The organism is Azospirillum oryzae, from assembly GCF_900177515.1.
In the GTDB taxonomy this organism is placed as follows: domain Bacteria; phylum Pseudomonadota; class Alphaproteobacteria; order Azospirillales; family Azospirillaceae; genus Azospirillum; species Azospirillum oryzae_A.
The window spans coordinates 341,658-395,914 of the sequence record NZ_FXAK01000009.1 but is presented as its reverse complement, the minus strand read 5'-3'; the positions used below and the strand labels follow the sequence as shown (position 1 = coordinate 395,914).

The window sequence follows — 54,257 nt, the reverse complement described above, 5'->3', positions numbered from 1 at the left end:
CACGGCGCTGTCCGCCTTGAACCGTCCCTGACCGTTGACGACGACCGTCCTGCTGCCGTCGGATAGCTTCCAGCTTTCGGTTCCCTGCAGGATCGCCTGATGGTCGAGCAGGTCCGAGGGCTTCTGCGGGACGCCGTGGACCCGCAGGTATTCCGGGTTGGCGAACAGGCCGGCCGCGAAGGCGCCGATCTTTCTCGCCGTCAGGTTCGAATCCTGGAGGTAGCCGACCCGTATGCCGCAGTCGAAGCCTTCCGCCACCAGATCGACATATCGGTCACTGTAATGGGCGTGAAGCTGCAGGAGCGGATGCCGCCGGGCGAGTTCGGCGAGCGCCGGCGCGAAGTGTCCGGGACCGAAGGACGAGGGAACCGCCACGCGCAGCCGTCCTCTCAGCTCTCCGGTGGGCAGCATCTCCTCGCGGGCGATGTCCATCTCAAGGCACATGCGGGCGGCGTGCTCGCGGAAGGAAACGCCCGCCTCCGTGAGCGAGGCGCCTCTCGTCGTCCTCGCCAGAAGCTGGACGCCAAGCTCACTCTCGAGGCGGACCAGCCGTCGGCTGACGATCGACTTCGGCAGGCCGAGACGCCGTGCGGCGACTGTGATCCCACCGCCGTCGGCGACTTCGACGAAGGTCTGCATGTCCTCGAAGCTGACCATTCTAGCGTTCCGATTTCCGTTCCATAGAGTGGCTTTTTATAGGGATACCGTGCCGTTATTCGCAACGCTAGATTCCAGTCATCGAGCGGATCGAAACCAATGTCACCCACCGCCGCCGACATGAAAAAGGAACACGGCAATGCACAAGAACGTCTTCACCCCGGAGAATTCCGCCATGCTGCTGATCGACCACCAGATCGGCACGATGGCCTGGACCCACTCGCACGACATCAACCTGGTCAAGCAGAACGCGCTGAAGCTCGCCCGCATCGCCAAGGCCGCCAACATTCCGACCATCCTGACATCAAGCATGGAAGACCAGATCCAGGGGCCGCTGCTGCCGGAACTCGAAGCAATCCTGCCCGAGGCCTTCGAAGCCCGCATCAAGCGTCCCGGTATCGTCAACGCCATGCACCACAACGGCTTCAACCAGGCCGTCAAGGCGATCGGCCGCAAGAAGCTGTTCGTCGCAGGCGTGACGACGGAGATCTGCGTCACCTTCCCGGTCCTGCAGATGCTCGACGAGGGCTACGAAGTCCAGGTCTCGGCCGACGCGTCCGCCTCCTACACCAAGTACGGCGACGACATCGCGCTGCGGCGCATGGAAAAGGCCGGCGCGGTCATCACGACCGTCGACCAGATCATCTCCGAGCTTGCCGTCGACTGGACGAGCCCGCTCGGCCAGAAGCTCGTCGGCATCCTGAACTACCATTGAACACAGGATACCCGTGTTCGGCGCGGGCGGCAGAGCCCGCGCCGGGATCGGAGGAAGACGTCCATGACCATTACCAGGATTCCTGCAGGCCGGATGCTCGGCGACTTCAGGCAAGGCTTCGGCGTCGAGATCCTGTATCCCGGACTGACGCTCACGTCAGACGACAGCGGGATCGGCCCAATCGGCAGGATCGATCGCGCCCAGGTTCAACCCGGCCACCTCATCGGCATGCACCCGCACAAGGATGACGAGATACTGACTTACATCCGCAGCGGCGAGATGCTCCACCGCGACACAGTCGGAAATGAGAAGAGGCTCGACAAGACGCACTTCATGATGATGAACGCCGGCCATAGCTTCCAGCACGAGGAACTGATGCTTGGCAACCGCCCGGTGCAGGCGCTGCAGATATTCCTGCGGCCGAAGGCACCCGATCTTGAGCCGATGGTGCAGTTCCATGAGTTCCAGGAGGAGACCAGTGTCGATAGCTGGCGTCTGATCGCCGGGCCAAAGGAAGCTCCGCTGACGGTACGATCCGATGTCAGGGTCTTCGACGCCAGGATCAGCGATGGCGCTGAATTGCGACTGCCGGCCGCCGAGGCGGGAAGGAGTATCCTGCTTTACGTCTTCAGCGGAAAGATCACCCTGGGGAACGAGAATATCTCGGAAGGCGAAAGCCTGTTAACGACCGGGTTCGATGCTCATCCGACCGGATTGGAGGCGTCCGATATCGTGTTGTTCTCGATCGATACCAAGGCTGAGGTCTACCGCGGCGGCATGTTCAGCGGGAACCAGAGGCAGCGATTCCGCTGACCGGAACTGCCCAACGAGACTTCGGACGAGAATGCCTAGTTCAGCAGACGGTTCTCTCGCAGGCGCGCCACCGCCAGATCAATGAACGCCCTCACCTTCGCGGGAGCATGGCGCCCCTCGGGGTAGAGGATATGGATGGGCAATGGCGGCTCCTCGTAGTCGCCGAGCACGATCCGCAGATGCCCCTCTACGAGCGCCGGGCCGATCTGATAATGGAGAACCCGCGTCAGGCCCCAGCCTGCCCTGGCGGTTGCGATCACCGCTTCGTTGGTATTGCATTGAAGGACAGGGTCGACCGTCACCCGCTGATCACCGGCGAACCGCCACTCCGGGGATGCCCATGCGCTGGTCGACGCCGCGATCCGGTGGCTTTTGAGGTCGGCCGGCGTCAGCGGGACGCCATGACGCTCGAAATAGGCCGGGGAGCCGCAGATCACCCGCCGGACCGTACCGACCTTGATGGCGGTAAAGCCCGAATCCGCCAGATGGCCGATCCGCACCGCGACATCGATGCCTTCCTCGACGATGTTGACGGGCCGATCGATGAAGAGCGTCCGGGCGCGCATCCCCGGATGGCTGTTCAGGAATTCGGTCATGATCGGCAGCACATACATCTGCCCGAAGAGCGCGGAGGCCGTGACGGCGAGCGTTCCGGTGGGGTTGGCATAGGAGCCGCCCGCCGCGGCTTCCGCCTCCGCGATGTCAGAGAGGATCCGGCGGCAATCCTCGAAGTAACGGGTGCCCGCTTCGGTCAGCTTGACCGAACGCGTGGTGCGGACGAACAGTCTGGCACCGATCACATCCTCCAGCGAAGCCACGGCACGCGTCACCGCGGGCGCACTCAGGTGCATGAGGCGGGCAGTCTCGGCAAAGCTCCCGGTCTCCGCCACCTTCGCGAAAACCTTCATTGCCTGCCAACGATCCATCTGCCGCCGCCTCCCGCACGCTCAAAGGATTTTCATGAGTGACTCTGAACCGGCACCAGGATCCCGCTTCAGCATGTCCTCGTAATAGCCGGGCAATTGCCGGTCCGGCAAACGGAGTTTGAATGGATGCCGTAGGGGATGCAGCAGCACGGCGACCGCCGCGAAGGGCCGCAGGATGGAGAGTCCAAAGTCAGAGTCCATGATGCCGGGCCTTTGCGGATGAGCGTTTCATCAAGGCCGCTGCCAGATGTTCGATCTCCAGGCAGGCGGGGCCGTCGATCCCGGCCCTCGCCGCCCGCTCCCGCCGCACCGCGCGATCCTCGTCGCTCGACGCGAGTGCGAGTGCTATCGCCTGTGAGATGGGAAAGTCGAAGCTGGATCCCTTTCTTGCCGCATCGACTTCGGCTCCGGTCAGACCGAGCCTGTTGGCGTCGGCATCCTGTCGCAAAAGCAGCGGTACGTCACCGCTGCCGGCAGTCAGAGCGAGTTCGATCGACATCCGCGCCCGCTCGTTGAGAGTGAATCCAGACATGACGGCAATCCTCGTTCGGTGATGTCGGCGTCAGAAGCCGAAATGGCTGAGACCGGGATGGTCATCCGGCCGGCGGCCGAGCGGCCAGTGGAACTTGCGGTCCGCCTCGGCGATCGGGTGTTCGTTGATGCTGGCATGCCGGGCGCGCATCAGCCCGTCTTCGGCGAATTCCCAGTTCTCGTTGCCATAGGCGCGGTACCACTGGCCGCTGTCGTCGCGATACTCATAGGCGTAGCGCACCGCGATGCGGTTTCCCGCAAAGGCCCAGAGTTCCTTGATCAGCCGGTAGTCGAGTTCCTTGTTCCATTTGCGGGTGAGGAAGGCTTGGACCTCGGCGCGGCCGGTCACGAATTCGGCGCGGTTCCGCCAGCGGCTGTCCTCGGTGTAGGCGAGAGCGACCTTCGCCGGATCGCGGCTGTTCCAGCCATCCTCGGCGAGCCGGACCTTCTCGATGGCGGAGGCTTCGGTGAAGGGGGGAAGCGGCGGACGGGACATGGAGTGCTCCTTGAGATGGGTAAGATGGGCAGGGGAGACGGGCGGCAGGGGAGTTGCCGCCCGTGCTTAAGATCACGCGGCGAGGCTGTCGATGCGGGGGAAGTCGATCTCGGTTCCCAGCGCTTCGTTGACGTAATTGGTGAAAGTGTTGAGGGCGACATGCGCAATGATCTCGAGGATCTCCGCATCGCCATAGCCGGCGGCGCGGACCACCTCGATCGCTTGCGTCCCGACGGTGCCGCGGGCAACGGCCAGTGCCTTGGCGAACTCCACCGCCGCCGCAGCCTTGGGATCGTTCGAGCTTCCCCGGCGGTTGGCCGCGATCTCGCTGTCGTCGAGCTTCGCGAACTTGGCACCGGTGAAGGTGTGGGCGGACAGGCAATAGTCGCAGCCATTCACTTCGGCCATGGCGAGCGCGATCCGCTCGCGGGTCGCCAGTGGCAGCTTGCCCTTGCCGAGAGCGCCCTGGAAGGCGGTCCAGCCGCCCAGCGCCGCCGGGCTGTTCGAAACCAGGCGGAAGATATTCGGCACCCGGCCGAGCTGCTTCTGCACGCCCTCCAGGATCGGGCGCGATGCCTCGGGGGCATCTTCGATGGTCGCGGGGGTCGGAATGTAGGACATCGTCTTTTCTCCGGTTGTGTGGGGGAAGTTTGGGTCAGAGAGCGAGTTGGATGCGGTTCTCCTCATCCGTTCCGGTTTCGGCCGGCACGGCGCTGCAGATCAGGACCTCGTCGGCGGCGATGCTGGCGGTCGGTTCGCGGACATAGGTCACGGCACCCTTGAGCAGCTTGGTCCGGCAGGTTCCGCATGAGCCTTCGCGGCAGCTGAACTCGGGCGCCAGGCCGCGCGCTTCCGCCAGCTCCAGCAAGGTGCCGGAACTCGGCGTCCAGCGGTCTTCCTTCATCGAGTCCATAAAGGCCACGGGCACCGGCTTGGTGGACGGCGGGGAACGGACAGCGGGTGCGGCGCCGGCATCCGCCGTGCGCTTCAAAGATGACGGCCCGAAGGCCTCGGCATGGATCCGCGCGTCGCCGATGTTGCGGCTCCGCAACCCGTCATACAGCGCCTGCGTGAAGGTGGGCGGGCCGCACAGGTAGAAATCATAGTCGTCGAACGGCAGGAAGCGGGTCAGCAGGGCCATGTCGATGCGGCCGGCCGCATCGTAGTCGACGCCTTCCTCGGTCTGGCCGGGATCGCTCAGAACCCGGACCCATTTGACAGCCCCTTGCGCGGCGTTCACCAGTTCGGCGATCTCCCGCTCGAAGGGGCGGTCCGACTTCGAACGCGCGGCCTGGATCAGGATGGTCTGCCGCATCCGCTGCTTGCGCAGCCCCTCGTAGACGATGTGGCGCAGCATCGCCAGCAGCGGCGTGATCCCGATACCGCCGGCCAGCAGGACCGCGGGCCTCGTCCCGTACGGGTCGATGGTGAAATTGCCGTCGGGCGCGCGGGCTTCGATGACGTCCCCGGCGCGGATGGTGTCGTGCAGGTGACGCGACACCAGCCCTTCCCGCTTGACGCTGATGCGGTAGAGGCCGTCTGACGGCGCTGCGGACAGCGTGTAGGTGCGGACGATCGGCTTGTCGGAACCGGGAACGGTCACGCGGATCGGCAGATGTTGACCGGCGGCATGGGGCAGAAGGCCCGCCCCATCGGCCGGCTGCAGGTGGAAGGAACGGATTGCCGGGGTCTCGTCGACGATCTTCGTCACCCGATAGGGCCGCCAGCTCTTCGACAATTCGGTCGCCTGCAACCGGGCTGCCGCCTGCGCCCAATCGCCGGTCATCAGCGAGCTTGGTGACCAGCCATCCTTGCGGAACGACCAGCGCAGAGCCAGTGCGCCGGCCCGGCGCAGGATGCGGCGCGGCCGGAAGGTCCACAGCCGCTCGGCACCCTGGAACGCAGCGATCTCCGGCGAGTCCAGGATCACTTCGGCATCGCCGGTCATCTGCAGCAGGTCGCCGCGCTCGTAATCGACGAAGACCAGACCGGCCTTGCCGTTGAGGACGATGTTCCCGAGGGTCGCGAAGAAGAGGTTGCCATTGAAATCTGGCACCGTGAGCGTGCCATCCTCCGCGACGCGGACGAAACCCGCCTTGCCGCCGCGATGGGACACGTCGACCTGCCGGCGTTCCGCACGGTCGGCGTAGGTCGCGACGAAGAAGGCGTCCGCCGCCCCGATCATGGCACGCGCCGACGGGTCGAGTTGGGGCAACTCCTCCACCACGGCGGTGAACGGCTCCGCCGGATCCCTGGCGAAGTCGAGGTCGCGAAGCTGGATGTAGCGGGGACAGTTGCCGAAGCTCTGGTCGACATCGACCCGAAATCCGGTTTCGTCGGCCGTGACGATGCCGTTCATGCGGTTGCGGCGGCGGGTGTGCATCTCGATGCCCAGCAGGCCGACGGGATCGCCGTCGCGCATCCCCTCGCCCGCCGGATCGCCGGGATCGGCGTGGGCGGCGATGTCGAGCCTCGTTGGCGTCGGTGACGACAGGAAGCCCGGCTTGCCGGTGAGGAGGGTGGCCCATGGGTCGCCTGCCGGATCGACGCTGCCCAGCACGATGGCGGGAAGCTGGGCATAGAAGTCGCGGTGCTGGTCGGGCATATGGTCGCGGATCACCCGCTGGCCGACGGCCGCCATCCGCTCGGCCACCCCCAGCTTCTCCTGGATGAACGTCTCACCCTCATGCCAAGTCGGCAGCGTCGTCAGAGTCGCGGTCATCGTCGATGTCCCTTGCTGGGGGTTGCGGGGCGCGCCCGGGTGCGGGGTCAGGCCGCCAAGCCGACCGGCGTCTGCACGAACGGAATGAAGCCCGGCAGAGCTTCGATGCGGCGGAGGAAGGCATTGACGGACGGGTAGGCCTGGAGGTCGACGTTGCCTTCCGGGGCCCGGGCGACATAGCTGTAGATCGCGACGTCCGCGATCGTCGGATGGTCGCCGACCAGCCAGTCCTGTCCGCTCAGCCTGCTTTCGAGACGGGCCAGGAGGGTATGCGCCCGGCCGATGACCTCGTCGGCATTGAACTTCGCCCCGAACACCGTGATGAGCCGGGCGGCCGCGGGGCCGTAAGCCACCTCTCCGGCTGCCACGGACAGCCAGCGCTGAACCGCGGCCGCACCGCTCGGATCTTCCGGAAGCCAGTCGCCCCGCCCTGCCTTCTTGGCGAGATAGACCAGGATCGCGTTTGAATCGGCGACGATGACACCGTCGTCATCCAGAACCGGCACTTGGCCGAAGGGGTTGAGCTTCAGGAATTCGGGGCTCTTGTGCGCACCGGCCGCAAGGTCGACCTCGACCAACTCATGGGGCAGGCTGAGCAGCGAGACGAACAGGCGAGCCCGATGCGCGTGGCCCGACAGGGGATGATGATAGAGCTTCATTTTCCAAGTCCCGTGATCTGTTGGACGGGGTCATTCCCGTTCCGCATCACCAGACTGCTGCATCCGCCTCGGGGTGAGAATGGGCGGGTTCGGCACTTCATCATTGCGTGGGATGAAATGATCCCTTGGCTCCCTTTTTGACCGGTCATGCAGAGGATCGCGGATTCCCGTCGATCTATCGCTCTCTGATGATCGGCCACGCCGAAGAGGCGTATGAAAACAATATGGAAGCCAGGAACTCGGTTCGACTCCCGCATGCTCCGATCTATGGCCCGTTATGCAGGGAGACCGAGATGATCCATGGCACTATTGCCTGAACCGCTCCGGTTTTGCCGGAGGCCATATGGCTTGAGACACGCCGCCATGGCGACGTCCTCGGTTTGAGCATAGTAGCGGGCTTCGGCCTCGGCGGGAGGAATGTTGCCGATGGGTTCGAGTAGGCGCCGGTGGTTGAACCAGTCGACCCATTCCAGGGTGGCGAACTCGACAGCCTCCAGGGTGCGCCAGGGACCGCGGCGCCGGATCACCTCGGTCTTGCTCGAGACCGTTGATGGTCTCGGAAGGCGTTATCGTAGGAATCGCCGACGCTCCCTACGGAGGGCTCGACACCGGCATCGGTCAGGCACTCGGTGTATCGAATAGCGACATATTGCGACCCACGATCCGAATGGTGGATGAGACCGCCGCCTTCGGCCGGTCGGCGGTCGTGAAGCGCCTGCTCCAGAGCGTCCAGCGCAAAATCAGCGTGTGCTGTGCTGGATACCCTCCAGCCCACGATGCGGCGCGCGAAGACCTCGATGACGAAGGTCACGTAGACGAAGCCCTGCCATATCGGTACGTAGGTGAAATCGGCCAACCACGATCTCAAGTTCGTGCACAATGCTGATCAGCATCGCTCATGCCTTTTGATGTCGGGTCTTCGGAAGCCGCGGGCACGAAGCCACTCGCAATTTTTTCGTGAGGGAAGCTTCAATCGTCGGAGTTCCACGGTGTCTCTTGGAAGAATAGGCGGCCCACCTGAATCAGCCACGAAAGGGCATTCGGCAGGCTGCCTATCCTCACCGGCTACGACATCGGCCGAAGGCACACGGTTCCGGCAGCGAACTGGCCAGGATACATCCGGCCGTGACTGGGCGTACCGTCGTCTGGCGCCGCAATCACAAGATCCACGGTGAAGTCGTCAGAATTTGCCGACGTCGAGCACGGCCTGTGCGAAGGCCTTCGGCGCTTCCTGCGGCAGGTTGTGGCCGATGCCGCCGGTGATCAGCCGATGCTCGTAGCGGTTGGTGAACTTCGCACGGTACATGTCCGGTTCGGGGTGCGGCGCACCGTTGGCATCGCCTTCCATGGTGATCGTCGGAACCTTGATGGTCGGGAAGGCCGCCAGCGCCCGTTCAAGCGCATCGTACTGCACCTCGCCCTCCGCGAGGCCGAGCCGCCAGCGGTAATTGTGGATGCTGATGTCGACATGGTCGGGATTGTCGAATGCGGCCGCTGACCGGTTGAAGGTGGCGTCGTCGAAGGCCCAGTTCGGGGAGGCGAGCTGCCAGATGAGCCGGGCGAAGTCATGCGTGTACTTCGCATAGCCGGCCCGACCCCGATCGGTCGCAAAGTAATACTGATACCACCATTGCAGTTCCGCCTTGGGAGGCAACGGCGCCCGGTTGAACTCCTGGCTGCCGATCAGATAGCCGCTCACCGAAACCATGGCCCTGCAGCGCTCCGGCCAGAGTGCGGCCATGATGTTCGCAGTCCTGGCGCCCCAGTCGTAGCCGGCGAGGATGGCGGTCTGGATCTTCAGCGCATCCATCAGGGAAATGATGTCGGCGGCGATGGCCGCCTGCTGGCCGTTGCGCGGCGTCGCGGCCGACAGGAAGCGTGTCGTGCCGTAACCGCGCAGGTAGGGGACGATGACGCGGTAGCCGGCCGCCGCCAGGACGGGAGCCACCTCGACATAGCTGTGGATGTCATAGGGCCAGCCGTGCAGGAGAAGCACCGCCGGCCCATCGGCGGGACCATCCTCAGCGTAGCCTACATTGAGCGGTCCGGCATCGATCTGTTTCAAGGATTTGAAATTGCCGGACGGACGGGAGCCCGCCGCCGGTCGGGCCGCGGGCGTTTCCGCCGCCTGCGCCCGCCCCAGTCCCAGTCCGAGGCTGGCCGCCGCAGCCGCGAAGGTTGCCGTGCCGAGGAAGCGGCGGCGCCCAGGGTCGAGCTGGGTTGTACCGCCGGTTTGCGCATCGTGATCGTTGCGACAAGACTCCTGGATTGAGCGCTGCATTACATTTTCCTTTCATCTTAAGAGGTATCGAATGCCCCCGTTGGGGCGAGTTGAGCCATCGCCCGCGGCAGGTGTTGCCAGGGACGTGGGGAATGGGGATGTCGATGCTTGAGCCTAGTGGGTGGCTGCCCGCTCGATCAGCCTGACAACCGCAGGAGCGTGAGACACCATCACCACATGTGACGCCCCTTTGATCACCATCGTCTGTCGGGATTTCGCCCGATCTGCCATGAAGGCCAAAGCGGCGGGCGGGATATTCCTGTCCTTGTCCCCGTAGACAAACCACGAAGGCACCGTCTTCCACGCGGGCTTCGTTGACTCATCCGAGAGCTGACGCGAGCAGCCCGGCAACAAGCGCGATTCCACAAGGGGTGAACCTTTTCATGCTGCTCTCCCTTCGCCCGTCGCTCAGACCAGCATCACGACCGCATCGATATTGCCCTTGATCGCCTTTGAATACGGGCAGGTGCGGTGCGCAGTTTCAATGACCTGGCGGGCGATATCAGGGGCAATGCCGGGCAGGCTGACCTTCAGGCGGGCCGCCAACGAGAAGCCGTCACCTCCATGCCGTAGCTCCACTTCGGTGTCGATGGCAAGATCGACTGGAAGGGTGATCCCCTTCGACTTCGCCGCAATTGCCATCGCACCTTGAAAGCAGGCCGACCAGCCCGCCGCGAACAGCTGCTCCGGGTTGGTGCCTTGACCGGGACCACCGGGTGTCGAGAGCTTGAGATCGAGGCGACCATCGGAACTTCTGGCAACACCGTCACGCCCTCCGGTGACATGAACATTGGCTGTGTAGAGGGTCTTGGCATCGGACATCGCTTTTCTCCTTCAGTGTGGTCCGGGGGACAGTGATCAGCGAAGCGGGCGAAAAGCAGCGCGCACCTCTTCGGCGAACAGCTGCGGCTGTTCCCAAGCGGTGGAATGGCAAACATTTTCGGGTTCACTGAAATAATGTAGGTCTCTATAGAAGACATCAGCTCAGATATTCGCGGTACGGAGAGTTCATCCTAGGAAGATACTGACCGCGATGGGGACATAGATGATTCCGCGTACATTGAGATTATGGACTCTGCATCCGGCATCGCACCCTGAACGTCCGGATGGCGTCACCCTCGGCTTGCGAATGAGCCGCCAGTGGCATGAAACTCGATAACCCGGCCAAGGCGACGTCTCCCACGAATTGCCGGCGCGATGTCAGATGGTTTCCGCTCATATTTCGGCTCCTCGACCTTGGTCCGGACTGGTTACCGCGAGCCTAGACAAATGGCGGCGGAGCGCATGTTAGGTGGAGTGATGGGGCGTTAGGTTCTGTCTGACGATGGCTTCCCGACGCGCCACAGCACGGGTTTCACAGCGGAAACCGACCCCATGCCGCCCTGTGGCTCTTCCCCGGCTGTCTGGTGATTGGCGCCCTGCTGGTCTACGCCCTGCCGCCGAAGGTGGTGAACCATTGATCTGTCTTATGCGTTAAGAATTTGGCCCGTCAGGCAGGATCCTGTCCGGCACCGTCAGGCACGAGGCAAAGGCGCGTTGGCTGCAAATGCGGGAATGATGCGCAGTGTCGAGATGACTGCAGCGATACGCGGCCACTGCTCCAGTGCCAACCCTGCCCGCTCCGCGTTGATGGCCTGCGGGAAGAGAACGATATCCGCGACCGATGGAGTGTTCCCGACAGCGAAGTGTCCCTTCGGCTGCCGGGACAGCAGTGCTTCGATCGCAGTCAATCCTTCCTGAATCCAGTGGCGACTCCAGTCCGCGACCGTCGTGGACTCAGCACCGGGAATGGCGCCCAGGCGCTTCGCCACCCGGGGCGGCAGAAGCGGATGGATATCCGATGCGATGGCAAGGGCTACCGACCGCGCCAGGGCGCGTTGGCCCGGGTCGGCCGGCAGAAGCGCCGGTTCGGGAAACCGCTCGTCGAGATACTCGACGATCGCCAGCGACTGGGTGATCAAAACGCCATCTTCGGTCAGTAGCGCCGGCACGAGGCCCTGCGGATTGACCGCCAGATACTCGGCACTCCGGCTGCGCGCCTCGGCGCCGAGGATGGCAATCGGAACACTTTCGACCTCCACCCCCTTCAGGGCCAGCGCGATCCGCACACGGGCGACGGCCGACGAGATCCGGTCTTCGAACAGCTTCATGTCTTGGTCCTCACTGATGGGGAGTGGTCACCGCTGCCGATGCTTCGGCAGGTCGGGACGAAGAGGGTGCGGCGGAAGAAGGAAGGGGCTGCGGCCGCGAGAGCAGCGCCAGGATGGACGGCGCCTCGCGGGGATCATCGTCCCAGGCGCAAGGGGCGGCGGCGAGGCCGATGGCCGCCGCCATCGCAAGAAGCACACGCATCGTGCTGTCTCCTAAGGTGAATGTGTGATAATCATTATGATCGTAATTACGTTGCCAACCCGCACCGGCCGCCAAGTCCGGCGGGTGCGGCGATGGCAATCAGGACAATCGATTTCCCGGTGACGACATGAGCCGCAAGACCGCCAGCACTCCCGCCGCCCCCGCCTCCGACACGCCGGCCGCCGAGCAGGCCGGGAGGTCGCAGACCGCCAGGCTGGCGGATTTCATGTGCTTCACGATCTATTCGGCCAACCTCGCCTATTCGCGGGTCTACAAGCCGGTGCTGGAGCAGCTTGGCGTCACCTATCCCCAGTACATCACCATCATCGCGCTGTGGGAGGAGGATCGGCAGACCGTCAAGAGCCTCAGCGAGAAGCTGTTCCTGGAGCCCAGCACCATGACGCCGATGCTGCAGCGGCTGGAGGCCATGGGCTATGTCACGCGGATGCGCGACGACGAGGATGAACGCAGCGTCCGCGTCTCTCTGACCGAAGCGGGGCGCCAGCTTCGCGAGAAGGGCCTGGGCTTCGGTGAATTGACTGTGAAGGCTTCCGGACTTCCGCCCGACGAGTTCCGCGCCCTCCAGAGAGCGGTCGCCCGGCTGCGCGACAACCTCCGGGAGGCCGGCAAGTGAAAGTGATCGGATGCGGAGGTCCGGGGCCATGCGGGCTTTTCCTCAGCCGAAGGTGAAGGCGTAGGCATCGACGCCGGGATCGAGAAAGCGCACCTCGAACGTCCGTTCCCGCACCTCACCCGCCTGCCGCACCAGCTGGTAGAGCTTGGTTTCCGAGACCGTGCCGTTGCCCTCGGCGTCGATGTCCGTTCCGTGATCCGGCCCGGGCGCCATGCCGTCGATCGTGACCTGAAAGCGAACCGGCCGGCCGTCCTGGGCGGGACCGAGGATGAGGTGCAGGTCGCGCGCCCGGAAGCGGTAGACGATCGCCCCGCCCGCCCGGTTCAGCCGGGCCTGCTCGGGCCCGACCGTCCAGTTGCCCGAAAGCCCCCAGCGGTTGAGCCGCAGCGCGCCGACCGAATAGTCCTGCGGCCGGTCGATGCCGTCCCGCTCCGGCGACGCGAAGTTCGCAGCCTGCCGATAGCCGACATAGGTCTCGCCGGAGCGAATGTCGTCGAGATCGGCAGGTGCCTGTGCCCCCTGCCCTGCCGGACTGACCAACCCACTGTCACCGGCCCGACCCCCGGCGGCCTCCGCCAGCAAATCCTGGATGACCCGTTCGGTCTGCTCATACCCGCCCTCGCCGAACTGGTGATGACGGATGTGGCCCGTGGCGTCGGCGATATAGAAGGCCGGCCAATAGCTGTTGCCGAATGCCCGCCAGATGTGGAAGTCGTTGTCGATCGCCACCGGGTAGGTGATGGCGAAATCCCGCAGCGCCTTCTGCACGTTCGCGATCCGCTTTTCGAAGGCGAACTCCGGGGCATGGACACCGACCACCACCAGCCCCTGGTCCCGGTACTTCTCCGCCCATGCCCGCAGGTACGGCAGCGTGCGGATGCAGTTGATGCAGGAGTAGGTCCAGAAATCAATCAGCACGACCTTTCCACGCAACTCCTCCTTGGTGAGCGGCTTCGAGTTCAGCCAGTCCGTCGCACCGTCCAGGGAGGGCAGAACGCCCTCGACCGACAGGCTGCTGCGGTAGACCCGCCGGGCATCGGCAAGCACCAGACCCGTCCCGGATGCGTGCGACGCGGCCGCCGCTCCGGGAGCGGCAGAGGGAGCGGCAGGAGCGAACCGGTCGATCAGCGACTGTTCGACGCCAGACGTCCCGGCATAGGACAGACGGGCCAGCAATCCGGTGTCGAGCCCCAAGGCGATGACGCCGACGCCGGCGAGGACGGCGATGCCGAGTCCCTGGCGGAGACGCTGCCCGATGCCGAGCGACCGCTTCATCGCCGCCAGCAGCCGGCCGCCGGCCAGAAGGGCGAGCGTCAGGGATGTCGCGGCACCCGCCGCATAGGCGGCCAGCAGCAGGGTGGTTTGCAGGCTGGCGCCGTGAAGCGCCGCACCGGTCAGGACCAGCCCGAGGATCGGCCCGGCACACGGTGTCCAGAGCAGGCCGGTGGCAACACCCAGAAGAAGCGATCCGGCGACACTGGCCCGGCGACCGGACAGCCTGTTGCCGGCGGCGACCAGCGGGCGGCTGAGCACCGCCGCGGCGCGGGGCGACAGGAGCGTCCATCCGAACAGGGCCATCAGCGCGAGGGCGGCGGCCCGCCCGGCGCCATTGGTTTCCACCGCCCAGCCTCCGCCCACGGCGGACAGCGTGGCGACCCCGGCGAAGCTGGCCACCATGCCGAACAGCATCGGCAGGATGCTGCGGAACAGCGGCTGCCCCGCCCGGGAGAAGACGAAGGGCACGACCGGCAGGATGCAGGGGCTGGCGATGGTCAGGGCGCCCGCCAGGAAGGAGACGAGAAAGAGGATCATGGCTGAACCCTTTCGACAGGCCGGACATGGGCTAACGCCCGGCCCGGCATATCAGTGGGAGATCATTGCGAGACGGCCTCGGCCGCCTCGACGATCAGGGCGGCGACGGCCTCGGGCTTGGCGGCATAGACGGCATGGCTGGCCTCGACCGACCGGACATGGCTGCCGGCCCGACGGGCCATCTCCAGTTCCAAGTCGGGGTTGATCGAGCGGTCGGCGGTCGCCACCAGCGCCCAGCTTGGTTTCGATTTCCATGCCGGCTCCCCGACCGGCGTCGTGAAGGCGGCTTTGGCCGCGAACACCTGGGAGTGGGCGAGGAAGGCCGCGTCGGCCGGCGGAAGGTCGGCGGCAAAGGCACCGGCGAAGGCCGGCGGGTCGAGATAGAGGTAGCCGTCTGCGGTGGCCTTGACGGCACCCGGCTCGGCACCGGTTACTGGCCTGCTCTCGGCCAGTTTGGCGAGGCTCTCGCCCTTGTCGGGCTCGAAGGCGGCGACATAGACCAGGGCCGCGACATGGCTGTCGTTCCCAGCCTCGCTGATCACCATCCCGCCATAGCTGTGGCCGACCAGGACGGTCGGACCCGTCTGAAGGGAAAGGACACGGCGGGTCGCCGCGACATCGTCGCCGAGCGAGGTCAGCGGCTGCTGGACGATCGACACGGCATAGCCCTTGGCGGTCAGGATGTCGGAAACCTTGCGCCAGCCCGAGCCGTCGGCGAAGGCGCCATGCACGATGACCACGGACTTCACCGGAGCGGCGGCGGCCGGCGACCAGGGAACGGCCAGCGACAAAGCCAGACCGAACAGAGAAGCCGGAAATTTGCACGGAAGCATGGAGGCATCTCCTCATGTAATTTGCGTCATAATGATTATTTTGATAAGTACATCGCTGAAAGGCGGGCTGTCCAGACGGAACGATGCGGATGCCGGCTTGCGGCAGGGGGATTCTTGTACCGGCATGTATCGGCCGACGCGGCGGATACAGACCGACACAAACCGCCGGATGCGGGCAGGACTCCACCCGTCATAAGACCGCCGAACAGCAGCGGGGTTCGACCGAATGGATCACATCGACCACGTCCTGATCGTCGACGACGACCGGGACATCCGGGAACTGGTGTCCGGCTATCTGAAGAGGAACGGCCTGCGCGTGACCCTCGCCGCGGACGGCCGGCAGATGCGGTCGTTCCTGGAACGCGACCGGGTGGATCTCATCGTGCTCGACATCATGATGCCGGGCGACGACGGGCTGATGCTGTGCCGGGAGCTTCGCACCGGCCGGCACGCCACGACGCCGGTCCTGATGCTGACCGCACGCAACGACGAGATGGACCGCATCCTCGGCCTGGAGATGGGGGCCGACGACTATCTGGCGAAGCCGTTCGCCGCGCGCGAGCTGCTGGCCCGCATCAAGGCGATCCTGCGCCGGGCGCGCATGCTGCCGCCCAACCTCCAGATCAGCGAGGCCGGGCAGCTGCTGAGGTTCGGCAGCTGGCGGCTCGACACCGTCGCCCGCCATCTGCTCGACCAGGACGGCACGGCCGTCGCACTGAGTGGTGCCGAATACCGGCTGCTCCGCGTCTTCCTCGACCACCCGCAACGGGTCCTGTCGCGCGACCAGCTCCTGAACCTGACGCAGGGGCGCGAGGCTGAGCTGTTCGAGCGGTCGATCGACCTGCTGGTCAGCCGGCTCCGGCAACGGCTGCGCGACGACGCGCGCGAGCCCAGCCACATCAAGACGGTCCGCAACGAAGGCTATGTGCTGGCGATGCCGGTGGAGATCACGAGAGCACGGCCATGAGGGACAAGGCCATGAAGGGCGCAATCCGCCGGTTCCAGCACTTCCTGCATCCACCGCGCACCCTGCGCTGGCGGCTGTTCCTCATCCTCCTGACCGGGCTCGTCCTGGCGCATGGCCTGTCCTTCGGCGCACTGTTCCTGGAGCGCACCAGTGCCGCCAAGGCGATGATGCTCGGCACGCTGGAGTGGGATGTGGCGACCTCCGTCGCCCTGCTCGACCGCCTGCCGCCGGAGGAGCGCGGCCGTTGGCTGCCGATGCTGGAGCGGCGCACCTACCGCTACGAGCTTGGCGCCGGCCTGCCGGGCGTGCCCGAGTTGGGCAGCCGCGGCGGGGAGATTGCCCAAGCCATCAACGGTGCCATCAACAGCGGCGCCGGTGCCGGTTTCCCGGTGGTGGTCGAAAGCATTCCCGGTGACCACCCGCATCTTCAGGCCCATGTCACGCTCGGCGATGGCTCCCTGGTGACGATCGACGTGATGCCGGCCCTCATGCCGCTCGCCGCATGGCTCCCCCTCCTGCTGGCCGGCCAACTCCTGCTGCTGCTCCTCTGTACCTGGTTCGCCGTGCGGCAGGCGATCCGCCCGCTGGCGCGCTTCGCCAAGGCGGCCGAGACGCTCGATCCCGGCGGCACGTCGGCACGGCTGGAGGAGGACGGCCCGAGCGAGGTCGCCCATGCCGCGACCGCCTTCAACGCAATGCGCGACAGGATCGGCCATTACCTGGAGGAGCGCGTGCGGATCCTCGCCGCCATCTCCCACGACCTGCAAACACCGATTACCCGCATGGCGCTGCGGGTCGAGATGGCGGAGGACAGTCCGGAGAAGGAGCGGCTGCTCCGGGACCTGTCGCAGATCGAACGGCTGGTGCGCGAAGGGGTGGCATATGCGCGCAGCGCCCATGGCGATGTCGAGATTCCGGCCCGCATCGATGTCGGGTCCTTCGTCGAGAGCCTCGCCTTCGACTATCAGGATATGGGCAAGCCGGTGACCGTCCGCGGGCTCCCCGGTACGGTCCTGACCACCCGGCCGCACGCGCTGCGCCGCATCCTGACCAACCTGATCGACAACGCACTGAAATTCGCCGGAGAGGTCGAGATCACGGTGACCCGGGACGGCGTCGGCCGGATCGGCATCGCTGTTCGCGACAGCGGCCCCGGCATTCCGGAACATCAGCTCACCGACGTCCTCCAGCCCTTCTACCGGCTGGAACAGTCCCGCAACCGCGATTCCGGCGGAACCGGCCTAGGGCTGGCTATCGCCCACCAGCTGGCGCTGGCGATCGGCGGGTCGCTGACGCTACGGAACCGGCGTACCGGCGGCCTCTGCGCGGAGGTGACGCTCGGCTGACAGGGGTAGTCAGCTGTTTCCGAAGGCAGTGGTGAAGACCGCCCAGCGCTCCTCGAACAGCCGCAAGAGGGATGGCCCGCCTGCCGTCCCATCGTCGCCAAGTCCATCGTCACCAAGTCGGATCCGGTTGTTGACGCCCTCCAGCAGGTCGATCAGGATCCCGCAGACCGAAGCCGGATCGCCCGGTCGCAGTTCGCCCGTCTCTTGTGCGGCGGCAACAAACCCGACCAGCGGTTCCAGCGCATCGAGCGACCAGGATGCCAGCCGCTCCCGGAGAACCGGCGAAACCGCGGCCTCGGCGCTGACGGACAAATAAAAGGCGGCGTAATCGCGCGACGACCCGATCTCGACATAGCGGAACGCGGCGCGGCGCAGCGCGCCGAGCGCCCCCGCCCCACCCTCGCCGGCGGCGGCGGACAGCAGGGCTTCGCGGAACCGCCCGACATCGCGCCCGACCACGGCTTCGAGAAGGGCGGCTTTGTTGGGGTAACGGCGGTAAAGCGTGTGCTTGGACACGCCAAGTTCGGCCGCTATCTCTTCCAAACCGCTGTTGGCGACGCCCTTGCGGCAGAAGACGGCCCGGGCGCCGTCCAGGATGCGCGCATTGATGGCCGCGGCCTGCTCCCTAGTCGGTCTCCCTCCTGCCTTGCGTCCGCCGGTGTCCACCTTCATGTCCCTTCAGCTTTCCATACTCCGTCAAAACAGCACAGTTCCGTTGCGTTTTCCATCGGCGCCTGATATCAGCACGATTGCGTGCCGATATCCTGAAATCAACAAGGAGCGACGCATGGCCTCCATCTCCCTGTCCCGGATCGCTTGGGCGACGCCCGATGGCCACAGCGTCCTGACCGGTGTCGACCTGAATTTCGGGCAAGAGCGCACCGGCCTCGTCGGACGGAACGGCATCGGCAAGTCGACCCTGCTGAAGCTCATCACCGGAGAACTTCAGCCGCTCGCCGGCAGCGTCCGGGTCACCGGTACGCTCGGTCTGCTGAGACAGACGGTCCAACCCGGCGAGCGGGAAACAATAGCCGACCTATTCGGCGTGACCAGAGCGCTCGCCCTTCTGCACCGCGCCGAGGCCGGAGCGGCAAGCGTGGAGGAACTGGCGGACGCCGATTGGACGCTGGCCGACCGCATCACCGCCGCCCTGGCCCGTGTCGGGCTCGATGCCGGTCCCGATACCCGGCTGGCCGAACTCTCGGGCGGCCAGCGGACGCGCGCCAGCCTTGCCGCGGCGATCTTCGCCGACCCGGATTTCCTGCTGCTCGACGAGCCGACCAACAACCTCGACCGCTCCGGCCGCGAAGCGGTGATCACCCTCCTCGCCGGTTGGCGGGCCGGAGCGATCGTGGTCAGCCACGACCGCGAGCTTCTCGACCGGATGGACGCCATCGTCGAACTGACCTCGCTGGGTGTCGCCCGTTATGGCGGCAACTGGACGCACTATCGCGAACGCAAGGCGACGGAACTGGAAGCCGCACAGCAGGATCTGGCCTACGCGGAAAAGCAGGCGGCCGAGGTCCGACGTAAAGCGCAACGCGCGGCGGAACGGCAGGACCGGCGCGATGCAGCCGGGTCACGGAAGGCAGCGCAAGGCGACATGCCCCGCATCCTGCTGGGCGCGCGCAAAAGCAATGCCGAGGCAAGCCGGGGTGCCGGCACCAGACTGGCCGATCGCCAGCGGGCGGAGACCCAGGCCGCACTCGCCTCGGCACGGTCCCGCATCGAGGTCCTGCAGGACCTTTCGCTGGCGCTGCCGCCCACCGGGCTTCCGGCCAACAGGACCGTCCTGCGGCTGGACGACATCACCGCCGGTCATGACCCTGACCATCCGATCATCCGCGATCTCTCCTTCACCATGGAGGGGCCGGAACGGGTCGTCATCGTCGGGCCGAACGGTTCGGGCAAGACGACGCTGCTGACGCTGATCGCCGGCGGGATCGCCCCGATGCGGGGGACGGTGTCGGTTGCCGTCGACTTCGCCATGCTGGACCAGCGTGTCGGCATCCTCGATCCCGCTATGTCGATCCTGGACAACTTCAAACGCCTCAATCCCGGCGCAACCGACAATGCCTGCCGGGCGGCACTCGCCCGCTTCCTGTTCCGGGCGGACGCCGCCCTGCAACAGGTGGGAACGCTGAGTGGCGGGCAGACGCTGCGCGCCGGCCTAGCCTGTGTGCTGGGCGGGCCACGGCCACCGGCGCTGCTGATCCTGGACGAACCGACCAACCACCTGGACATCGAATCGGTCGAAGCCATGGAAGCGGGACTGAGATCCTACGACGGCGCCATCCTGCTGGTCAGCCATGACGAGACCTTCATGTCTAACATCGGCATCGAACGGCGGCTGGACCTCGCATCCTTTACCGGTGGAGGTGGATCGTCTCAACGGTGATCCGGTTGCTCCGGCATGGGGACACAAAGCATGCGGTTGGCGCCGGCAATCAAATTCGCAAACCTCACTTCTTTGGAAACATGTATCGCAATGTATTTGAAACGCCCCAAGATACAAATGCATTCATTCTCACTGCTCCGCGACACATCAATGATACAACCAAGGGAGGCCTTACTTCCAAGAATGATCATGGGACGGAGACAGTGACGGCATGGAGGTCTGGCGTCATGGCAGTCTGTGGAGCGTCAACTCCGCAAATGCTGTCCTATGCGGAGAAGACACGGGAGGCGGGCTGTGCTCACACCAACCGACCGGCACGCAGGCACCCACTCCGTGTCTCGGTGAACTCTCTAAGAGTGTAGCTTGGCTGAGAGGACTTCTATCGGACATAGTTTCGTCCAGGAGAGATGCGCCGGCTCATATCCACATGGCGCCTGCCCCATGATCAACAAACAGGACGAGGAATGCCTGCCTTGCGGCGGCCAACCGCACCAAACGGATCAGGTTTGTCAAGAGAGCGGCTCGTCCCCGGATTTCACTGCATCCACCATGCAACGATACATTGGACTCAGGCACAGCGGGCATTGGGAGAAACGCAATCGTGACGGACTTGGAGAGCAAATCGGTTCAAGAACGGATGTACTTTGGACCCTTCTGTTTGTCCCCAGGCGAACGGCTGCTGACCCGTGATGGCGAGCCCGTACAGATCGGCGGCCGGTCGTTTGATCTGCTTGTCGTCCTGACCGAACAACCCGGACGTGTCCTATCCAAACGCGAACTGCTCAAGAGGATCTGGACGGACGTGGTTGTCGAGGATGGCAGCCTGCGCTTTCACATGGCCGGACTTCGCAAGCTCCTGGGAGATGGCGAGGATGGTGCACGCTACATCGCGACACAGGTCGGCGTCGGATATGCATTCGTGGCACCGGTGGAAAGACAGAGCGTGCCAGGAGCGCCCCCGGTTCCGCCAACAGCGATTGTCCCGGATGCCGATAACCGGTCGACGGTGAGCGCCTTGAATGTTCCGGCACGCCTTAATCGTCTCATTGGGCGGGAGCGTGACGTTCAACTTCTGCAAAGGCGTGTGATCGACACACCGCTCTTTACAATCGTAGGACCGGCCGGTGTCGGAAAAACATCGCTTGCGATTGAGATCGGACACGAACTGACCGAGGCCTTCAAAGGACAGGTGGCGTTTGTCGATCTCGGCATGCTTGAAAACTCAGCACTGGTTCCCTCAATGACGGCGGGCGCTATGGGAATCCGGGTGCATAGCGATGATCCGTTGGCGGTCATTCTTGGTCATGTCCGCGATCAACCCTTCCTGCTTCTGTTTGACAACTGCGAGCACGTCATTGAAGCGGCGGCCCAGCTTGTTGAACGGATAATGGACGATGCGCCGAAGGTTCGCGTTCTTGCGACATCGCGCGAGCCGTTGCGCGTACGCGGCGAGCATATTCACCGCCTCGACGCTCTCGGCTATCCCGAGGACGCCTCCAACCTCACGCTGGAGCAGTTGCTCTCCTATCCGGCGGTCCAACTGTTCTGCGAGCGCGCGACGGAGGCCGACAGTTCGTTGGAGGTCGACGAGCGCGCCGCTCGTCTGATCGCAGGCATGTGTCACCGATTGGACGGAATGGCGCTGCCGATCGAGCTCGCTGCCGTGCGCGTCGCAACGCACGGCATACCGGCCACCGCCCGCCAGCTCGGCGAGAGATTCAGTTTTGGTTGGTCGGGACGGCGCACAGCCCGTCCGCGGCAGCAGACCCTTCAGGCGACACTCGACTGGAGCTATGACCTTCTCTCTGAGATTGAGCAGATCGTTTTCGAGCGCCTTTCGGTTTTCGTGGGTCCCTTTTCCATCGATGCGGCGCTGGAGGTCGTTGCAGACACGGAAATCAGAGCAGACGAAGTGGCTGTTGCGCTGGACGAGCTGTCATCGAAATCACTCGTTGCGCCGGACCGGTCATGCGGCACTGGAACCTATCGCCTGCTGGAGATGACGCGCGCCTACACGCGAGAGAAGCTCCTTGGCCGGGGCGCGCAGGAATATTCTACGGCATTCCGTCGTCATGCCGGCTTTTTCCTCAGGGAGCTCGAAGCACTGGCCGATCAGAAGGAAGACGTATTGCAGGATGTTCAATCCCTTCGCCAGCAGTTCGGCAACATCCGCAGCGCGCTTGAATGGAGCTTTGGTCGAGATGGGGATCTCAAGATCGGTATTCGTCTTGCCGCAGCCAGCGCTCCGGTCTTTCTGACTCTGTCGTACCTGACCGAGGCTCGGACCTGGTGTGCCCGCGCGCTTTCGGACATCGAGGAGAGCCAGCGCGGGACGGCGATCGAGCTTGAACTCCAGGGGTCGCTCGGCATCGCGCTCATGTTCACCCGCGGCAACAGCGAAGCAGCTGGCAACGCTCTCACCCGCTCACTTGAGGTTGCGACCGCACTTGAAGACCATTGGAGCCAGCTTCGCATGCTGGGCCGTTTGCACATTTTCCATGAACGCATCGGGGAATATGATGTCGCCATGTCATATGCCGGGCGCGCCGTTGAGGTTGCGCAGACGATTGGTGAGCCGGAAGCGATGGGCATCGCCTACTCGTTGTCAGGCATCTCCCATCACCTTTCCGGCGACCAGATCCGTGCTCGCGGGGAACTCGAACTTTCATTGAAACATAGCCCGCCATCGCAGCGCGGCCGCACCATCCACTATGGGTTCGATCACAGGAACCGATCCGGCATTGCGCTGGCGCGGACATTGTGGCTGTGTGGAGACTCCGAGCAGGCCGGCCTCATCGCTCGTCAGACTGTGCGTGAAGCTGCGCAACTGGATCATCCGGTTACCCTTTGCATCGCCTTGATCTGGTCCATCAACGTCTATTTGTGGATGGGCGACCTGGATGCGGCTGAAGAGGCGCTGAAGGACTTCGGTGAATGCGCTGACGTGAACGCGCTTGGACCCTATATCGCAGCGGTCGGCGGCGTTCGCGGCGAGTTGGCGATCCAGCGCGGGTGCACTGGGGACGCGATCTCTGCGGTCGAAAAGAGCCTCTCCCAGCTCCGGACTGCCCGATACGAACTTCTGACAACATCCTTTTCGATTGCAGTCGCACAAGGCCTGATCCAAGAGGCCCGGTTGGCCGAAGCAGCGGAACTGGTGGAATTGACGATCTTGCGCTGCAAAAGCAATGGCGAACTGTTCTTAATGGCGGAGCTACTGCGTTTCAAAGCCAGGATTACCCATCTTCAGAGCAACAATATTGAGGAAAGCCAAAAAATCCTGAATGAAGCGATATCCCTGGCCAGAGAGCAGGGTGCACGCGCTTGGGAGCTGCGTGCAACCATCGATTTGGCTCAGTTGCTGGCAAACGGGGCCTTTGCGACCCGCGCCATCTCCGTGCAACACGCTGCCGCGCGATGAACATTCCCGCGCGTTACTACACCGGCTACATCAGCGGCATCGGTCTGCCGCCACCTTATGCGCCGATGGATTTCGCGCCCTGGATGGAGGTGTACGCGACGGGTAGCTTTCGGTGCCGAAGATCCAGGCGGTGGAGACGCACCCGTTCTTCGCGCGCAACAGCACGCGGGCATCGTGGCCGTCCTTTCCGGCATGGTTGGCAGCCTGCACCGCGGCGATGAGGGCGCCGACCTGACCGTCGAGAAAGGGGCCGTAGCGCTCCCCTTCCAGCATGATGAACCAGCCATCCGTTTGGCATGACACGATGTAATGGGCTGAAAGACTCATAGTGTCACCGTTTCTTCATGGCGGTCGTGCCGGCCGCGCGGGTACAGGCCGTGGTGAGACGGGTCAGCAGCGCGCCCTGCGGAAGGCTGGCGTGGCCCGGCGGTGGGTAGCCAGCGGGCAGCCGGTTGGATGGAGCGTTGTGCGGTGCCGGATGCCAACGGCGTTCGGCGTCCCCCCAGCGCAGCTGTTCGCGCAGCACGTCGGCCCCATGAGGGTATCGCCCGTCGATGGAGTGGAACAGGGCGGTCATGGGCGTTCCTCCGGTCGGTGTGCGAATAGCGGAATGCCCGCCATGGGCGGAATTGCCGAATGCGGAGTTTCGGTGGCTACCCTTGGAACTCCGGCGGCGCCGGCACAGGACCAGCGGACAGAACAGGGTTCCCCCGTCGCCGATTGTGCCAGCACGACGCTGGCGAAGCCGAGGCGTTCCGCCGCCCTGGCTTCGCGAATGGCTTTGTCGAGTGCATCGGCTTGGTCGATGCAGGGCGGATAGACGAAGCCGTCCGCCCGCACGATCCAACCGGAATGCGTTTTCAAGATGAAGAAGGCGAGCCTTGTCCTGGCATCCATGGGTGCTCTCCGATCTGGGGCTGGTCTGCCGGCAATGGCGGCAGCGATCATGCCGTCTGGATCGACTCACGCCAGGAAGAGCTTCAGACCTGCAATCATCAGCAGAAAGGGAGAGCCTGGAGTGGCCTCAGAAGAACCTAACTGGTGATTGAGCGATATGTGTTTAAAAAATATCAAGGATAGCTCTTGGGGATCTGACGATTTGCAAGAGCGGATTGCACCGGCCCCGTCATCCAGTATCTTTCCAGAACTTGCAAGAATCAGCGTTCCTCTGGATGTCTTCGGCAGACCAACCTTCGCCTCGGCCACAGCCGGGATGGTTGCGGTCGAGGCAGCGGCTGTCTTGTCGTCCTTATGGGCGGTTCAGGTCCGCCCTTTTCATGCGTTTTTCAGATCAGCGCTTGTTGCCGGGCTTGCCGCCTGACGTGCCGGCGACCGGCTCCACCTTGACATCGGTGCGGCGGGCGACGGCCTCCACGGTCTTTTCCTGTTCGGACGCCGTCTTGGACAGCACGACCTCCTCGACGACGCGGGCCTCCTTGGTGATCTCCGGCATTTCGGAGGTCGCCGTCAGCTCGATGGTCTTCTCGCCGAAGGCGGCCTTCTCCTCGTCTGCGCTCAGGGGCCGGTCGACCGTGCGATGCTCCACGTCCACCGCCTCGTCGCGCAGCGTCACGGTTTCCCGAACCGGCGTTTCGGTGACCTCCAACGTGGCCTTCACCCCGCCCTTGGCGACCCGGCGCTTGCCGATCTCGACCTCCTCCTTCACCGACTGGAGGGTCTCCTGCTCGACGTTGCTGCCGTTGCCCGCCTTCTGGGCCGGCTTCCGCACCGCCGTGGGCTCGGGCAGGTCAACGGACCCGTTTTCATCGAGGATGGCTTCCGCCGCGTCGGCGTCCTGGTCGGCGATGTCGGCCGCGACCAGGGTGTGGCCCCGGCGGACGGCCGCGCCATACTGCTCGGCCAGTTCCTTCTCGAAGCCGTGCCCCAGCAGACCCTGGGCGGCCTTGTCGGCGCTGTCGGCGCCGCCGAAGGTTTCGATGTCCGTTTCCTGGCAGCCCGCCGCAATCAGGGCCTGGAAGGCCTTCTTGGCGGAACCGCTTTCCTTGTAAAGTCCAACGACGATCGTGCTCATGATGCTCTCCAAATGGATTTCAGATGTTCTGGGGTGTTCAGGCATTCCCGGCCGTTCAGGCCGCGGGAGCGTCCGGTGGCGGGTCCTGGTCGACGACCACCTCCTGACGGCGCACCGTGACGTGGTCGATCATCTTGCGGCTCGTGGTGCGGCGGGTGATCCGGACCTCTTCCACCAGCCTCAGGCGGACTTCCACGGTGGCCACCTCCTCGATCACCGAGATGACGGTGGTGTCGCCGTCCTGGCGGTCGGGGATCGGGCCATCGACGAAGCGACCGACAGCGACCCGCTCGACCTCAAGCTTCTCCACCGACAGGTCGGCTTCGACAGGCTGCTCGTGTTCGTGGCTGAGGGTGCGGGCGTGAACCGCTCCGGTCACCTGCGTGCGCATGTGCACGCTCACCCGCTCCTCGACGGCGAGAAGCGTCTGCGGCCCGTTTTCGTCCGAGTCGGTCAACGGAGGCACTCCTACGGTTCTGCTCCTGCGGTTCCGGTGGCCAGGGAGCTGGAAAGAGCCGGCCGGATGCCGGCACCGGTCAGCCGCCGGGCCGGGTCGTCATCTGCTTGGCGCCTTCCGTGAGGCGGGACGCGGCCTGAGCGACACGGACATTGACTTCGAACAAGGCCAGCCAGCCGCCGAGCATATAGCGGCTGCCCGCCATCATGATGTCCTGCGGGCCGTGAGCCCGGAGCATGCTGCTCATCATCTCGTTCTGGCGGTCGACCGCCTGGTTCATGAAGGTGACGGCCTCCGAGAAGACCCCGCCATAACCCGCTGCCAGAGCATTGCCGGATTCCGTCGCCCGCCCGGCTTCCGGAAGACTGCCCATGCTGCCGGCGCCAGGCAGCTTCGGCGGCCAGGGCCTCGGCTGCTGGCCGACGCTACGGGAGGCCTGCGCTGCCGCTGCGCCGGCTTTCGGTGCTTGCTCTTCACTGGCGCTGCGGATGCCGGGCCTCTTGGATGCCTCGGCGTTGGCCGCGGCTTCGTCGCTGGCGCTGTGAATGGTCGGTCGAGTGGTGGAGGTCGGGTGCGTGCCGTCGTCCATGTCGTCTCCATAACTGTTCGGGATGATGGTTGGGTGCAGGCAGGGAGCGTCGGGCTCGACCTGAATGACTTAGCTTCATATTATGCTGCATCGCAAAAATTCAACCGGCGGAGAAATATAACTAGGAGAAACCCGCTATAAATCGTAAGATAAAAAGAGATAGTATTTGACGCCGTGTGATTTCTAATTTCAAGTGCGTGACTTCGAGAAAACCACTTTTTGACAATTATTATATCTATCGTGTCCGGCCAGACATCCGGCGATGTGTCGGCGCCACTTTTGCGCATAATGAGCCTGTGGTCCGCACCTGTATCTTTTCAAAAATAAACGACCAAACGCAGGGAGCGCTGCATGCCCGGAAATCCCCGCGACCAGAAGGACGCCGAGCAGATGGTCAAGGCGGAGGAAGCGCGCGGCGGTCCCTTCGTGGTGGCTGCGGAATCCACCCTGATGCCGATGCTGATCGCCGATCCGACCCTGCCGGACGTGCCGATCGTCTTCGTCAATGCCGCGTTCATCAAGCTGAGCGGCTATGCGCGCGAGGAGATCCTTGGCAGGAACTATCACCTGCTGTCCGGCGTCGACACCGACCCGGAGGTGGCACGTGCCATCGACCTGACCGTGCGCGCCGGAGAGGCCATCGTGCGCGGGGTGCAGCTCTACCGGAAGGACGGAAAGCAGCTGTGGATGCTCCAGCATGTCGCCCCCGTCTTCGAGGAGGACCGCATCCGCTACCACTTCGCGTCCTTTGTCGACATCACCGAGCGCAAGACGGCGGAAGACGAGTTGCGGCAGCTCAACGAGGATCTCGACCGCCGCGTCTCGCTGCGCACCGAGCGGCTGGACGAACTCAACCGCCAGCTCGCCAGTGAAGTCGAGCGCCGCGTCGACGTGGAGCGGGTGCTGCGCAACACGCTTCACGACAAGGACATGCTGCTGCGCGACAAGGACGACCTGATGCGGGAGGTGAACCACCGGGTCAAGAACACCTTGCAGATGGCTTCGTCCTTCCTGCGCATCCAAATGAGCATCGCCCGGAGCCAGGAACCGGCCGTCCAGGAGGCGCTGCACAGCGCCGTGGAACGGCTGGACCGCATGGCCGAGATCCACGAGAAGCTCTACCGGGCGCAAGGGCTGCAGGAGATCGAATTCGGCGGATATCTGGGGATGCTGTGCCGCGACCTGCTGGCGTCCTTTGGTGCCGCGCACGGTCTGCGGGTGGTCCTGGATATCGATACCGACGAAGCGTTTCTGAAGCCGGACCAGGCCATCCCGCTCGCCCTGATCGCCAACGAGGCGATGATCAACGCGCTGAAATACGCTTTTCCGGATGGACGCTCCGGCCGCGTCACCGTCTCATTCCGCCACACCTCACGCAGCCTTCTGCGCATGACCATCGGTGACGATGGCGTCGGCATGCCCGACGAGCGACGCGGAGGTTCGCTCGGTCTCACCCTGATGGAGTTGCTGGCCGAACAGATCGAAGCCAGTGTGACCGTCAGGTCCGACAGGGGCACCACCGTCACGGTGTCAATCCCCGCATGACCGCTTGATAGCGACGATGCCAAACGGCCGGAGCAAGGGGCCATGACGCTGCATATTCCGACATCCGAGGTTCTGCGCGGCTTGCTGGACGAGGCTCCGGCGGATTGCGTGACGTTCGGATGGCTGCTGGAAAAACTCCACAAGCGTTCCTTCGGCATCGTTCTGCTGCTGCTGGCGCTGATCGGGCTGGCGCCGGGAACGTCGCCGGCCGTCGGCCTGCTGCTGACCATTCCCGCTCTCCAGATGACCCTGGCGCGCGAGAGTCCGGTTTTTCCCCTGATGATCACGTCCCGGCGCTTTTCGACACAGCGCCTGGTCCGGCTGGTCGATCGTGCTGTGCCGGTGTTGAGGCGGATGGAGACGGTCATACACCCGCGCTGGAAGACGCCGTTCGAGGCGACGACGCGCGTGGTCGGGCTGGTCGTTCTCGCGCTGACAAGCGTCTTCTTCGTCCCGATTCCCCTGAGCAACATCGTGCCGGCCGTGACGATCATGCTGATCGCCCTGGCTTATCTCGAAGAGGACGGGGTGTTGCTGGCGCTGTCCCTGGCGGCGGCCGCCGCCGTTCTCTTCGTCACGGCTCTCACCATCTGGCAATCGGTCAAGGCGGTCCGGTTCATGGCGTCTTGAGCCGGGCATCGCAACGGCGTCGCAGCGACGCGCCGCGATGGAGCAGAGGGAAAGGACCGTACTCCATATTAAGAAAACAAAAGCGCATAGATTCCAATACAAATAGAACGCAAAAGAAATTATGCCGAATGAGTTTCGACATAGATATTTGAAGTCGACCATTGTGGTGCAAATTATTGGTACCATATTAATTGCAGAATTTGTGATAGGAGGCTGTGGTGACGCTCAGGCATACGACGCTATCCGGGTGGACTGCTTCAGAGCGTGCAGCCTGGGCTTTGTCCGCGCCGAAATGGAAGAGCATGGCCTATCTGACACTTGGCATGTCAGTCGGCTTTCTTGCAGGGTTGGCGTTCTCGGGCTTCAGCGGATAGCGTGTCTGCTGAAGATAAACGTCCTGCAAGGACAAAGGCCGCGCTCGACCACCCGGAACATCTGCAGGGCGCCATCCACCGCAAGCCTGTCAATTCGAACGGGCACCTCCCTCCCCATCAAAATGCGATTACCAAGTCATTCGTCCAACCGGGGACCTGACCTGGAGAGCATCTTCAGAAACCGCCGGTCACGCACGGGAGCATCTTTCGATGAGCACCGCATTCACCCGCACGACCGCCAGGACGGTGACGTTCACCCGTCCCTTCGAATTGAACGGCATGGACGGGGTGCAGCCGGCGGGGAGCTACGTCGTGGAAACCGACGAGGAGCTGATCGACTCGCTCTCTTTCCCGGTGTACCGCCGTACTGCGACCTGGATCCATCTGCCGCATGCCGATGGACGCTCCAATGGAGGGTTGGGTATGGCGCAGACAGCGCTCATCGACCCGGATGAACTGGACAGAATCCTGGCATCCGCGGAAACGGAACCCCAGTACGGTTCGCAGGAGCATGGTTCGCAGGGCCGGTGAAGCCGTGTCAGGACCGGTCGGGTGCCTTCACCCTCATACCGGGATGACCGTCACGGCGAGGAACACGCAGATCGGTGCAGTCGGTCCAGGCCTTACTGGTCCGCACCGGAGAGGAGAATCCGTCATGCAAGCCGCACACCCAAGCAAGCGCTCGTCGTCGGTCCATTTTCTGCGCGGGAAGATGTTCATTCAGACCGCTTCGGCGCTCCCGGTTGCCATGAGCATTGCCGATGAGCGGCAACGCCGGCTGGAGCGTGGTGCCCGGCTTTGTGGCTGGGACGACGACGGTGGTGCGCAGCCGCAGGAGTACGCCAAGGAGTGAAGCGCTGTTCAATCGAATTTCAACTCCGATCGGCAATGATGCCAAGCCGATACTGGGCGACAGGTGGCAGAACAGGAAAGCCCCTTCCCGGGTGCGCGGCCCCTCCCCGTCCGCTTGGGCAGGCCACCGCGGGGCCACCGCCCGCCAGGCGGCGTGCGCCATGACTGTCTTGGCCAAGTGAGGTGATGTGGTGGACGGCCCTTTTCCCCAAATGCCGGTGAAAAGCGTTGGACGTCGAAGACACCATGTGTGGACGGCCCTCTCGGCGCAAGAGGAGAATTCGTGTTGACGGTTGGTCGGGTGCATCCATGTGTCCGGCCTGTCGTCGCGACCTCTGGTCGCTGGCCTTGATGAAGTCCGCGGATCAACGCCCAAATCACCTCAGCGCGCTCCCGGGCGCTTGGTCCCCGTGGGTTTGGTCGATCCCCGGTCTGACCGGTTCGTCATCACGTCTCACCACCCTCACGCCATCCGCCTCGGCAGGACCTTGGTCCGCTGCCGAGGCGAACCTCGACTACGCGGCGGTCGGTGCCGCGTAGGTCCCGCCGCGCGTCAGCACCGCCCAGGCAATGCGCGCCGTTTTGTTGGCCAGGGCAACGGCGGCGAGTTTGGCGGGCTTGCGCTCCAGCAGCTTCGCCGCCCAGCATCGAGCCGCGTTGTCCTGGCGCGCCAGCCGCATGACCGCCGTGGCGCCGACGACCAGCAGGCGGCGGAGGTAGCCGTCGCCTTGCTTGCTGATCCCCGTCTGCCGCTCCTTCCCGCCGCTGCTGTGGGCTTTCGGCGTCAGGCCGAGCCAGGCGGCGAACTGCCGGCCCGATCGGAACAGCGTCCCGTCCGGCACCGCCGCGGCGATCGCGCTCGCGGTGATCGGGCCAATGCCGGGGATCGTCGCCAAACGGCGGCTCACGTCGCTGGCGCGATGCCACTCCAGAATGCGCGCCTCCAGCCGGTCGATTTCTTCGCCGAGCAGGCGGAGCTGATCGACGAGGCCGTGCAGTGCCCGTCGCGCCAACTCCGGAAGACGATCCTGCGCCTCGTGCAAAGTCTCGATGGCGGCCTTCGTCCCGCTTGGCCCTTTGGCCGCGATAATCCCGAACTCCGCGAGGTGACCGCGCAAGGCGTTGATCAGCATCGTCCGCTGCCGGACCAAGAGGTCCCGAGTCTTGTGGAGCATCAAGGCTGCCTGCTGATCGATGCTCTTGACCGCCACGAAGCGCATCGTCGGCCGGGTCACCGCCTCGCAGATGGCCTCGGCATCAGCGGCGTCGGTCTTTCCGCGCTTCACGTAGGGCTTGACGTAGGCGGGCGGCATCAGCTTCACCGTATGGCCCAGCGCCGCAATTTCCCGCGCCCAGTGATGCGCCGTTCCACACGCTTCCATCCCCACCAGGCACGCCGGCAGGCCTTGGAAGAACTTCAGCACCTCGCCCCGTCGCAACTGCCGACGGACCAAAACCTTCCCGTCGCCATTGATGCCATGAACCTGGAAAACATTCTTCGCCAGATCCAGACCGATTGTCGTCACGCCCATCGCTGGCTCCTATGAGGTGGTGTCTTCGACGTCCAACGCTTTTCACCGGCATTTGGGGAAAAGGGCCGTCCACCACATCACCTCACCTGCTGGTGGTCTCGCGCCGGTGCAGCCATGGCGCGGCATGGCAGCGGCACTCGGCACCTTTCTGGTGCTCGGCACCGTCACGGCCGTGTGGCCGAACCCGGTGTTCGTGCGGATGACGCCGACCCAAGGCTTCGAGGTCTGGTTGCTGGCCATCCAGTCCGTGCTGGTCGGCGTCTATGTCGCCATTCGGCGGCCCCGGTGCCCTGTTCCCGGCGCCGGTTTCGGCAGCCTGCTCGGCTTTCTTGGCATTGCCTGTCCGACCTGCAACAAGATCCTGCTCTTCGCCTTCGGGTCCGACCTGCTGCTCACCTATTTCGAGCCCTACCGGCTGCCGCTGGCCGCGGTCGGCGCGGTTGTGACGGCGGTGGCGGTTCAACATCATGCCCAGCCTTGGCATGCCGGTCTCTCACAAGGCTGCCTGATCACCAGCGCCTCAGGGGGGAAGCCGTCCGCGTGCCGAGTTTTGCAGCGAATCCTCGGAGCCGTTGAGCGCATTGAGGACGGCAGCCGTGGTATGGCAGCAGTGGTCTGCCAGGAGCCTGCCTGCCGTCGCCGCATCGCGTCGCCGGAGTGCCGCCATGAAGCCATCATGTTCCATCAGCGAGTCGCGCCAGCGGTCGGCATCGTAGTTGGCCAGTGACCGGGCGCGGAGGATCTTCGATGCGAAGCCAGAGTAGGTGGCCTCCAAGGAGGGGTTGCGCGCCATTGCGACGATCCAGGCATGAATTTGGCGGTTGGTCATGAAATAGGCCAGCCGGTCACCGGCATCGAACTGCGCGTGAAGCCGAGCGTGGAGCCGGTCGAGTTCGGCAAATTCCTCCTCTGTCCCACGTCGGCATGCGAGTTCGCCCGCCAACGCCTCCAGCGCCTCCATTACCTCGAAGACCGCGGCAATTTCATTCGGATCGATGGGCGTCACCACCGCGCCGCGGTGCGGCCGGAGTTCCACAAGCCCCTCCGCGGCCAAGATCCGCAACGCCTCCCGCAGCGGGGTGCGGGAAACGCCGAGATGCCCGCACAGCTGGATTTCCGGTACCCGGCTTCCCGGCCGAAGCTCTCCGGAAAGGATCATCGTGCGCAATTCCGCGACGACCCCGTGATGCAGCGTTTCGCGGCGGATCGGCCCGGCGGCGGGCTTGGCTGTCTTCACGCTATCCATGGTCGATCCGGCACTGCCCGTTCTGCTGAATGATTGTGCATAGATGTGCGAACGATGCCATGCGCACAAAAATAAGGCAAGCGTGACTCGCAAAGGCGCTCCGACGGGAAAATAATGCAAGCCATTGATAATGATGATGATTTCCAAAATCACCATTTTGTATACAATCTGGCACGCGGTTTGCGATCGACGGATCATCGCAATCGCATCAGGGAATCCTGCCCATGTCGCTTCGATCCTTCACCTATGGCGCCGTCACCGGCCTGGCCCTCGCCTTGTCCGCGGCCGCTGCGACGGCGCAGGCCGCCGATATGGAGGCGGTGAAGCTGGGTTTCGCCAAATGCGCCCATTGCCTGCCGATGGCGCTGACACCCGATCTGGCAAAGGGCGTCAAGATCGAGGCGATCAACTTCAATTCCGGCAACGACGTTCTGACGGCATTGGTATCCAAGAGCATCGATGTGGCCCAGGTCACCTACCTCCACTACATCACCGCCCTCGACAAGGGATTCGACGTGGTGGCCATCTCCGGTCAGGTGAATGGCGGCTCGGAGATTCTGACGGCCAAGGGGATCGAGCTGAAGGCGGACGACTGGGCCGGTTTCAAGGCGCTGGTCGCCGAACGCAAGGCGAAGGGCGAGCCGTTGCGCGTCGCCGCCTCGCGCGGGAACGCGCAGGACATCCACATGCGCGGCGCCTTCCTGAAGAACGGCATCGACGCCAACAAGGACGTGCAGTTCATCAACATCCCGAACCCGTCCGACCACGCTGCCGCCCTGCAGCGCGGCGAGGTCGACGTGATCTGTACGGTGGAGCCCTTCGCCTCGCAGATCCGTGGCAGCGGCGTCGGCCGGCACTTCACGCTTCCCTACGACCAGGCCGCCGGCAACCTGACCAACCTGATCGTCACCCGTTCCGACGTCATCAAGGAACATCCCAAGGCGGTCGAGGCCACCGTCGCGTCGGTGGTGGCTCTGGTCGACACCCTGAAGGCAGACAAGGGCGCCTGGATCGAGACGATCAACAAATACACCGGCATGGACAAGGCGGTCGCCGCCGAGGCGCTGAAGAACGCCACCCCGGACTATGAGATGCACAAGGACAGCACGCTGGCCATCGCCGCGATGATGCGCGACCTGAAATACATCAGCCACGACGTGTCCGCGGTGGCCGAAAAGAACCTCGATTACAAGTTCCTCGAAACCGTTACCGGCAAGCCGAAAAGCGAACTCGGTTACTGATCCGCGGCCGCATGCGGCCCCGCCGGCCCGATCCGCGATTTACGGCGGGGCGCATCCGACAGGTGTTTTCGACGGAACGGGAGTCCGCCTCATGAGGGCGATCTGGAAATCCTGGGAGCGGGCAGTCGTTCCCCTCTTCATTCTCGTGGCCTGGGAGATCGTGTCGCGATCCGGCCTGCTGCCAGCGGCGCTGCTGCCGCCGCCGACGGTAGTTTTGCATGCCTGGGGCGACTGGGTGTTCGGCTTCGACGAGACGTCGCAGGGCAACAGCGGGCGCTGGCTGGCCGACGCGCTGTCCAGCGCCATGCGGGTCGCCGCCGGTTATGGTATCGCGGCGGTCAGCGGTATCCTGCTCGGCATCGCCATCGGCTGGTGGCGCTGGGTCGAGCGGACGGTGGAACCGACCATCCAGATGCTGCGCCCGGTTCCGCCGGTGTCCTGGATTCCGCTGGCGATCATCTGGTTCGGCATCGCCGACAAGCCGGCGATCTTCCTGGTCTTCCTTGGCGCCTTCTTCCCTGTCCTGATGAACACCATCCATGGGGTGAAGACCGCCGACCGCAACCTGATCCGCGCCGCCTCGATGATGGGCGCCACCGAACAGCAGCTGTTGCGCCATGTGGTGTTCCCGGCGGCGCTGCCCAGCATCTTCGCCGGCCTGCGCATCGGCATCGGCGCCGCCTGGATGCTGACCGTCACCGCCGAGATGGTCGCGGTCAAGAGCGGGCTGGGGTATGTGCTGTGGGACAGCTATTACTTCCTGCGCTACGACCTCGTGCTCGCCTCGATGGCCAGCATCGGCCTGCTCGGCTATGCGACCGACGGCCTCATCAAGCTCCTGATGTCGATGGCTCTGCACTGGCAGCACGGATCAACCCTGCAGAGCCGGGAGGGTTGACGCCATGGCGTCCATCGAACTCAAGAACATCACCAAGGTCTTCCGCGACGCCAAGCGCAAGCGTGATCTGCTGGCCATCGACGACGTCAGCCTGTCGGTGGAACCGAACCAGTTCCTATGCCTGCTGGGATCTTCGGGCTGCGGCAAGTCCACCCTGCTGAACATGATCGCCGGCTTCGAGAAGCCGACCGGCGGCAGCGTGACGGTCGGCGGCAAGCCGGTGGACGGGCCGGGCGCCGACCGCGGCATGGTCTTCCAGCAGGCCAACCTGATGCCGTGGCTGCCGGTGTGGGAGAATGTCGCCTTCCATCTGCGGCTGAAGGGCTGGCGCAAGGCCGACCGCCGGGCCGCCGCGCAGGAATACATCGACATGGTCGGCCTGCGCGGCTTCGAGAATCATTTCCCGGCAGAGTTGTCGGGCGGCATGAGCCAACGCGTCGGCATCGCCCGCGCCCTGCTGCTGAACCCGCAGGTCATCCTGATGGACGAGCCGTTCGCGGCGCTCGACGCCCAGACCAAGATGGACATGCAGGAAGAACTGGTCGCCATCTGGCAGAAGCAGCGCTGCACCATCGTTTTCGTCACCCACAGCGTCGACGAGGCGCTGGTGCTCGGCACCCAGGTCGCGGTCCTGACCAGCCGTCCGGGGCGGGTGCGCGAGCTGATCGACCTCGACCTGCCGCGCCCGCGCGACATCACCAGCCAGCAGTTCAACGACCATAAGCGCCACATCCTCAACCTCATCCGCGAGGAGGGGATGCAGCAGCGCCGGGAAGCGAAAGCGGAAGTCACCGCGGAAGCCAGCCGGCAGGGTGCGGCGGCATGACACCCACCCCGCTCGTCCCGCTCGACCTGCTGCTGACCGGCGTCACCGCCATCACCGGCGATCCGGCGCTGGGCATCGTGGAAGACGCCGCCATCGGCATCCGCGACGGCCGGATCGCCCATCTGGCCCCGGCCTCCGCCGGGCTGCCGGCGGCGGCCCGCAAGATGCACCGGCCCGGCCGGGTGGCGACGCCCGGTTTCGTCAACGCCCACCTGCATGCGGTGCTGGTGATGGTGCGCGGCGTCGCCGCCGATCTCGGCTTCGCCCCCTCCTACACCCCCGGCGTTCCCAAGGGCACCGACGCCACGCCGGAGGAGGCGCGGGCGCTGGCCCGGCTGGGGGTGGCGGAGGCGCTGCTGTCCGGCTCCACCCTGGTCTGCGACCATTTCGTCCATGCCGAGGCGACGCTGGATGCCGTCGCCGACCTCGGCCTGCGCGTCCATGCCGGCTGGCGGGTGCATGATGTGGATTTCGCCCGCGTGCCGCAGGGGGAATGGTGCTTCGACGCCGCCATCGGCGACGATCTGCTGCGGCGGACGCTCGACCTGCACGACCGCTGGCATGGCGCCGGGAGTGGACGCATCGCGGTGCAAATGGCCGCCCATGCGCCGGACACCTGCTCCCCCGGCTTCCTGCGCACGCTCGCTGCCGAGGCGTCGGCCCGCGGCATGCGCGTCAACACCCATCTGGCCCAGAGCCGGGTGGAGGTGGAGCGCGTCCGCGCCTCGACCGGCCTGTCTCCGGCGGCTCTGCTGGAGGAGGTCGGGCTGCTGAACGACCGGCTTCTCGCCACCCATTGCCTCTATGTAGATGGCGACGACATCGCCCGGCTGGCCCGCGCCGGCACCCATGCGGTGACCGTTCCCAAATGCAACGCCGCCTCCGGCAGGCTGGCGCCGACCCCGGCGCTGAAGGCGGCGGGAGTCAATCTGGCGCTGTGCACCGATACCCAGCATGGCGACATGGTGGAAGCGATGCGCTGGGCGCTGGCCACCGCCCGCATCGGCCAGGGCGGCGTCACCGCCGATTGGCAGCCGTCCGACGTCTTCCGCATGGCAACGCTGGGCGGAGCGGAGGCCGTCGGCATGGCCGGAGAGATCGGTACGCTTGCCGTCGGCAAACGCGCCGATCTGGTGCTGTTCGACACCCGCCGTCCGCATCTGCGGCCGCAGATCAACCCGCTCGGCACCCTGGTCCACACCGGCCAGGGTCAAGACGTCGAGATGGTGATGGTCGACGGCGAAATTCTGGTGGAGGACGGCCGTCTGCTCCGCGCGGACCTGGAACGGATCTGCATCGAGGCCGACGAAGCCGCCCGCGCGCTGTGGGCGCGTGCCTGAACCTCAGAAAACAGAAAACCCTGAAAACAAGAAAACGCCTGAAGCGACAAGGACCGAACATGAGCACGCCCGACCTGACCAAGCGCGTCCTCCTGGGGATGCTGACCCCGTCGTCAAACACGGTGCTGGAGCCGGTGACCGCCGCGATGCTGAGCGGACTGCCGGAGGTGACGGCCCATTTCGGCCGCTTCACCGTCAAGGAGATCTCGTTGCGCGCCGCGGCGCTCGACCAGTTCACCGACGCACCCTTCCTCGACGCCGCCCGGCTGCTGGCCGACGCGAAGCTGAACGTCATCGGCTGGAACGGCACTTCGGCCGGCTGGCTCGGCTTCGATGCCGACGAGCGGCTGTGCCGCACCATCGCGGCGGAGACCGGCATTCCGGCCTGCACCTCCATGCTGGCGCTGAACGAGATCCTGGAGACCACCGACCGCAAGCGCTTCGCCATCGTCAGCCCCTATCTCGACGAGATCCAGGAGCGGATGGTCGCCAACTACAACGCCGCCGGCTTCGAGGTGGTGGCGGAGCGTCATCTGAACGACCGCGGCAACTTCTCTTTCTCCGAGATTGCCGAGGAGCGGATCGAGCGGATGTGCGCAGAAGTGGCGGAGGCCAAGCCCGACGCCATCGCCATCATCTGCACCAACATGCGCGGCGCCCCGGTGGCCGAGCGGGTGGAGAAGGCGCTGGGCATTCCCGTCTATGACACCGTGTCCACCGTGGTGTGGAAGGCGCTGCGCATGACCGGCGTCGACACCCGCGGGGTCGAGGGCTGGGGCAGCCTGTTCCAGGAACTGCACGGCTGACCGCCGCCAGAGGAAAGGGGAGGGGAACATGGAGTTCGATCTGGTCATCCGCAACGGCACGGTCGCCACCGCGTCGGACGTGTTCAAGGCCGATGTCGGCGTGCGCGGCGGGACCATCGCGGCGCTCGGGGCCGGCCTAGGCGCCGGTGCGGAGGAGATCGACGCCGCCGGGCTGCTGGTCTTGCCCGGTGGCGTCGACGGGCATGTCCATTTCGACCAGCCGACCGGCGACGGGTCGGTGATGGCCGACGATTTCCTCACCGGCACCCGCTCCGCGGCGTTCGGCGGCACCACCACCGTGCTGCCCTTCGCCTGTCAGGAAAAGGGCCGGTCGCTGCGCGAGGCGGTGGACGATTATCACCGGCGGGCCGCCGGCAAGCCGGTGATCGACTATGCCTTCCACCTGATCGTCACCGATCCGACCGAACAGGTTCTGGGACAGGAACTGCCGGCGCTGATCCGCGAGGGCTACACGTCCTTCAAGATCTACATGACCTACGACGCGCTGAAGCTGAACGACCGCCAGATCCTGGAGGTTCTCGACATCGCCCGCAGCGAGGGCGCCATGGTGATGATGCATGCGGAGAATGCCGACTGCATCGCCTGGCTGACCGAGAAGCTGGAGCGCACCGGGCAGACTGCTCCCTTCTTCCATGGCGTCTCCCGCCCGCGCGTGGCGGAGCGCGAGGCCACCCACCGGGCGATCTCTCTGGCCGAACTGGTGGACGTGCCGATCCTGATCGTCCATGTCTCCGGCGCCGACGCGGTGGAACAGATCCGCTGGGCGCAGGGGCGCGGCTTGCGCATTTATGCCGAGACCTGCCCGCAATATCTCTTCCTGACCGCCGACGATCTGGGCGAAGACGGCTTCGAGGGGGCGAAATGCATCTGCTCGCCGCCACCGCGAGATGCCGCCAATCAGGCCGTCATCTGGGACGGGCTAACCGGCGGCGCCTTCCAGATCTTCTCGTCCGACCATGCGCCGTTCCATTTCGACGGTCCCGGCGGCAAGAAGGTCCATGGCGATAAGGCGCCCTTCCGCTGCGTGCCCAACGGCATTCCGGGGGTGGAGACGCGGCTGCCGCTGCTGTTCTCCGCCGGGGTAATGACCGGGCGGATGGAGCTGACCAAATTCGTCGAGCTGACCGCCACCAATCCGGCCCGCATGTACGGGCTGCATCCGCGCAAGGGCACCATCGCGGTGGGGGCCGATGCCGACATCGCCCTGTGGGATCCCGCCCGCCGTGTGACCGTCACCAACGCCATGCTGCACCACAATGTCGACTACACCCCCTATGAGGGGATGGAGGTGACCGGCTGGCCGGTGGCGACGATCTCGCGCGGGGCGGTGGTGTGCCGTGACGGCGCGCTTCTGGTCCAGCCCGGCCGCGGGGAGTTCCTGCCCTGCGGCCTGCCGGCTCCCGCCCGTCCCAAGAGCGCCCCGGCGCCGGTTCTGCCGTTTTGAAGGTCCCGGCGGGTGGTGGCTACATCGCCCGCCGAGCCCTGGGTGATGCACAGGCGGCGGCCACCACCTCGCCGGTGCGGCCGACATGGTGGACGAACAGCCGCTGCGCGGTCTCACCGTCACGGGCCTCCATCGCCGCCAGGATCTCGCGGTGCTCCAGCACCGATTCCTTCCATCGCCCCTGGGCGCCCAGCGCGAAATAGCGCGCCCGCGCCAGCCGGCCGAGCAGCCGGTCATGTGCATCCACCAAGGCCGGGTTCTTGGCGCCCGACACGATCAGCCGGTGGATCTTCTGGTTGATGGAGAAATATTCCTCCAGCGCGCCAGCCCCTTGCAATGCTTCGATCTTCTCCTGGAAGCCACGCAGCCGCCGCAGGTCGGCGGCGGTCATGCGTTCGGCGGCCAGCCTTGCCGCAAAGCTCTCGATGCAGCCCTCGGCCTCGAACAGGTGGATCAGCTCGCTGGCGTCGAGAGGAGCGACGATGGCGTTGCGGTTGGGGCGCAGCATCACCAGCCCGTCGGCGGCCAGCAGCTTCAGCGCCTCGCGCAGCGGCGTGCGGGAAATGCCGAGCTTCTCGCTCAGTTCGGGCTCGATCAGCCGGGACGACGGCGGCAGCTCGCCATAGATGATCATGTCGCGCAGCCGCTCCACCGCCATCTCCGCCAGCGGCGGGGGCGGCACCGCGCGGCGACGCCGGGGAGCGGCTTCGGTGTCGGGAACCGCCGTGGCGGGAAGATCGTCGTCCATGCTCATCCGAGTTGTCCTTGCCCGCCGGCGGCGAGCACCGTTTCCGTGAAGGCGGCGAAGCGCAGCAGCCGGTGGTCCAGCCCGCGCGGGGCCACCAGCTGGAGCCCCACCGGCAAGCCGTCGCGACCGGCACCGCAGGGCAGGCTGATCGCCGGCACCTTGGCGTGGTTGAACAGCGGGGTGAAGACGGCATGCGCCCTCGGCGGCACCGCCTGACCGCCGATGGTCTCCGGCCCCAGCCGATCGAGCGGCCAGGCGACGCATGGCGTCGTCGGACCGATCAGCAGATCGACACCCGTGAAGTATCCGGCAAGCGAACGCGCCACCTCTACACCCAGCAGCTGTGCCGCCGCGACCTCCGCGCCGGTCAGGCTCAGGCCGCGTTCGATCTGCACGGCGATGTCGGGATCGAACAGGGCCGGGTCGCGGCGGAAGGCTTCGCCGTAAAGGGCGGCCAGCCCTGCATGCTGCAAGGGCATCAGCGCCGTTTCCGTTACCCCGTCCGGCCAAGTCGGATCGCGCCGGACGATGCGGACACCCGCCCGTTCCAGCGCTTCGACCGCGCCGTCCACCGCCTGCCGCACCGCATCGTCCACCGGCGCGTCCAGGCCGAAGCGGGGGCTGCAGGCGACGGTCAGGCAATCCGGCGGCCGGCCGTCCATGGCGGCGATGGCGACGGAGTCGGGATCGCGCGGATCGGGGCCGCACAGCGCCTCGAACATCAGGGCCGCGTCGGCGACGTCGGCGGCGATGGGCGCCATCACGGCGATGCCGGTGAAGGGCTCGGCAAAGCCCGGACCATAGGGAATGGCGCCGAAGGACGGCTTGAAACCGACCGCGCCGACATGGGCGGGCGGACGGCGGCTCGACCCGCCGGCATCGGTGCCGAGCGCCAGCGGCACCAGCCCGGCGGCCACCGCCACGGCCGGCCCGCCGCTCGACCCGCCGGGGGTGAGGTCCGGGTTCTGCGGATGGCGCGTCGGCCCGAACAGCGGGTTGGTGGTGACGCCCTTGCAGGCGAATTCGGAGCTGTTGGCCATGCCGAGGATGACAGCACCGGCAGCGCGCAGGCGCTCCACCGCGACGGCGTCCGCCGGGGCGTGGAAATCGGCGAACAGGCGCGATCCCTGGGTGACTCGCCGTCCGGCAACCCAGATGGTGTCCTTGACCGCGACTGGCACGCCGGCCAGAGGCAGCCTTTCCCCGGCGGCGATCCGGCGGTCGACAGTCTCCGCCTCGGCCAGCGCCCGGTTTCCGTCGACCGTGACGAAGGCGTTCAGTGCCGGGTTGCCGGCGGCGATGCGGTCGAGCGCCGCCAGGGTCTCGGCGCGGGCGCTGCTGCGGCCCCCGCGCACGGCCTCCGCCACAGCGGCTACGCGAATTGGTGAGGTCATCGCTTGTCTCCGAAAAGGCTCAATCCGGCCAGCGCCGCCAGCAGCCCGACCAGGACATAGCCGGCGGCGAGGCTGCTGAGCGCGGCGGCGGCGACCAGCAGGACCGGACCGGCGATCAGCCCGGCGAAGCCGCCGACCATCACCGCACCCGTCGCCTCGCCGATGCGGCCGACGGGCGCCAGCCTTGCGACCTCGGCCAGGAACACACCGTTCCAGCCGCTGGCGGTCAGTCCGAACAGGAAGGTCGCCAGCATCAGGACCGGAAAGGGCATCGCGCCGCCGGCCAGCGCCACCAGCACCGACGCCGCCGCCATGCCCAGTCCCAGCAGCCCGACCAGCAGGCGCGGCGCCATCCAGTGCGAGGCGACGACGCCCCAGCCGAGCCGCCCCACCAGCCCGCCCGCCTGCCCGGCGGCCAGCGCCACCCCGGCGGCGACATGGCCCAGCCCCAGCTCCGTCACGGCGAAGACGACGAAAAAGCCGTTCAGCGTCAACTGGCTCGCCGAATAGGGGAAGGCAGCCAGCGCCATGCGGCGCAGAGCCGGATCGATCCACAGCAGCCGCAGCGCCGTACCCAGCCCGAAGCCGGCGGCGGCGCTGCGGGTCAGCGGATCGTAGGCCGGCCGCAGCCGCTCGAAGACCGGAACGCAGAGCAGCGCCAGCGCGGCGATGGCGACATAGCCGGCGCGCGGATCGGCGACGGCGGCCAGCACCGGCAGGGCCAGGGATCCGGCTATGGCGCCGATCTGGTTGCCGGTCTGGCGGACGGAGAACACCATCGGCCGGTCCGCCTCGCGCACCAGCCGGCCGAGGATGGCGGCGCTGGCCGGCGTCTCGGGTCCGCAGGCCAGCCCGATGGCGATCCCCGCCGCCAGCAGCGCCGCGGCACCGCCACCGATTGCCGCGCACAGCATGGCTGCCGCCGCCGCCAGCGCGCAGAAGCTGGCGACTCGGAAGGAGCCCAGCCGCCCGGCCAGCAAGCCGCCGCAGAGCGACGTCGCCATGCCCACCGAGAAGCCCGTGGTGGTGAACAGGCCCAGCCCGGCCGGATCGATACCCAGCCGCGGCGCCAGCACTCCAGGCGCGAACAGGGCCAGCGCCACCAGCGCCTGCAGGCCGGTCATTCCCGCCAGCGCCGGCAGCAGGGGCGGCACTGGCGCGGCGGCCTCGGCCTCGGCTACCATGTCGGTGAACCGGGCTGGAGGGTGGCATGGCGGGCGGAATTTCGATCCACGGCGTGGATGTGGCGCGCGGCGTCGCCGCCGAGGGCATGCGGGTTGAACTTCACGCGCTCACGCCCGAACGGCGGCTGCTGGCGGCGGGGGAACTCGGCGCCAACGGCCAACTCGACCATCCCACCGTTCGCGGCGAGGGAGTCACCGCCGGCCCGCACGAGGTGCTGTTCCATGTCGGCGACTGGCTGCGCACGGCAGGCTACGCCGAGGAGCAGACCCGCTTCCTCGACATCGTGCCCTTCCGCTTCGTCGTTACCGATCCCGGCCGCCATCTGCATCTGCCCTTCAAATTCACGCCCTACGGAGTTTCGCTCTTTCTGGGTGTATAACCATTTCTGAGAACAAGACAGGGCTCAGGTCAACCGTTTGGACAGGCCGGCGACGCGTTCCATCGCCAGCATCAGGGCGATGGTGGCGACGATCAGGATGCCGGACAGCGCCGCAACGGTGACGTCCAGCCGGCCTTCCAGATCCTGCCACATGCGGATCGGCAGCATGTCGGTGGCGGCGTCGCGCAGGAACAGCGAGACGGGAACATTATCGAAGGACGCCATGAAGGCGATGAAGCCGCCGGCCATGATGCCGGGCCGGATCAGCGGCAGGGTGACCCGGCGGAAGCCGTACCAGCGCCCGCCGCCCAGGCTGGCCGACGCCTCCAGCAGCGACGGATTCATCTGGGCCAGCGACGCCACCGTGTTGCGCACGACGAAAGGCACCGATACCACGGTGTGGCCGATGATCAGAGTCAGCGGCGACACCGGCACCCCGATCATCGAAAAGAACATCAGCGACGACAGGCCGAAGGCCAGCGCCGGCAGTACCAGCGGCGACAGGAACAGGCTGTCCAGCACCCGTGCCGTCAGTGTCGGCGACCGCGCGATGCCCAGCGAGGCGGAGACCCCCAGCAGGATCGACAGGCCGGTCGCCCAGGCCGCCACCTTAAGGCTGTTCATCAGCGCGAACTGGAGCTGCCAGGCGTTCCAAAGTTCGACATACCAGCGCAGCGAATAGCCGGGCGGCGGGAATTTCAGCGAATAGCCGCTGGTGAAGGACACCCAGATCACCACCACCGTCGGTGCGACCAGCAGGACCAGCGCCAGCAGCGCGATCCCGGTCATGACGATGCGGAAACTGAGCGCGTCGAGATCGATGCGGCGTCCGGCGGTGTTGGAAATGGCGGGTTTGGACATCGCTTCCTCCCCTCGTCAGGCGTTGGCATAGCCGCGCGACAGGCGGCCCAGCGCGTTGAAGATCGACACGACCACCAGCACCGCCACCAGGAAGACGATGGAGATCGCCGCTGCGAACGGCCAGTTCTGCAGGGTCGAGGCCTGCTGGTAGATGTACATCGGCATGAACAGCATCTGGCCGCCGCCGATCAGGCTCTGGGTGATGAAGGCGGTGATCGCCGCGGCATAGGTCAGCAGGCAGCCGGCGACGATCCCCGGCAGCGACAGCGGCAGGATCACCTTGCGGAAGGTCCGCCAGTGCCCGGCCCCCAGCACCGAGGACGCATCGGCGAGGTTCGGGTCGATGCGGCTCAGAGCCGTGATGATCGGCAGCACCATCAGCGGCATCTGCACCTGGGCCAGCGCCACCACGACTCCGCCTTCGGTGTAGAGCAGCTTCAGCGGCGTGTCGATCAGCCCGAGCCAGGACAGCGAGGCGTTGACGATGCCCTGGCGGCCCAGGATCACGACCCAGGCGAAGGTGCGCACCACCACGCTGGTCAGCAGCGGCAGCAGCACGAACAGCATAATGACGCCCCTGGCCCAGCCGGGGGAGCGCTGATGCAGCCATGCCACCGGATAGCCCAGCAGCAGGGTCAGCGCCGTCACCTTCACCCCCAGCCACAGGGTCGATCCCAGCACCCCCAGGCTAAAGCGGTCGCCCAGGAAATTGACATACTGGGACAGCCCGTAATGGCCGCCCTGCGGGTCAGTCTGGAAACTCAGCGCCAGCAGGATGACCAGCGGGGTGACGAAGAACAGGACGAAGCCCGCCGCCAGCGGAGCCGCGAGCTTCAGGTCGTAGGTGGTGACGTCGCGCAACGTCGCGGCCATGGGGCGCCTCCTCCGGCTGGCGGGCTTGGGTGGTCAGGTCAGACGCGGATTTCGCGGTTGAACCGCTCGATCCAGGCGGCGCGCTGCTCGTTGATCTTGCCCCAATCCTGGAAGACGAAATTCTTCGCGATCTCGGCATGGTCCTTGGCCAGCGCCTTAGCGATCTCGCCCTTCATCGCAACCTTGGTGTTGGTCGGCACGATCAGGTACGGCTCCTCCATCAGCGTCGCCTGCACCTCCGGCGACAGCGCGGCCTCGATCAGCTTGAAGGCCAGCTCCTTGTTGGGAGAGTTCTTGACGATGTGGATCGTCGTCTTGAAGGCGATGGCGCCCTCCTTCGGGGCGACGAACTCCACCGGCACGCCGCGCGCCTTCAGGATCTGGATGGCGTTGAAATTGCCGGGGCTGATGTCGATCTGGCCCTGCTGGAACAGGGTGGCGAGCTGCCCCGGATTGGCGGCGACGGCGGCGAGGCTGGGCCGCAGCGCCTCGATGGCCTTGAAGGCTGGATCGATGTTGGATTCCGATCCGCCATGCATCTTGGCGAGCTCGACCATGAAGCCGGTGCCGAGCGTCGAGTTCATGTTGGTGATGCCGACACGGCCCTTGTATTCCGGCTTCCACAGATCGGCCCAGCTGGTCGGCGGCGTCTTGATGGTCTCCGGGTTGTAGGTCAGCCCGACCACCTGGAAGAAGGGCGCCGGCCCCATCGCCTCCTGCGCCGCCGGGATCAGGTCCTTGTAATAGGCGCTCTTGTCGACCGGATAGGGTTCGACCAGATCCTGTGCGATGGCCTGCAGCGCCGGTCCCGGATCATGCAGCATGACGTCGATCGGCGGGTTGGACTTGGCGGCGTTCACCTTGGCGATCTGATCGACCGACAGCATCGGGTCGAGCACGATGTTGGCGTCGCCCGCCGCCTTGCGGAAGGCGGGGACGAGCACGGCGCGGTGCGCCTCCTCCCAGCTGCCGGTGAAGGTGGCGAAGACCAGCGGGCGCGCCTGCGCCCAGGTCAGGCCGGGAAAGGCGTGCATGGCACCCAGCGTCAGCGCCGTCTGCATCAGATTGCGGCGGGTCAGCAGCATCGTTCACTCCTGAAGGTGAGAGGAGGTGGGTGGATCGGAGGGGATTTCAGGCCGCGGCGAAGACCGAGGCGAGGCGGGGGGCGACCGGGGCGAGGCGCACCGGCGTGCCGGGGGCCAGCAGTTCGGCGCGCTGGATGCGCGGCTCGGACACCTTGACGGCGCTGCCGTCGCCGATGCGGATCTCATGGACGACGGTGGCGCCCAGCGGCAACCCCATCTCCACCACGCCGTTCAGCGTATCGACATCGGTCGCGGCCGGATCGACGCTCAGATGTTCCGGGCGCAGGCAGACGGTGACACGGGCGCCGGGGCGCAGATCGCCCTTGGGCGCACGCGTTTCGACCATGCCGCCGGCGTCCAGCCGCACACGGCCGGCGGTGCGGTCGCAGTCGACCAGCACGCCGCCCAGCAGGTTGGCCGAGCCGACGAAGGTGTTGACGAACAGGCTGTCGGGCGCGTCGTAGATCTCGGTCGGCGGCGAGAACTGCTCCAGCCGGCCCTGGCTCAGCACCGCAACGCGGTCGGCCATCGACAGCGCCTCCTCCTGGTCGTGGGTGACGAGGATGGTGGTGATGCCGGACAGGCGCTGGATCCGTTTCACTTCGATCTGCATGTCGAGGCGCAGATTCTTGTCCAGTGCCGCGAAGGGTTCGTCCAGCAACAGGATCGACGGGTTGACCGCAAGCGCGCGGGCCAGCGCCACGCGCTGCTGCTGGCCGCCGGACAGCTGGCGCGGCGTGCGCTCGCCCAGATGGCCCAGCTTCACCATGTCGAGCATCCGCTGCGCCTCGCTGCGCTGGGTGGCGCGGTCGACACCGCGCGCATCCAGCCCGTAGGCGACATTCTCCGCCACCGTCATGTGCGGGAACAGCGCGTAGTTCTGGAAGACGATGCCGACGGAGCGGCGGTTGGGCGGCAGGCCGTCCACGCTCTGTCCGCCGATCATCACATGGCCCTTCGTCTGAGCCAGGAAACCGGCGATGATCCGCAGCAGGGTCGTCTTCCCGCAGCCCGACGGACCGAGCAGCGCCACCAGCTCGCCGCCGCGAATGTCGAGCGTCACCTCGTTCACGGCAAGCGATGTGCCGTACCGCTGGGTGATCCCATCCAGGAGGAGCGTCTGCCCGCGCTGGGAAGCCGGGCCGTTTCGCGAGGCACTGACCATGGCTGCACCATCCCTTTCGCGTTGCCGTTCGATCGCTCCTCGTTTAGCAAATGGCATGCCGATTTCTATTTTTCTTATTTATAACAACGTGATAGTCGTATTTTTGATCGTACTCGCCTGTGCCATGGAACCAAGCGTGCCGCCGTCTTGGGCGGGAACCGGATGCAATTGCCGCTTTTGGCGCCATCGCTGGGAGATTGATGGATGTCTGTGCAGAACGACGTCTTGTGGCGGGACAGCGCGGCTGCCTTGGCGGCGCGTTTGGCCTGTGGGGAGCTCTCGGCCCGCGCGGTGGTGGAGGCGCATTTGGATCGCATCGCGGCGACCGATTCCGCCCTGTCCGCCTTCATCACCGTTGCCGCGGACAAGGCGCTGGCGCGGGCCGAGGACCTGGACGCCACGCTGGCGCGGACGGGACGGCCGGTCGGGCCGCTGCATGGAGTGCCGGTGGCGCTGAAGGACCTGACCGACACTGCCGGCATCCGCACGACCTATGGTTCGGGGATTTACGCCGACCATGTGCCGGCGAGCTTCTGCGGCGTCGCTTCGATCCGGCCGACGCCCGGACTGGTTCCGGCGCCGAAACTGGCGCTGGGCTGGGACACGCTGGCGACGCATGGGGTGATTGCGCGCGATACCGCTGACTGTGCCCTGATGCTCGGCACCATCGCCGGCATGGATGCAGACGATCCGACCTCCCTGCTGCCGCCGCTCCGGGACGACTGCGACGGGCTTCCCTGCGGCCTGCAACTGATCGCGCGTCCGGGCGAGGAGCGGCGATTGATCCGCTTCGGCCGGCAATTGGAGCGCGGTGCCGGCTTCGTCCATCGCTGGCCACCGATCTCGGCCGTCCGGTGAGGCACCGCGCAACTGATCCGCAGGGGCTTTGGTGCACAACCCGGCGTTCTGACGGACTGCGCCCTGTTACGCCGGTGATCAAATGACCTTGCGCGTCCGGCGACGTGATCGAAGGCTCCATCGCCTCGGTCAGTGCCATCGCGCTGACCATCGGCGAGCGGACCTGATGTGGCGGCCGGGGCGGAGTAATGCGGATCTCCGCCCTGCCCTCCCAAGAAGTCTCGGACCGTCGGGGCGACGGCTGCACCTGTAAGTGGGCTGGCTTTGATGCCGGCGGTCGTCAGACCGACGCGGTTCGCAGCCGGTGCTCCAGAAAGTAGCGCAGCATCTCCGCCGTGGCGTCCGGCCCCTGCGGGTCGGTGTAGGAGCCGGTGGGGCTACCGCCCGCCCAGGCATGGCCGGCGCCATGGATGGCCCACTGCTCGCACAGCGTCCGGCCGGAAGGGTCGGTGTGCAGGGTTCGGCTGTAGGAACGCCGGCCTGGAGCCTCGCCGTGTTGCACCTCGGTGCTGAGACCGGCCGCTGCCGCGACCGCCCGGGCAGCCACCTGATCGCCGTTTCGCGGATGGACAACGGTATCGCGATCACCGTGGAAGATGATGGTGGGGACCGGGTAGCCGGCACCCGCCCTTCCTGCCCCTGCCCTGCCCATAGCCCCGCGGTCGCCCTGGCGCATGACGGCGAGGGCGGAGGGAAGATCGTGCGCGGCGCCGGCAGGCAGGCCGGAATGCACGCCAACAGCCGCATAGAGGTCGGGATAGGCCTCTCCCATGATGGCCGCGGCGGCACCGCCGGCCGACAGCCCGGCAATGTAAACCCGGTTCGGGTCGATGGGGTGGTCGTGGATGATCCGGCGGGTGATCCCAGCCAGCAGGTCGGGCTCCCCATGTCCGCGGCGCTGGTCTTCGGGTTTGAACCAGTTCCAGCAGCGTTGGGCGTTGGCCGAGGCCGGCTGTTCGGGATAGGCGACGAAAATGCCGTGCCGCTCGGCAAAGGCGTTCATCCGGGTCCCTGCGGAGAAATCGTCGGGTGACTGGGTGCAGCCGTGCAGCATCACCACCAGCGGACGCAGCCCGTCGCCACGGTTGGCCGGCACATAGAGCTTGTATGCCCGCGTCCCCGACGCCCCGCTGTGGGACGCGGTCGCGAAGGATGCGCCATCCGGCAGCGGTTCGGCGGGCGGGCGCGGAGTACCGGTTCCGCCACCCTGAAACCCCGTCGTCTGTAGGCGCGCCGCAAGGCCGCGCAGGGTCTCGCCCAGGCCGGTCCTCGCGCCCTTTCCGGACCAGTTTCCTGCCATCTTGCCGGCTGGTCGCACGTGATCCTTGGTGGCGCTCCGGGCCTGAGGTCCGGGAGCGGCATCGAGGCGCACGAACTCTCCCTCCAGCACGGTCGGGTCCGGCACGGCGGCTGGAACTGCCGCAGGTTCGGTTGCGCCCTCTCCCCGCAGCAGGCGCTGGATCAGGCCAGTCGCCTCGGTGAGCCGGCCGGCCTGGGTCAGGCGGGCGACCTCGTCCATGCCGGGCGGCAAGCCGGTGGGGCGTGTTTGGGACATCTGGATGCTTTCTCGGTTCGGGGATGACGCCGGTATCGGCGCTGCAGGACGCATCAGCGGATGCGGTCGGCGAGCGCCGCCTTGACGGCGGCCGGCGCATGGAGCGCGCCAAGTACGGTCAGTGTGGCGATGGTGGCGCGGGCAAGCTCGGGCGACACGTCCTGGGCGATGGCCGCAAGCCCGAGGACGCGGATGTCCAGCATCCGCCCTTCGGCCTGCACGGCTTCCAGGTCGGCGCGGCTGAAATGGCGAAGGCCCAGATCGACGCTTTTTCGCGTCACCGATTGGCGGACCACGTCGGCGTGTTTGTCGACCTGGTTGCGAATGGCGGTGCGGATGAAGTCGGTGCGGTTCGAGTAAAACCCCTCCTCCACCAGCAGGTCGATGTGACCCAGGTCGACGTAGCCGAGATTGATTGTGATCTTCTCACTGTCACCGGTTTTCGGCCGCAGGTCTCGCGCCACGTCGCTCATGGGGTTCCATCCATTCACCATCTGATTGGATGGTAAATGGATGGTATCTGGCCGCCATTCAAGCCCGACCCCGATGTTTTCGGAAGGCCGTCGGCTCGTAACTCCAGCCACAGAGGGTGGCCTGACGAAGCGCAATAAAAAAGGGGAGCCCGAACGCTCCCCTTTTTCCGTCATTTCACAAGTGGGCAGCCGCTGGCTTTCGGGTCGATGTAGGCCTGCGTACCGGGGATCTTCTTGATGATCTTGAAGTAATCCCAGGCGTATTTGGATTCGGCCGGCGTCTTAATCTGCGCCAGATACATGTCGTCGAAGACGCGGCCGTTATCGGCGATCTTCGCCTCCTTCATCATCATGTCGGTGACGGGCATGCTGCGCATCTTGGCAGCAACCTTGTCGGCATCGTCGGTGCCGATTTCCTGCACGGCCTTCAGGTAATGCCGAACGGCCGAATACACACCGGCCTGATTCATCGACGGCTTACGGCCGGTTCGCTCCTCGAACTTCTTCGACCAGGCGCGGGTCTCGTCGTTCATGTCCCAGTAGAAGGAGTTCGCCAGCATCAGCCCCTGCGAGGTCTCCAGCCCGAGCGCCTTGATGTCGTTGATGTTCAGCAGCAGGCCGGCCAAGGTCTGCCCACCCTGGGGAATGCCGAACTCGGCCGCCTGCTTGACGCCGTTGATGGTGTCGCCGCCGGCATTGGCGAAGGCCACGACGTCGGCGCCGGATGCCTGAGCCTGAAGCAGGTAGGAGGAGAAGTCGGATGCGCCCAGCGGATGACGCACACTGCCCTTGATGGTCCCGCCGAGTTGCTTGACCGTGTCGGCCGCTTCGGCCTCCAGCGAATGGCCGAAGGCATAGTCGGCGGTGATGAAGAACCAGCTCTTCCTGCCCTGCTCGACAAGCGCACGGGCGGTGGCGGACGCGACGGCATGGTTGTCCCAGGTCCACTGGAAGCCGTATGGGCTGCATTCCTTGCCCGTCAGGTCGGTCGAACCGGGACCGGACATCAGGAACAGGCGCTTCTTGTCCCGCGTGATCCCCTGAACGGCCAGAGCGGCGGCCGAATTCGGCACATCGGCGATCACGTCCACCTTTTCCGTATCGATCCATTGGCGGGCGAGGTTGGCGGCGATGTCAGCCTTATTCTGGTGGTCGCCGACGATGATCTCGATTTTCGTTCCGTTGACAGCGTTGCCGAACTCCTCGGCGGCCATCCTTGCGGCCACCGCCGATCCTTCACCATTGATGTCGGCGTAAATGCCGGAGCGGTCGGACAGCATGCCGATCTTGATGACAGTGTCGGACATCTGGGCCTGGGCCTGGGTTGAGGCCGAACCCGCGGCCAGCGTGGCGAAGGCAACGCCGGCGAGAAGGAACTTGCGCATCTTTCACTCCCATTTCTGACAATTCTTGGTGATTGGGGCGGTCGCCGGCGACGGCGCCGCCCGGAGGGTCGCGGCACGTGGGCTCAATGGGTGGTGTAGCCGCCGTCGACGGGGAGGATCGCCCCGGTGATGGACGCCGCGGCGTCGGAACAGAGGAAGGCGATGGCTGCGGCGACCTCCTCCGGCCCGATCAGCCGGCCGGTCGGCATCTTTTCCAGGAACACCGCCTTCAGCACCTGATCCTCGGGCAGACCGGTGACCTGCGCCTGCTGGGCGATCTGGCGTTCGATGATCGGGGTCAACACCGTGCCGGGACACACCGCATTGCAGGTGATGCCATGACCGGCGACCTCGATCGACACCGACTTGGTCAGGCCGATGATGCCGTGCTTGGCGGCGACATAGGCCGGCTTGTGCGGGGCGCCGACCATGCCCAGCACGGAGGCCGTGTTGACGATGCGTCCCCAGCCCCGCTCCCGCATCGCCGGCACCGCCGCCTTGATCGTGTGGAACGCGGCGCTGAGATTGACCGCCAGCAGCAGGTCCCATTTGTCGTCGGGAAACTCGTGCAGGGCGGCGACATGCTGGATGCCGGCGTTGTTCACCAGGATGTCGATCGGTCCCAGCAGGTTCGCGGCCTCCACCATCATGGCGCGGGCCTCCTCCGGCCTGCTGAGATCGGCGGCGGAATAGACGATCCTGGTCCCGCTCCGCTCCGCGATCTCGGCACAGGCCCGGTCGATCTCCGCACGGTCGCCGAAGCCGTTGACCAACACATGGCAACCCCGGCCGGCCAGTTCCCGCACGGTCGCCAGCCCGATGCCGCTGGTGGAACCGGTAACCACGGCGTTTCTGTTCTGCATCTATCGGTCCTTGATGTAGGAAAACGGGACGGCTCAGAACGCCACCTGATCGGCGCCCTTGAGGTGGAGCATGGCGCGCGCCTCTTCCGGAGTGGCGACCTCCAGCGACAGTTCCTCCAGGATGCGGCGGATCTTCGCCACCTGCTCGGCGCTGTTCCGCGCCAGCCGGCCCTTGGCGAGATAGAGGCTGTCCTCAAGTCCGACCCGGACATTTCCGCCCATCACCGCGGCCATGGTCGTGAAGGGAATCTGATGCCGGCCGGCGGCCAGCACCGACCATTCGTAATCCTTGCCGAACAGACGGTCGGCGGTCTCCCGCATGAAGACGAGATTGCGCTCCTCCGCCCCGATGCCGCCCAGGATTCCGAAAATCGTCTGGATGAAGAGCGGCGTCTTCACCAGCCCGCGGTCGAGGAAATGGGCGAGATTGTACAGATGGCCGACGTCGTAGCATTCGAACTCGAAGCGCGTGCCACAGCCTTCACCCAGATGTTCCAGAATATAGGCAATGTCCCGAAAGGTATTACGGAAGATGAAGTCGTCGGTGCTGCGCAGATAAGGCTCTTCCCAGTCGTGCTTCCAGTTCTTGTACCGGTCGGCCAACGGGAAGATGCCGAAGTTCATCGATCCCATGTTGAGCGAGCACATTTCCGGCTGGGCCTGCAGCGGGGCGGCAAGCCGTTCCTGAACCGTCATGTTGAGCGAGCCGCCGGTGGTGATGTTCAGCACCGCATTGGTGGATTGCTTCAGCCGCGGCAGGAACTGCATGAACACCGCCGGATCCGGTGTCGGCTGCCCGGTGCGGGGATCGCGGGCGTGCAGGTGCAGGATGGCCGCCCCGGCCTCGGCCGCACCGACCCCCTGCTCGACGATCTCGTCGGGGGTGACCGGCAGGGCGTCCGACATGGTGGGGGTGTGGATCGAACCCGTCAGCGCACAGCTGATGATGACTTTCTTGCCTGATGCGGCCATGCAAGGCCCTCCTGTGTTGAACCGCCCGTCGGGGCTGCGGACGATTGAGATTGAACGCCGCTGGGCGGCTGCGGTGGCGGCTACCGGCGTTCGAGGCCATCCAGCCGTTGAAGATGCGTGGCAAGAGTGGTGGCGACCTCCTCCCGCTGCGCTTCCGTCCAGGTCCGGAAGCCGGCGCCGGCCTTCATCCCCAACCGCCCCGACGCGACCAGATCGCGCAGAATGGGCAGCGGACCGGGGCTGCGGTCGAGATCAGGCAGGACATGCTCATGAACCGCGAGGGTCAGGTCGGTGCCGACAAGATCGGCATTCTCCAACGGTCCAAGGACGGCGAGCCGTCGGCCGAAACTCGCCTTGACCACGGCATCGACCGTTTCGGCATCGCACACACCGTTCTGGACCAATGCAATCGCCTCGCGCCAAAGCGCATGCTGCAGGCGATTGCCGATGAAGCCCGGAACATCCTTGCGGACATGCACCGGCATTTTCCCGATGGACGTCAGCAGACCGATCATCGCGGTGATGGCGGCGTCGCTGCTGTCCTGAGTCTGGATCACCTCGACCAGCGGGACCAGATAGGGCGGGTTCCACCAATGGGTGCCCATGGCGCGGGACTTGTCGGAAAGCGGCTCCATGATCCGCGTGATCGGGATCACCGACGTGTTGCTCGCCAGAAGCGCGTGGCGAGGCGCGGCCGCTTCGATGGCGGCGACGATGCGTTGCTTGAGGGCGAGGTCCTCCGGCACCGCCTCGATGACGATGTCGGCGCCGGCAACGGCACTCGCCAGCGTTTCGTGCAGGTCGATCAGGTCGGCGGCCGCGATGTCTTCGCCCAAAACCTGCAGGTTGCGGCGGACATGGGCGGGAATGGCGGCCCGGCGTTCGGCATCGGGTTCTTGGATGGCGACGCGATGTCCGGCGGCGGCAAAGGCCTGTGCGATCCCGTGCCCCATCAGTCCGCCGCCGATGATCGCGATGCGCTGGTTTGTCATGGCGCGTGCATATCCCCCTTTGCCTGACCTGAAGCCTGTGCCCCACCACCCTGTCCTGCCAAGGTCCGTAGGT

At 65.6% G+C, this 54,257-nt stretch carries 56 protein-coding genes and 1 pseudogene (1 of these 57 only partly in view); 19 read left to right on the top strand and 38 right to left on the bottom strand.

Features of this window, described 5'->3' with window-relative positions; genetic code table 11:
• A protein-coding gene (locus B9N97_RS30250) for a LysR family transcriptional regulator (protein WP_085091520.1) crosses the window boundary here: on the bottom strand, positions 1 to 657 show its 5' portion. The gene continues 243 nt to the left of window position 1, outside the view; the window shows 657 of its 900 coding nt (coding positions 1-657); it begins with the start codon at positions 655 to 657; the stop codon falls past the left edge of the window.
• Between the two features lie 139 nt (positions 658 to 796).
• Here B9N97_RS30250 and B9N97_RS30245 point away from each other — a divergent pair, with 139 nt between their 5' ends.
• Entirely contained in the window at positions 797 to 1,372 is a 576-nt protein-coding gene (locus B9N97_RS30245) for an isochorismatase family protein (protein WP_085091519.1), read from the top strand.
• Positions 1,373 to 1,435: 63 nt separating this feature from the next.
• The gene (locus tag B9N97_RS30240) at positions 1,436 to 2,185 is read left to right on the top strand and encodes a pirin family protein (protein WP_085091518.1); all 750 of its coding nucleotides are present in this window, start codon (positions 1,436 to 1,438) and stop codon (positions 2,183 to 2,185) included.
• Positions 2,186 to 2,220: 35 nt separating this feature from the next.
• Here B9N97_RS30240 and B9N97_RS30235 read toward each other — a convergent pair whose 3' ends face one another.
• The 12 genes and pseudogenes from B9N97_RS30235 to B9N97_RS35345 all read right to left on the bottom strand — a co-directional run bounded on the left by B9N97_RS30235 (position 2,221) and on the right by B9N97_RS35345 (position 12,152).
• Positions 2,221 to 3,111, bottom strand: coding sequence for a LysR family transcriptional regulator (locus B9N97_RS30235; protein WP_085091517.1), 891 nt, complete (start codon positions 3,109 to 3,111; stop codon positions 2,221 to 2,223).
• 190 nt (positions 3,112 to 3,301) lie between these two features.
• Positions 3,302 to 3,643: a hypothetical protein gene (locus tag B9N97_RS30225; protein WP_208621309.1), complete on the bottom strand. Its 342-nt coding sequence runs from the start codon at positions 3,641 to 3,643 to the stop codon at positions 3,302 to 3,304.
• A 30-nt stretch (positions 3,644 to 3,673) separates the two neighbouring features.
• A complete protein-coding gene (locus tag B9N97_RS30220) occupies positions 3,674 to 4,138 on the bottom strand; it encodes a nuclear transport factor 2 family protein (protein ID WP_085091515.1) in 465 nt (154 codons plus the stop codon).
• Between the two features lie 72 nt (positions 4,139 to 4,210).
• A complete protein-coding gene (locus tag B9N97_RS30215; RefSeq protein ID WP_085091514.1) occupies positions 4,211 to 4,759 on the bottom strand; it encodes a carboxymuconolactone decarboxylase family protein in 549 nt (182 codons plus the stop codon).
• A 34-nt stretch (positions 4,760 to 4,793) separates the two neighbouring features.
• On the bottom strand, positions 4,794 to 6,860 hold the full coding sequence (locus B9N97_RS30210) for a 2Fe-2S iron-sulfur cluster-binding protein (protein ID WP_085091513.1): 2,067 nt from the start codon (positions 6,858 to 6,860) through the stop codon (positions 4,794 to 4,796).
• A gap of 47 nt (positions 6,861 to 6,907) precedes the next feature.
• A complete protein-coding gene (locus B9N97_RS30205; protein WP_085091512.1) occupies positions 6,908 to 7,519 on the bottom strand; it encodes a glutathione S-transferase family protein in 612 nt (203 codons plus the stop codon).
• 275 nt (positions 7,520 to 7,794) lie between these two features.
• A pseudogene (locus tag B9N97_RS30200) lies at positions 7,795 to 8,378 on the bottom strand (IS3 family transposase); the annotation flags it as partial.
• A gap of 321 nt (positions 8,379 to 8,699) precedes the next feature.
• The gene (locus B9N97_RS30195) at positions 8,700 to 9,800 is read right to left on the bottom strand and encodes an alpha/beta fold hydrolase (RefSeq protein WP_085091511.1); all 1,101 of its coding nucleotides are present in this window, start codon (positions 9,798 to 9,800) and stop codon (positions 8,700 to 8,702) included.
• Positions 9,801 to 9,914: 114 nt separating this feature from the next.
• Positions 9,915 to 10,166 carry an alpha/beta fold hydrolase gene (locus B9N97_RS36895; protein ID WP_348520102.1) on the bottom strand — a complete coding sequence of 84 codons (252 nt, stop codon included), beginning with the start codon at positions 10,164 to 10,166 and terminating at the stop codon, positions 9,915 to 9,917.
• A 42-nt stretch (positions 10,167 to 10,208) separates the two neighbouring features.
• A complete protein-coding gene (locus tag B9N97_RS30185) occupies positions 10,209 to 10,622 on the bottom strand; it encodes an organic hydroperoxide resistance protein (RefSeq protein WP_085091510.1) in 414 nt (137 codons plus the stop codon).
• A 692-nt stretch (positions 10,623 to 11,314) separates the two neighbouring features.
• Entirely contained in the window at positions 11,315 to 11,950 is a 636-nt protein-coding gene (gene maiA / locus B9N97_RS30180) for a maleylacetoacetate isomerase (RefSeq protein WP_085091509.1), read from the bottom strand.
• A gap of 10 nt (positions 11,951 to 11,960) precedes the next feature.
• Positions 11,961 to 12,152 carry a hypothetical protein gene (locus tag B9N97_RS35345; protein ID WP_143266928.1) on the bottom strand — a complete coding sequence of 64 codons (192 nt, stop codon included), beginning with the start codon at positions 12,150 to 12,152 and terminating at the stop codon, positions 11,961 to 11,963.
• Between the two features lie 127 nt (positions 12,153 to 12,279).
• On the opposite strand from B9N97_RS35345, the gene B9N97_RS30175 reads away from it, so the two are divergent.
• Positions 12,280 to 12,786: a MarR family winged helix-turn-helix transcriptional regulator gene (locus tag B9N97_RS30175; RefSeq protein ID WP_085091508.1), complete on the top strand. Its 507-nt coding sequence runs from the start codon at positions 12,280 to 12,282 to the stop codon at positions 12,784 to 12,786.
• Between the two features lie 42 nt (positions 12,787 to 12,828).
• On the opposite strand, the gene B9N97_RS30170 is transcribed toward B9N97_RS30175, so the two are convergent.
• Both B9N97_RS30170 and B9N97_RS30165 read right to left on the bottom strand, forming a co-directional pair.
• Positions 12,829 to 14,598: a cytochrome c biogenesis protein DipZ gene (locus tag B9N97_RS30170; RefSeq protein WP_085091507.1), complete on the bottom strand. Its 1,770-nt coding sequence runs from the start codon at positions 14,596 to 14,598 to the stop codon at positions 12,829 to 12,831.
• Between the two features lie 62 nt (positions 14,599 to 14,660).
• Positions 14,661 to 15,431 carry an alpha/beta fold hydrolase gene (locus B9N97_RS30165; RefSeq protein WP_085091506.1) on the bottom strand — a complete coding sequence of 257 codons (771 nt, stop codon included), beginning with the start codon at positions 15,429 to 15,431 and terminating at the stop codon, positions 14,661 to 14,663.
• Between the two features lie 226 nt (positions 15,432 to 15,657).
• On the opposite strand from B9N97_RS30165, the gene B9N97_RS30160 reads away from it, so the two are divergent.
• Positions 15,658 to 16,398: a response regulator gene (locus B9N97_RS30160; RefSeq protein ID WP_085091505.1), complete on the top strand. Its 741-nt coding sequence runs from the start codon at positions 15,658 to 15,660 to the stop codon at positions 16,396 to 16,398.
• Entirely contained in the window at positions 16,395 to 17,744 is a 1,350-nt protein-coding gene (locus B9N97_RS30155; protein WP_244561015.1) for a sensor histidine kinase, read from the top strand. Before B9N97_RS30160 ends, B9N97_RS30155 begins: the two co-directional genes overlap by 4 nt.
• 9 nt (positions 17,745 to 17,753) lie before the next feature.
• Here the strand turns inward: B9N97_RS30155 and B9N97_RS30150 are convergent, their stop codons facing one another.
• The gene (locus B9N97_RS30150; RefSeq protein WP_085091504.1) at positions 17,754 to 18,416 is read right to left on the bottom strand and encodes a TetR/AcrR family transcriptional regulator; all 663 of its coding nucleotides are present in this window, start codon (positions 18,414 to 18,416) and stop codon (positions 17,754 to 17,756) included.
• A gap of 115 nt (positions 18,417 to 18,531) precedes the next feature.
• Here B9N97_RS30150 and B9N97_RS30145 point away from each other — a divergent pair, with 115 nt between their 5' ends.
• On the top strand, positions 18,532 to 20,142 hold the full coding sequence (locus B9N97_RS30145; protein WP_085091503.1) for an ABC-F family ATP-binding cassette domain-containing protein: 1,611 nt from the start codon (positions 18,532 to 18,534) through the stop codon (positions 20,140 to 20,142).
• 601 nt (positions 20,143 to 20,743) lie between these two features.
• On the top strand, positions 20,744 to 23,563 hold the full coding sequence (locus B9N97_RS30140; RefSeq protein ID WP_085091502.1) for an ATP-binding protein: 2,820 nt from the start codon (positions 20,744 to 20,746) through the stop codon (positions 23,561 to 23,563).
• 30 nt (positions 23,564 to 23,593) lie between these two features.
• Here B9N97_RS30140 and B9N97_RS36580 read toward each other — a convergent pair whose 3' ends face one another.
• From B9N97_RS36580 to B9N97_RS30105, 6 genes are all read right to left on the bottom strand, one after another.
• On the bottom strand, positions 23,594 to 23,890 hold the full coding sequence (locus B9N97_RS36580) for a hypothetical protein (RefSeq protein WP_244561014.1): 297 nt from the start codon (positions 23,888 to 23,890) through the stop codon (positions 23,594 to 23,596).
• A gap of 4 nt (positions 23,891 to 23,894) precedes the next feature.
• Positions 23,895 to 24,140 carry a hypothetical protein gene (locus B9N97_RS30125; RefSeq protein WP_085091501.1) on the bottom strand — a complete coding sequence of 82 codons (246 nt, stop codon included), beginning with the start codon at positions 24,138 to 24,140 and terminating at the stop codon, positions 23,895 to 23,897.
• Positions 24,137 to 24,460 carry a hypothetical protein gene (locus tag B9N97_RS30120; protein WP_085091500.1) on the bottom strand — a complete coding sequence of 108 codons (324 nt, stop codon included), beginning with the start codon at positions 24,458 to 24,460 and terminating at the stop codon, positions 24,137 to 24,139. Before B9N97_RS30120 ends, B9N97_RS30125 begins: the two co-directional genes overlap by 4 nt.
• A gap of 394 nt (positions 24,461 to 24,854) precedes the next feature.
• Positions 24,855 to 25,595 (bottom strand): YsnF/AvaK domain-containing protein, encoded by a 741-nt coding sequence (locus tag B9N97_RS30115; protein WP_085091499.1) that lies wholly within the window; start codon positions 25,593 to 25,595, stop codon positions 24,855 to 24,857.
• 55 nt (positions 25,596 to 25,650) lie between these two features.
• On the bottom strand, positions 25,651 to 26,052 hold the full coding sequence (locus B9N97_RS30110) for a YsnF/AvaK domain-containing protein (protein WP_244561013.1): 402 nt from the start codon (positions 26,050 to 26,052) through the stop codon (positions 25,651 to 25,653).
• Positions 26,053 to 26,131: 79 nt separating this feature from the next.
• Positions 26,132 to 26,641 carry a hypothetical protein gene (locus B9N97_RS30105; RefSeq protein ID WP_085091498.1) on the bottom strand — a complete coding sequence of 170 codons (510 nt, stop codon included), beginning with the start codon at positions 26,639 to 26,641 and terminating at the stop codon, positions 26,132 to 26,134.
• Between the two features lie 351 nt (positions 26,642 to 26,992).
• On the opposite strand from B9N97_RS30105, the gene B9N97_RS30100 reads away from it, so the two are divergent.
• The 4 genes from B9N97_RS30100 to B9N97_RS30085 all read left to right on the top strand — a co-directional run bounded on the left by B9N97_RS30100 (position 26,993) and on the right by B9N97_RS30085 (position 30,043).
• Positions 26,993 to 28,186, top strand: coding sequence for a sensor histidine kinase (locus B9N97_RS30100; protein ID WP_244561012.1), 1,194 nt, complete (start codon positions 26,993 to 26,995; stop codon positions 28,184 to 28,186).
• Between the two features lie 42 nt (positions 28,187 to 28,228).
• A complete protein-coding gene (locus B9N97_RS30095) occupies positions 28,229 to 28,816 on the top strand; it encodes an exopolysaccharide biosynthesis protein (RefSeq protein WP_085091497.1) in 588 nt (195 codons plus the stop codon).
• 584 nt (positions 28,817 to 29,400) lie between these two features.
• Positions 29,401 to 29,721, top strand: a complete 321-nt coding sequence (locus B9N97_RS30090; protein WP_085091496.1) for a hypothetical protein — start codon at positions 29,401 to 29,403, stop codon at positions 29,719 to 29,721.
• Between the two features lie 124 nt (positions 29,722 to 29,845).
• Positions 29,846 to 30,043, top strand: coding sequence for a hypothetical protein (locus tag B9N97_RS30085; protein ID WP_085091495.1), 198 nt, complete (start codon positions 29,846 to 29,848; stop codon positions 30,041 to 30,043).
• Positions 30,044 to 30,557: 514 nt separating this feature from the next.
• Here B9N97_RS30085 and B9N97_RS30080 read toward each other — a convergent pair.
• From B9N97_RS30080 to B9N97_RS30075, 3 genes are all read right to left on the bottom strand, one after another.
• Positions 30,558 to 31,574, bottom strand: coding sequence for an IS110 family RNA-guided transposase (locus B9N97_RS30080; RefSeq protein ID WP_085091494.1), 1,017 nt, complete (start codon positions 31,572 to 31,574; stop codon positions 30,558 to 30,560).
• An 82-nt stretch (positions 31,575 to 31,656) separates the two neighbouring features.
• Positions 31,657 to 32,043 carry a hypothetical protein gene (locus tag B9N97_RS35335; RefSeq protein WP_208621308.1) on the bottom strand — a complete coding sequence of 129 codons (387 nt, stop codon included), beginning with the start codon at positions 32,041 to 32,043 and terminating at the stop codon, positions 31,657 to 31,659.
• Positions 32,044 to 32,094: 51 nt separating this feature from the next.
• Positions 32,095 to 32,976 carry a GntR family transcriptional regulator gene (locus B9N97_RS30075; RefSeq protein ID WP_244561011.1) on the bottom strand — a complete coding sequence of 294 codons (882 nt, stop codon included), beginning with the start codon at positions 32,974 to 32,976 and terminating at the stop codon, positions 32,095 to 32,097.
• A 68-nt stretch (positions 32,977 to 33,044) separates the two neighbouring features.
• Between B9N97_RS30075 and B9N97_RS30070 the strand changes: the two genes are divergently transcribed.
• From B9N97_RS30070 to hydA, 6 genes are all read left to right on the top strand, one after another.
• Positions 33,045 to 34,061 carry an ABC transporter substrate-binding protein gene (locus B9N97_RS30070; protein ID WP_085091492.1) on the top strand — a complete coding sequence of 339 codons (1,017 nt, stop codon included), beginning with the start codon at positions 33,045 to 33,047 and terminating at the stop codon, positions 34,059 to 34,061.
• A gap of 91 nt (positions 34,062 to 34,152) precedes the next feature.
• On the top strand, positions 34,153 to 34,959 hold the full coding sequence (locus B9N97_RS30065; RefSeq protein WP_085091491.1) for an ABC transporter permease: 807 nt from the start codon (positions 34,153 to 34,155) through the stop codon (positions 34,957 to 34,959).
• A 4-nt stretch (positions 34,960 to 34,963) separates the two neighbouring features.
• Positions 34,964 to 35,785 carry an ABC transporter ATP-binding protein gene (locus B9N97_RS30060; protein WP_085091490.1) on the top strand — a complete coding sequence of 274 codons (822 nt, stop codon included), beginning with the start codon at positions 34,964 to 34,966 and terminating at the stop codon, positions 35,783 to 35,785.
• On the top strand, positions 35,782 to 37,125 hold the full coding sequence (locus B9N97_RS30055; protein ID WP_085091489.1) for an amidohydrolase family protein: 1,344 nt from the start codon (positions 35,782 to 35,784) through the stop codon (positions 37,123 to 37,125). Before B9N97_RS30060 ends, B9N97_RS30055 begins: the two co-directional genes overlap by 4 nt.
• 59 nt (positions 37,126 to 37,184) lie before the next feature.
• Entirely contained in the window at positions 37,185 to 37,931 is a 747-nt protein-coding gene (locus B9N97_RS30050; protein ID WP_244561010.1) for a maleate cis-trans isomerase family protein, read from the top strand.
• A 28-nt stretch (positions 37,932 to 37,959) separates the two neighbouring features.
• Positions 37,960 to 39,396, top strand: coding sequence for a dihydropyrimidinase (hydA, locus tag B9N97_RS30045; RefSeq protein ID WP_085091488.1), 1,437 nt, complete (start codon positions 37,960 to 37,962; stop codon positions 39,394 to 39,396).
• Positions 39,397 to 39,415: 19 nt separating this feature from the next.
• Here hydA and B9N97_RS30040 read toward each other — a convergent pair whose 3' ends face one another.
• The 3 genes from B9N97_RS30040 to B9N97_RS30030 are packed head-to-tail and all read right to left on the bottom strand — an operon-like array spanning position 39,416 to position 42,722.
• The gene (locus B9N97_RS30040; RefSeq protein ID WP_244561009.1) at positions 39,416 to 40,150 is read right to left on the bottom strand and encodes a GntR family transcriptional regulator; all 735 of its coding nucleotides are present in this window, start codon (positions 40,148 to 40,150) and stop codon (positions 39,416 to 39,418) included.
• Positions 40,147 to 41,538, bottom strand: coding sequence for an amidase (locus tag B9N97_RS30035; RefSeq protein ID WP_085091487.1), 1,392 nt, complete (start codon positions 41,536 to 41,538; stop codon positions 40,147 to 40,149). The genes B9N97_RS30040 and B9N97_RS30035 overlap by 4 nt, the downstream gene beginning before the upstream one ends.
• The gene (locus tag B9N97_RS30030; protein WP_085091486.1) at positions 41,535 to 42,722 is read right to left on the bottom strand and encodes an MFS transporter; all 1,188 of its coding nucleotides are present in this window, start codon (positions 42,720 to 42,722) and stop codon (positions 41,535 to 41,537) included. The genes B9N97_RS30035 and B9N97_RS30030 overlap by 4 nt, the downstream gene beginning before the upstream one ends.
• Positions 42,723 to 42,748: 26 nt before the next feature.
• Here B9N97_RS30030 and B9N97_RS30025 point away from each other — a divergent pair, with 26 nt between their 5' ends.
• Positions 42,749 to 43,102 carry a hydroxyisourate hydrolase gene (locus tag B9N97_RS30025; RefSeq protein WP_085091485.1) on the top strand — a complete coding sequence of 118 codons (354 nt, stop codon included), beginning with the start codon at positions 42,749 to 42,751 and terminating at the stop codon, positions 43,100 to 43,102.
• A gap of 24 nt (positions 43,103 to 43,126) precedes the next feature.
• Here the strand turns inward: B9N97_RS30025 and B9N97_RS30020 are convergent, their stop codons facing one another.
• Genes B9N97_RS30020 through B9N97_RS30005 form a run of 4 tightly spaced genes read right to left on the bottom strand, consistent with a single transcriptional unit; the run spans position 43,127 to position 47,086 of the window.
• Positions 43,127 to 43,963, bottom strand: a complete 837-nt coding sequence (locus B9N97_RS30020) for an ABC transporter permease (protein ID WP_085091484.1) — start codon at positions 43,961 to 43,963, stop codon at positions 43,127 to 43,129.
• A gap of 15 nt (positions 43,964 to 43,978) precedes the next feature.
• Complete coding sequence (locus B9N97_RS30015) at positions 43,979 to 44,836, bottom strand: ABC transporter permease (RefSeq protein WP_085091483.1); 858 nt, start codon at positions 44,834 to 44,836, stop codon at positions 43,979 to 43,981.
• A 38-nt stretch (positions 44,837 to 44,874) separates the two neighbouring features.
• Positions 44,875 to 45,921 (bottom strand): ABC transporter substrate-binding protein, encoded by a 1,047-nt coding sequence (locus B9N97_RS30010; RefSeq protein ID WP_085091482.1) that lies wholly within the window; start codon positions 45,919 to 45,921, stop codon positions 44,875 to 44,877.
• A 46-nt stretch (positions 45,922 to 45,967) separates the two neighbouring features.
• Complete coding sequence (locus B9N97_RS30005; protein WP_085091481.1) at positions 45,968 to 47,086, bottom strand: ABC transporter ATP-binding protein; 1,119 nt, start codon at positions 47,084 to 47,086, stop codon at positions 45,968 to 45,970.
• 204 nt (positions 47,087 to 47,290) lie between these two features.
• On the opposite strand from B9N97_RS30005, the gene B9N97_RS30000 reads away from it, so the two are divergent.
• On the top strand, positions 47,291 to 47,944 hold the full coding sequence (locus tag B9N97_RS30000; protein WP_085091480.1) for an amidase family protein: 654 nt from the start codon (positions 47,291 to 47,293) through the stop codon (positions 47,942 to 47,944).
• A 280-nt stretch (positions 47,945 to 48,224) separates the two neighbouring features.
• On the opposite strand, the gene B9N97_RS29995 is transcribed toward B9N97_RS30000, so the two are convergent.
• The 6 genes from B9N97_RS29995 to B9N97_RS29970 form a co-directional block, all read right to left on the bottom strand.
• The gene (locus tag B9N97_RS29995) at positions 48,225 to 49,499 is read right to left on the bottom strand and encodes an extracellular catalytic domain type 1 short-chain-length polyhydroxyalkanoate depolymerase (RefSeq protein ID WP_085091479.1); all 1,275 of its coding nucleotides are present in this window, start codon (positions 49,497 to 49,499) and stop codon (positions 48,225 to 48,227) included.
• 53 nt (positions 49,500 to 49,552) lie between these two features.
• Positions 49,553 to 49,972 (bottom strand): CopG family transcriptional regulator, encoded by a 420-nt coding sequence (locus B9N97_RS29990; RefSeq protein ID WP_085091478.1) that lies wholly within the window; start codon positions 49,970 to 49,972, stop codon positions 49,553 to 49,555.
• Positions 49,973 to 50,142: 170 nt separating this feature from the next.
• A complete protein-coding gene (locus B9N97_RS29985; RefSeq protein WP_085091477.1) occupies positions 50,143 to 51,357 on the bottom strand; it encodes an ABC transporter substrate-binding protein in 1,215 nt (404 codons plus the stop codon).
• 83 nt (positions 51,358 to 51,440) lie between these two features.
• Positions 51,441 to 52,220: a 3-hydroxybutyrate dehydrogenase gene (locus tag B9N97_RS29980; RefSeq protein ID WP_085091476.1), complete on the bottom strand. Its 780-nt coding sequence runs from the start codon at positions 52,218 to 52,220 to the stop codon at positions 51,441 to 51,443.
• A gap of 33 nt (positions 52,221 to 52,253) precedes the next feature.
• Positions 52,254 to 53,192: a 3,5-dioxohexanoate:acetyl-CoA acetone transferase gene (locus B9N97_RS29975; protein WP_085091475.1), complete on the bottom strand. Its 939-nt coding sequence runs from the start codon at positions 53,190 to 53,192 to the stop codon at positions 52,254 to 52,256.
• An 80-nt stretch (positions 53,193 to 53,272) separates the two neighbouring features.
• Positions 53,273 to 54,184: a 3-hydroxyacyl-CoA dehydrogenase family protein gene (locus B9N97_RS29970; RefSeq protein ID WP_085091474.1), complete on the bottom strand. Its 912-nt coding sequence runs from the start codon at positions 54,182 to 54,184 to the stop codon at positions 53,273 to 53,275.
• Positions 54,185 to 54,257: the final 73 nt, after the last annotated feature.

Excerpts from the sequence above, each read along its gene's own strand:
- B9N97_RS30225 (WP_208621309.1), bottom strand. The coding sequence starts at position 3,643 with ATGTCTGGATTCACTCTCAACGAGCGGGCGCGGATGTCGATCGAACTC.
- B9N97_RS30035 (WP_085091487.1), bottom strand. The coding sequence starts at position 41,538 with ATGACCTCACCAATTCGCGTAGCCGCTGTGGCGGAGGCCGTGCGCGGG.
- B9N97_RS29995 (WP_085091479.1), bottom strand. The coding sequence starts at position 49,499 with ATGTCCCAAACACGCCCCACCGGCTTGCCGCCCGGCATGGACGAGGTC.
- B9N97_RS30160 (WP_085091505.1), top strand. The coding sequence starts at position 15,658 with ATGGATCACATCGACCACGTCCTGATCGTCGACGACGACCGGGACATC.
- B9N97_RS30195 (WP_085091511.1), bottom strand. The coding sequence starts at position 9,800 with ATGCAGCGCTCAATCCAGGAGTCTTGTCGCAACGATCACGATGCGCAA.
- B9N97_RS30235 (WP_085091517.1), bottom strand. The coding sequence starts at position 3,111 with ATGGATCGTTGGCAGGCAATGAAGGTTTTCGCGAAGGTGGCGGAGACC.
- B9N97_RS30165 (WP_085091506.1), bottom strand. The coding sequence starts at position 15,431 with ATGCTTCCGTGCAAATTTCCGGCTTCTCTGTTCGGTCTGGCTTTGTCG.
- B9N97_RS30060 (WP_085091490.1), top strand. The coding sequence starts at position 34,964 with ATGGCGTCCATCGAACTCAAGAACATCACCAAGGTCTTCCGCGACGCC.
- B9N97_RS30175 (WP_085091508.1), top strand. The coding sequence starts at position 12,280 with ATGAGCCGCAAGACCGCCAGCACTCCCGCCGCCCCCGCCTCCGACACG.
- B9N97_RS30070 (WP_085091492.1), top strand. The coding sequence starts at position 33,045 with ATGTCGCTTCGATCCTTCACCTATGGCGCCGTCACCGGCCTGGCCCTC.
- B9N97_RS30105 (WP_085091498.1), bottom strand. The coding sequence starts at position 26,641 with ATGGACGACGGCACGCACCCGACCTCCACCACTCGACCGACCATTCAC.
- B9N97_RS30125 (WP_085091501.1), bottom strand. The coding sequence starts at position 24,140 with ATGACCGCCCTGTTCCACTCCATCGACGGGCGATACCCTCATGGGGCC.
- B9N97_RS30055 (WP_085091489.1), top strand. The coding sequence starts at position 35,782 with ATGACACCCACCCCGCTCGTCCCGCTCGACCTGCTGCTGACCGGCGTC.
- B9N97_RS30040 (WP_244561009.1), bottom strand. The coding sequence starts at position 40,150 with ATGAGCATGGACGACGATCTTCCCGCCACGGCGGTTCCCGACACCGAA.
- B9N97_RS30150 (WP_085091504.1), bottom strand. The coding sequence starts at position 18,416 with ATGAAGGTGGACACCGGCGGACGCAAGGCAGGAGGGAGACCGACTAGG.
- B9N97_RS30115 (WP_085091499.1), bottom strand. The coding sequence starts at position 25,595 with ATGAGCACGATCGTCGTTGGACTTTACAAGGAAAGCGGTTCCGCCAAG.
- B9N97_RS29970 (WP_085091474.1), bottom strand. The coding sequence starts at position 54,184 with ATGACAAACCAGCGCATCGCGATCATCGGCGGCGGACTGATGGGGCAC.
- B9N97_RS30215 (WP_085091514.1), bottom strand. The coding sequence starts at position 4,759 with ATGTCCTACATTCCGACCCCCGCGACCATCGAAGATGCCCCCGAGGCA.
- B9N97_RS30080 (WP_085091494.1), bottom strand. The coding sequence starts at position 31,574 with ATGGGCGTGACGACAATCGGTCTGGATCTGGCGAAGAATGTTTTCCAG.
- B9N97_RS30245 (WP_085091519.1), top strand. The coding sequence starts at position 797 with ATGCACAAGAACGTCTTCACCCCGGAGAATTCCGCCATGCTGCTGATC.
- B9N97_RS30185 (WP_085091510.1), bottom strand. The coding sequence starts at position 10,622 with ATGTCCGATGCCAAGACCCTCTACACAGCCAATGTTCATGTCACCGGA.
- B9N97_RS30170 (WP_085091507.1), bottom strand. The coding sequence starts at position 14,598 with ATGATCCTCTTTCTCGTCTCCTTCCTGGCGGGCGCCCTGACCATCGCC.
- B9N97_RS30100 (WP_244561012.1), top strand. The coding sequence starts at position 26,993 with ATGCCCGGAAATCCCCGCGACCAGAAGGACGCCGAGCAGATGGTCAAG.
- B9N97_RS30085 (WP_085091495.1), top strand. The coding sequence starts at position 29,846 with ATGCAAGCCGCACACCCAAGCAAGCGCTCGTCGTCGGTCCATTTTCTG.
- B9N97_RS30000 (WP_085091480.1), top strand. The coding sequence starts at position 47,291 with ATGTCTGTGCAGAACGACGTCTTGTGGCGGGACAGCGCGGCTGCCTTG.
- B9N97_RS30145 (WP_085091503.1), top strand. The coding sequence starts at position 18,532 with ATGGCCTCCATCTCCCTGTCCCGGATCGCTTGGGCGACGCCCGATGGC.
- B9N97_RS30010 (WP_085091482.1), bottom strand. The coding sequence starts at position 45,921 with ATGCTGCTGACCCGCCGCAATCTGATGCAGACGGCGCTGACGCTGGGT.
- hydA (WP_085091488.1), top strand. The coding sequence starts at position 37,960 with ATGGAGTTCGATCTGGTCATCCGCAACGGCACGGTCGCCACCGCGTCG.
- B9N97_RS30210 (WP_085091513.1), bottom strand. The coding sequence starts at position 6,860 with ATGACCGCGACTCTGACGACGCTGCCGACTTGGCATGAGGGTGAGACG.
- B9N97_RS30025 (WP_085091485.1), top strand. The coding sequence starts at position 42,749 with ATGGCGGGCGGAATTTCGATCCACGGCGTGGATGTGGCGCGCGGCGTC.
- B9N97_RS30120 (WP_085091500.1), bottom strand. The coding sequence starts at position 24,460 with ATGGATGCCAGGACAAGGCTCGCCTTCTTCATCTTGAAAACGCATTCC.
- B9N97_RS30030 (WP_085091486.1), bottom strand. The coding sequence starts at position 42,722 with ATGGTAGCCGAGGCCGAGGCCGCCGCGCCAGTGCCGCCCCTGCTGCCG.
- B9N97_RS36580 (WP_244561014.1), bottom strand. The coding sequence starts at position 23,890 with ATGAGTCTTTCAGCCCATTACATCGTGTCATGCCAAACGGATGGCTGG.
- B9N97_RS35335 (WP_208621308.1), bottom strand. The coding sequence starts at position 32,043 with ATGATGTTGAACCGCCACCGCCGTCACAACCGCGCCGACCGCGGCCAG.
- B9N97_RS30240 (WP_085091518.1), top strand. The coding sequence starts at position 1,436 with ATGACCATTACCAGGATTCCTGCAGGCCGGATGCTCGGCGACTTCAGG.
- B9N97_RS30015 (WP_085091483.1), bottom strand. The coding sequence starts at position 44,836 with ATGGCCGCGACGTTGCGCGACGTCACCACCTACGACCTGAAGCTCGCG.
- B9N97_RS30075 (WP_244561011.1), bottom strand. The coding sequence starts at position 32,976 with ATGGTGATTTTGGAAATCATCATCATTATCAATGGCTTGCATTATTTT.
- B9N97_RS30065 (WP_085091491.1), top strand. The coding sequence starts at position 34,153 with ATGAGGGCGATCTGGAAATCCTGGGAGCGGGCAGTCGTTCCCCTCTTC.
- B9N97_RS30050 (WP_244561010.1), top strand. The coding sequence starts at position 37,185 with ATGAGCACGCCCGACCTGACCAAGCGCGTCCTCCTGGGGATGCTGACC.
- B9N97_RS30005 (WP_085091481.1), bottom strand. The coding sequence starts at position 47,086 with ATGGTCAGTGCCTCGCGAAACGGCCCGGCTTCCCAGCGCGGGCAGACG.
- B9N97_RS30220 (WP_085091515.1), bottom strand. The coding sequence starts at position 4,138 with ATGTCCCGTCCGCCGCTTCCCCCCTTCACCGAAGCCTCCGCCATCGAG.
- B9N97_RS29985 (WP_085091477.1), bottom strand. The coding sequence starts at position 51,357 with ATGCGCAAGTTCCTTCTCGCCGGCGTTGCCTTCGCCACGCTGGCCGCG.
- B9N97_RS30155 (WP_244561015.1), top strand. The coding sequence starts at position 16,395 with ATGAGGGACAAGGCCATGAAGGGCGCAATCCGCCGGTTCCAGCACTTC.
- B9N97_RS30205 (WP_085091512.1), bottom strand. The coding sequence starts at position 7,519 with ATGAAGCTCTATCATCATCCCCTGTCGGGCCACGCGCATCGGGCTCGC.
- B9N97_RS29990 (WP_085091478.1), bottom strand. The coding sequence starts at position 49,972 with ATGAGCGACGTGGCGCGAGACCTGCGGCCGAAAACCGGTGACAGTGAG.
- B9N97_RS30020 (WP_085091484.1), bottom strand. The coding sequence starts at position 43,963 with ATGTCCAAACCCGCCATTTCCAACACCGCCGGACGCCGCATCGATCTC.
- B9N97_RS29980 (WP_085091476.1), bottom strand. The coding sequence starts at position 52,220 with ATGCAGAACAGAAACGCCGTGGTTACCGGTTCCACCAGCGGCATCGGG.
- B9N97_RS30095 (WP_085091497.1), top strand. The coding sequence starts at position 28,229 with ATGACGCTGCATATTCCGACATCCGAGGTTCTGCGCGGCTTGCTGGAC.
- maiA (WP_085091509.1), bottom strand. The coding sequence starts at position 11,950 with ATGAAGCTGTTCGAAGACCGGATCTCGTCGGCCGTCGCCCGTGTGCGG.
- B9N97_RS29975 (WP_085091475.1), bottom strand. The coding sequence starts at position 53,192 with ATGGCCGCATCAGGCAAGAAAGTCATCATCAGCTGTGCGCTGACGGGT.
- B9N97_RS30090 (WP_085091496.1), top strand. The coding sequence starts at position 29,401 with ATGAGCACCGCATTCACCCGCACGACCGCCAGGACGGTGACGTTCACC.
- B9N97_RS35345 (WP_143266928.1), bottom strand. The coding sequence starts at position 12,152 with ATGCGTGTGCTTCTTGCGATGGCGGCGGCCATCGGCCTCGCCGCCGCC.